Source organism: Janthinobacterium sp. NKUCC06_STL (assembly GCF_019345455.1).
In the GTDB taxonomy this organism is placed as follows: Bacteria; Pseudomonadota; Gammaproteobacteria; order Burkholderiales; family Burkholderiaceae_D; genus Janthinobacterium; species Janthinobacterium rivuli.
Genome location: NZ_JAHKQY010000007.1, coordinates 1 through 56142 on the forward strand (window position 1 = coordinate 1; position 56142 = coordinate 56142).

General features: G+C 63.6%; 54 protein-coding genes (1 of these 54 only partly in view). 19 read left to right on the top strand and 35 right to left on the bottom strand.

Annotated elements, in window-relative coordinates:
• Window positions 1-271, bottom strand: a 271-nt coding sequence (locus KO539_RS20310) for a carbohydrate porin (protein WP_219311252.1), incomplete at its 3' end; no start/stop codon positions are given.
• A 345-nt stretch (window positions 272-616) separates the two neighbouring features.
• On the opposite strand from KO539_RS20310, the gene KO539_RS20315 reads away from it, so the two are divergent.
• Together KO539_RS20315 and KO539_RS20320 are read left to right on the top strand one after the other, a co-directional pair.
• Window positions 617-2530, top strand: a complete 1914-nt coding sequence (locus KO539_RS20315) for a glucokinase (RefSeq protein ID WP_219311254.1) — start codon at window positions 617-619, stop codon at window positions 2528-2530.
• Window positions 2514-3602 carry a LacI family DNA-binding transcriptional regulator gene (locus KO539_RS20320; RefSeq protein WP_219311256.1) on the top strand — a complete coding sequence of 363 codons (1089 nt, stop codon included), beginning with the start codon at window positions 2514-2516 and terminating at the stop codon, window positions 3600-3602. Before KO539_RS20315 ends, KO539_RS20320 begins: the two co-directional genes overlap by 17 nt.
• 22 nt (window positions 3603-3624) lie before the next feature.
• Here KO539_RS20320 and KO539_RS20325 read toward each other — a convergent pair whose 3' ends face one another.
• The 6 genes from KO539_RS20325 to KO539_RS20350 form a co-directional block, all read right to left on the bottom strand.
• Complete coding sequence (locus KO539_RS20325) at window positions 3625-5265, bottom strand: diguanylate cyclase domain-containing protein (protein WP_219311258.1); 1641 nt, start codon at window positions 5263-5265, stop codon at window positions 3625-3627.
• 614 nt (window positions 5266-5879) lie between these two features.
• On the bottom strand, window positions 5880-6332 hold the full coding sequence (locus KO539_RS20330; protein WP_225240898.1) for a hemerythrin domain-containing protein: 453 nt from the start codon (window positions 6330-6332) through the stop codon (window positions 5880-5882).
• Between the two features lie 211 nt (window positions 6333-6543).
• Window positions 6544-7467, bottom strand: coding sequence for a carbohydrate kinase (locus KO539_RS20335; RefSeq protein ID WP_219311262.1), 924 nt, complete (start codon window positions 7465-7467; stop codon window positions 6544-6546).
• Window positions 7464-8678, bottom strand: coding sequence for an AGE family epimerase/isomerase (locus tag KO539_RS20340; protein ID WP_219311264.1), 1215 nt, complete (start codon window positions 8676-8678; stop codon window positions 7464-7466). The genes KO539_RS20335 and KO539_RS20340 overlap by 4 nt, the downstream gene beginning before the upstream one ends.
• Before the next feature lie 68 nt (window positions 8679-8746).
• Window positions 8747-9748, bottom strand: coding sequence for a tetratricopeptide repeat protein (locus KO539_RS20345; protein ID WP_219311266.1), 1002 nt, complete (start codon window positions 9746-9748; stop codon window positions 8747-8749).
• Window positions 9745-10587: a tetratricopeptide repeat protein gene (locus KO539_RS20350; RefSeq protein WP_219311268.1), complete on the bottom strand. Its 843-nt coding sequence runs from the start codon at window positions 10585-10587 to the stop codon at window positions 9745-9747. The genes KO539_RS20345 and KO539_RS20350 overlap by 4 nt, the downstream gene beginning before the upstream one ends.
• A 134-nt stretch (window positions 10588-10721) precedes the next feature.
• Between KO539_RS20350 and KO539_RS20355 the strand changes: the two genes are divergently transcribed.
• Window positions 10722-11111, top strand: coding sequence for a DUF1090 family protein (locus tag KO539_RS20355; protein WP_219311270.1), 390 nt, complete (start codon window positions 10722-10724; stop codon window positions 11109-11111).
• On the opposite strand, the gene mmsB is transcribed toward KO539_RS20355, so the two are convergent.
• From mmsB to KO539_RS20370, 3 genes are all read right to left on the bottom strand, one after another.
• The gene (gene mmsB, locus KO539_RS20360) at window positions 11108-12001 is read right to left on the bottom strand and encodes a 3-hydroxyisobutyrate dehydrogenase (RefSeq protein ID WP_176391012.1); all 894 of its coding nucleotides are present in this window, start codon (window positions 11999-12001) and stop codon (window positions 11108-11110) included. The genes KO539_RS20355 and mmsB overlap by 4 nt on opposite strands.
• Before the next feature lie 9 nt (window positions 12002-12010).
• Complete coding sequence (locus KO539_RS20365) at window positions 12011-13525, bottom strand: CoA-acylating methylmalonate-semialdehyde dehydrogenase (protein WP_219311272.1); 1515 nt, start codon at window positions 13523-13525, stop codon at window positions 12011-12013.
• Between the two features lie 95 nt (window positions 13526-13620).
• A complete protein-coding gene (locus KO539_RS20370) occupies window positions 13621-14835 on the bottom strand; it encodes an ABC transporter substrate-binding protein (protein WP_219311275.1) in 1215 nt (404 codons plus the stop codon).
• Between the two features lie 124 nt (window positions 14836-14959).
• On the opposite strand from KO539_RS20370, the gene KO539_RS20375 reads away from it, so the two are divergent.
• The 3 genes from KO539_RS20375 (at window position 14960) to KO539_RS20385 (ending at window position 18436) form a co-directional block, all read left to right on the top strand.
• Complete coding sequence (locus tag KO539_RS20375) at window positions 14960-15877, top strand: LysR family transcriptional regulator (RefSeq protein ID WP_219311277.1); 918 nt, start codon at window positions 14960-14962, stop codon at window positions 15875-15877.
• Window positions 15878-15927: 50 nt separating this feature from the next.
• Complete coding sequence (locus KO539_RS20380; RefSeq protein WP_219311279.1) at window positions 15928-16458, top strand: isochorismatase family protein; 531 nt, start codon at window positions 15928-15930, stop codon at window positions 16456-16458.
• A 106-nt stretch (window positions 16459-16564) separates the two neighbouring features.
• Entirely contained in the window at window positions 16565-18436 is a 1872-nt protein-coding gene (locus tag KO539_RS20385) for a hypothetical protein (RefSeq protein WP_219311281.1), read from the top strand.
• A gap of 6 nt (window positions 18437-18442) precedes the next feature.
• Here KO539_RS20385 and KO539_RS20390 read toward each other — a convergent pair whose 3' ends face one another.
• From KO539_RS20390 to KO539_RS20400, 3 genes are all read right to left on the bottom strand, one after another.
• Window positions 18443-19606, bottom strand: a complete 1164-nt coding sequence (locus tag KO539_RS20390) for a DUF1624 domain-containing protein (protein ID WP_219311283.1) — start codon at window positions 19604-19606, stop codon at window positions 18443-18445.
• Between the two features lie 108 nt (window positions 19607-19714).
• Entirely contained in the window at window positions 19715-21817 is a 2103-nt protein-coding gene (locus KO539_RS20395; protein WP_257626381.1) for a TonB-dependent siderophore receptor, read from the bottom strand.
• Window positions 21818-21871: 54 nt separating this feature from the next.
• The gene (locus KO539_RS20400; protein WP_219311285.1) at window positions 21872-22792 is read right to left on the bottom strand and encodes a LysR family transcriptional regulator; all 921 of its coding nucleotides are present in this window, start codon (window positions 22790-22792) and stop codon (window positions 21872-21874) included.
• Between the two features lie 119 nt (window positions 22793-22911).
• Here KO539_RS20400 and KO539_RS20405 point away from each other — a divergent pair, with 119 nt between their 5' ends.
• Together KO539_RS20405 and KO539_RS20410 are read left to right on the top strand one after the other, a co-directional pair.
• Window positions 22912-23898 carry a zinc-dependent alcohol dehydrogenase family protein gene (locus KO539_RS20405; RefSeq protein ID WP_219311287.1) on the top strand — a complete coding sequence of 329 codons (987 nt, stop codon included), beginning with the start codon at window positions 22912-22914 and terminating at the stop codon, window positions 23896-23898.
• Between the two features lie 69 nt (window positions 23899-23967).
• On the top strand, window positions 23968-24291 hold the full coding sequence (locus KO539_RS20410; RefSeq protein ID WP_219311288.1) for a tetratricopeptide repeat protein: 324 nt from the start codon (window positions 23968-23970) through the stop codon (window positions 24289-24291).
• A gap of 5 nt (window positions 24292-24296) precedes the next feature.
• Here KO539_RS20410 and bla read toward each other — a convergent pair whose 3' ends face one another.
• The 13 genes from bla to KO539_RS20475 form a co-directional block, all read right to left on the bottom strand.
• A complete protein-coding gene (bla, locus tag KO539_RS20415) occupies window positions 24297-25226 on the bottom strand; it encodes a subclass B3 metallo-beta-lactamase (RefSeq protein WP_257626382.1) in 930 nt (309 codons plus the stop codon).
• Between the two features lie 79 nt (window positions 25227-25305).
• Window positions 25306-27063, bottom strand: a complete 1758-nt coding sequence (locus KO539_RS20420; protein ID WP_219311290.1) for a M56 family metallopeptidase — start codon at window positions 27061-27063, stop codon at window positions 25306-25308.
• Window positions 27060-27452: a BlaI/MecI/CopY family transcriptional regulator gene (locus KO539_RS20425; protein ID WP_219311292.1), complete on the bottom strand. Its 393-nt coding sequence runs from the start codon at window positions 27450-27452 to the stop codon at window positions 27060-27062. The genes KO539_RS20420 and KO539_RS20425 overlap by 4 nt, the downstream gene beginning before the upstream one ends.
• A gap of 67 nt (window positions 27453-27519) precedes the next feature.
• Complete coding sequence (locus KO539_RS20430) at window positions 27520-29040, bottom strand: hypothetical protein (protein ID WP_219311294.1); 1521 nt, start codon at window positions 29038-29040, stop codon at window positions 27520-27522.
• Window positions 29041-29099: 59 nt separating this feature from the next.
• On the bottom strand, window positions 29100-30434 hold the full coding sequence (locus KO539_RS20435) for a hypothetical protein (RefSeq protein WP_219311296.1): 1335 nt from the start codon (window positions 30432-30434) through the stop codon (window positions 29100-29102).
• Entirely contained in the window at window positions 30389-31735 is a 1347-nt protein-coding gene (locus tag KO539_RS20440) for a DUF3422 family protein (protein ID WP_219311298.1), read from the bottom strand. The genes KO539_RS20435 and KO539_RS20440 overlap by 46 nt, the downstream gene beginning before the upstream one ends.
• Before the next feature lie 121 nt (window positions 31736-31856).
• Window positions 31857-33065, bottom strand: coding sequence for a multidrug effflux MFS transporter (locus tag KO539_RS20445; protein WP_219311300.1), 1209 nt, complete (start codon window positions 33063-33065; stop codon window positions 31857-31859).
• Window positions 33062-33736 (bottom strand): CerR family C-terminal domain-containing protein, encoded by a 675-nt coding sequence (locus KO539_RS20450; RefSeq protein WP_219311302.1) that lies wholly within the window; start codon window positions 33734-33736, stop codon window positions 33062-33064. The genes KO539_RS20445 and KO539_RS20450 overlap by 4 nt, the downstream gene beginning before the upstream one ends.
• Before the next feature lie 123 nt (window positions 33737-33859).
• Window positions 33860-34330 (bottom strand): copper chaperone PCu(A)C, encoded by a 471-nt coding sequence (locus KO539_RS20455; protein ID WP_219311304.1) that lies wholly within the window; start codon window positions 34328-34330, stop codon window positions 33860-33862.
• 19 nt (window positions 34331-34349) lie between these two features.
• The gene (locus KO539_RS20460; protein ID WP_257626383.1) at window positions 34350-34946 is read right to left on the bottom strand and encodes an SCO family protein; all 597 of its coding nucleotides are present in this window, start codon (window positions 34944-34946) and stop codon (window positions 34350-34352) included.
• Window positions 34947-35007: 61 nt separating this feature from the next.
• Entirely contained in the window at window positions 35008-35394 is a 387-nt protein-coding gene (locus KO539_RS20465) for a DUF2946 domain-containing protein (protein ID WP_219311306.1), read from the bottom strand.
• Between the two features lie 36 nt (window positions 35395-35430).
• Complete coding sequence (locus KO539_RS20470; RefSeq protein ID WP_219311308.1) at window positions 35431-36024, bottom strand: helix-turn-helix domain-containing protein; 594 nt, start codon at window positions 36022-36024, stop codon at window positions 35431-35433.
• Between the two features lie 62 nt (window positions 36025-36086).
• The gene (locus KO539_RS20475; protein ID WP_374106468.1) at window positions 36087-36788 is read right to left on the bottom strand and encodes a Crp/Fnr family transcriptional regulator; all 702 of its coding nucleotides are present in this window, start codon (window positions 36786-36788) and stop codon (window positions 36087-36089) included.
• Between the two features lie 125 nt (window positions 36789-36913).
• Here KO539_RS20475 and KO539_RS20480 point away from each other — a divergent pair, with 125 nt between their 5' ends.
• Window positions 36914-38548: an acyl-CoA synthetase gene (locus tag KO539_RS20480; protein ID WP_219311310.1), complete on the top strand. Its 1635-nt coding sequence runs from the start codon at window positions 36914-36916 to the stop codon at window positions 38546-38548.
• Between the two features lie 10 nt (window positions 38549-38558).
• On the opposite strand, the gene KO539_RS20485 is transcribed toward KO539_RS20480, so the two are convergent.
• The 3 genes from KO539_RS20485 to KO539_RS20495 form a co-directional block, all read right to left on the bottom strand.
• Entirely contained in the window at window positions 38559-39974 is a 1416-nt protein-coding gene (locus KO539_RS20485) for an MFS transporter (protein WP_219311312.1), read from the bottom strand.
• A gap of 77 nt (window positions 39975-40051) precedes the next feature.
• On the bottom strand, window positions 40052-40768 hold the full coding sequence (locus tag KO539_RS20490) for a hypothetical protein (protein ID WP_219311314.1): 717 nt from the start codon (window positions 40766-40768) through the stop codon (window positions 40052-40054).
• A 68-nt stretch (window positions 40769-40836) separates the two neighbouring features.
• The gene (locus KO539_RS20495) at window positions 40837-41937 is read right to left on the bottom strand and encodes a branched-chain amino acid aminotransferase (RefSeq protein WP_219311316.1); all 1101 of its coding nucleotides are present in this window, start codon (window positions 41935-41937) and stop codon (window positions 40837-40839) included.
• A 195-nt stretch (window positions 41938-42132) separates the two neighbouring features.
• Here KO539_RS20495 and KO539_RS20500 point away from each other — a divergent pair, with 195 nt between their 5' ends.
• The 4 genes from KO539_RS20500 to KO539_RS20515 all read left to right on the top strand — a co-directional run bounded on the left by KO539_RS20500 (window position 42133) and on the right by KO539_RS20515 (window position 45955).
• Window positions 42133-44655 carry a sulfite reductase flavoprotein subunit alpha gene (locus KO539_RS20500; RefSeq protein WP_219311318.1) on the top strand — a complete coding sequence of 841 codons (2523 nt, stop codon included), beginning with the start codon at window positions 42133-42135 and terminating at the stop codon, window positions 44653-44655.
• A gap of 110 nt (window positions 44656-44765) precedes the next feature.
• On the top strand, window positions 44766-44951 hold the full coding sequence (locus KO539_RS20505) for a hypothetical protein (protein WP_099402374.1): 186 nt from the start codon (window positions 44766-44768) through the stop codon (window positions 44949-44951).
• A gap of 151 nt (window positions 44952-45102) precedes the next feature.
• Window positions 45103-45258, top strand: a complete 156-nt coding sequence (locus KO539_RS20510; protein WP_158300157.1) for a hypothetical protein — start codon at window positions 45103-45105, stop codon at window positions 45256-45258.
• A gap of 298 nt (window positions 45259-45556) precedes the next feature.
• Window positions 45557-45955 carry a bacteriohemerythrin gene (locus KO539_RS20515; RefSeq protein WP_034757497.1) on the top strand — a complete coding sequence of 133 codons (399 nt, stop codon included), beginning with the start codon at window positions 45557-45559 and terminating at the stop codon, window positions 45953-45955.
• A 3-nt stretch (window positions 45956-45958) separates the two neighbouring features.
• On the opposite strand, the gene KO539_RS20520 is transcribed toward KO539_RS20515, so the two are convergent.
• A complete protein-coding gene (locus KO539_RS20520; RefSeq protein WP_219311319.1) occupies window positions 45959-46831 on the bottom strand; it encodes a hypothetical protein in 873 nt (290 codons plus the stop codon).
• 310 nt (window positions 46832-47141) lie between these two features.
• Here KO539_RS20520 and KO539_RS20525 point away from each other — a divergent pair, with 310 nt between their 5' ends.
• Entirely contained in the window at window positions 47142-49376 is a 2235-nt protein-coding gene (locus KO539_RS20525; RefSeq protein ID WP_219311321.1) for a TonB-dependent siderophore receptor, read from the top strand.
• Here the strand turns inward: KO539_RS20525 and KO539_RS20530 are convergent.
• Window positions 49373-50122: a nucleotidyltransferase domain-containing protein gene (locus KO539_RS20530; protein ID WP_219311323.1), complete on the bottom strand. Its 750-nt coding sequence runs from the start codon at window positions 50120-50122 to the stop codon at window positions 49373-49375. The genes KO539_RS20525 and KO539_RS20530 overlap by 4 nt on opposite strands.
• Before the next feature lie 94 nt (window positions 50123-50216).
• On the opposite strand from KO539_RS20530, the gene KO539_RS20535 reads away from it, so the two are divergent.
• The 3 genes from KO539_RS20535 to KO539_RS20545 all read left to right on the top strand — a co-directional run bounded on the left by KO539_RS20535 (window position 50217) and on the right by KO539_RS20545 (window position 51730).
• Window positions 50217-50783 (top strand): methylated-DNA--[protein]-cysteine S-methyltransferase, encoded by a 567-nt coding sequence (locus KO539_RS20535; protein WP_219311325.1) that lies wholly within the window; start codon window positions 50217-50219, stop codon window positions 50781-50783.
• A gap of 58 nt (window positions 50784-50841) precedes the next feature.
• Window positions 50842-51216 carry a DUF1294 domain-containing protein gene (locus tag KO539_RS20540; protein ID WP_035817813.1) on the top strand — a complete coding sequence of 125 codons (375 nt, stop codon included), beginning with the start codon at window positions 50842-50844 and terminating at the stop codon, window positions 51214-51216.
• 124 nt (window positions 51217-51340) lie between these two features.
• Window positions 51341-51730 carry a hypothetical protein gene (locus tag KO539_RS20545; protein WP_219311326.1) on the top strand — a complete coding sequence of 130 codons (390 nt, stop codon included), beginning with the start codon at window positions 51341-51343 and terminating at the stop codon, window positions 51728-51730.
• 60 nt (window positions 51731-51790) lie between these two features.
• Here KO539_RS20545 and KO539_RS20550 read toward each other — a convergent pair whose 3' ends face one another.
• Complete coding sequence (locus KO539_RS20550) at window positions 51791-52510, bottom strand: hypothetical protein (RefSeq protein WP_219311328.1); 720 nt, start codon at window positions 52508-52510, stop codon at window positions 51791-51793.
• A 164-nt stretch (window positions 52511-52674) separates the two neighbouring features.
• Between KO539_RS20550 and KO539_RS20555 the strand changes: the two genes are divergently transcribed.
• Together KO539_RS20555 and KO539_RS20560 are read left to right on the top strand one after the other, a co-directional pair.
• Window positions 52675-52854, top strand: a complete 180-nt coding sequence (locus tag KO539_RS20555; protein ID WP_099379565.1) for a hypothetical protein — start codon at window positions 52675-52677, stop codon at window positions 52852-52854.
• A 125-nt stretch (window positions 52855-52979) separates the two neighbouring features.
• Window positions 52980-53192, top strand: a complete 213-nt coding sequence (locus tag KO539_RS20560; RefSeq protein ID WP_035817803.1) for a hypothetical protein — start codon at window positions 52980-52982, stop codon at window positions 53190-53192.
• Between the two features lie 67 nt (window positions 53193-53259).
• Here KO539_RS20560 and cydX read toward each other — a convergent pair whose 3' ends face one another.
• The 3 genes in view from cydX to KO539_RS20575 are tightly spaced (at most 22 nt apart) and all read right to left on the bottom strand, a layout consistent with a single transcriptional unit that may run on beyond the window.
• On the bottom strand, window positions 53260-53376 hold the full coding sequence (cydX, locus tag KO539_RS20565; RefSeq protein ID WP_034757467.1) for a cytochrome bd-I oxidase subunit CydX: 117 nt from the start codon (window positions 53374-53376) through the stop codon (window positions 53260-53262).
• Window positions 53377-53398: 22 nt separating this feature from the next.
• Window positions 53399-54553, bottom strand: a complete 1155-nt coding sequence (gene cydB, locus KO539_RS20570) for a cytochrome d ubiquinol oxidase subunit II (protein WP_219311330.1) — start codon at window positions 54551-54553, stop codon at window positions 53399-53401.
• A gap of 13 nt (window positions 54554-54566) precedes the next feature.
• Window positions 54567-56142, bottom strand: the 3' portion of a protein-coding gene (locus tag KO539_RS20575) for a cytochrome ubiquinol oxidase subunit I (protein ID WP_219311332.1). Its footprint extends 2 nt past the window's final position; only the last 1576 of its 1578 coding nucleotides appear in the window; only part of the start codon is in view: it crosses the right edge, with 1 base visible at window position 56142; the stop codon is at window positions 54567-54569.

Consider the following 56142-nt stretch of genomic DNA (forward strand, 5'->3'; position numbering starts at 1 on the left):
TGGCGACGGACTTGGTGTAGCCGAATTCCGTGTAGGCGTCGCACTCATTGCCCAGACGGTATTTCATGGTGTTGCCACCCAGGCCGAAGCAGCCTTGCGAACCGCCACCGCTCGACGTATTGCTGCCGGCGCCAGCGCGCAGGTAGCCGTGGAAGCCTTCGGCGTCGGATGGGTACATGGGGTCGGCGGCAGCGGAACCGCTGGCGATGGCTAAGACGATGGCAGCTGGCAGTGTCTTCAACACGGCCTTCAACATGGTGCGATGCAGCATGGTAAGTCTCCTCAGTAGTTATTTTTTATCTAGTCATTCGTGGCCGAATGTACTGGCCAGAATTCTTTCCAGCAGGGACATAGTAACTATACTACGAACAAATATCAACATATTATGTTGTAATCCTACGACTACTCTGCGACACTTTATTTGCGTACCGACAGGCGAGTTGACTGCCCTGTTTTTCCCGCTGGCGCCATCCGTTTCCAGCACTGCGGGCAAGCATTTGCGCAGGCACCCCGCATTTTTCGGCACGCGGCACGTATACGAATTAAAATCCTTGGTTTTTGCCATAACGACAGTGCGCCGCCAAGACAGCGCACGCATACGAGACTAGGCACCGCCATGAAAATTGATGAAAAAATGGAAGTAGCAGGCAGCGATCCGGCGGAGCGCTTCAGTGAAGGGCCGCGCCTGCTGGCCGACATCGGCGGCACCAACGCCCGCTTCGTGCTCGAAACGCGCCAGGGCCACCTGGAAGCGGTGGCCGTGCTGCCCTGCGACGACTACGCATCGCTGCTCGACGCCATCACCGCCTATATGGACAGCAGCGAGGCGCGCGCCGCCGGTTCGGCGCGCGTGCGCCATGCGGCCATCGCCATCGCCAATCCCATCGACGACGACAATATCCGCATGATGAACCATCACTGGTTCTTCTCGATCGAAGCCATGCGCGCCACGCTGGGCCTCGACACCCTGCTGGTGGTAAACGACTTCACGGCGCTGGCCATGGCCCTGCCCTACCTGCGGCCCGACCAGCGCCTGCAGATCGGCGGCGGCATGGCGCGCGCCGACAGCGTCATCGGCCTGCTCGGCTCGGGCACGGGCCTGGGCGTGTCGGGCATGATCCCCGCCGAAGACCGCTGGATCGCGCTGGGCAGCGAAGGGGGCCACGTCAGCTTCGCGCCGTGCGACCAGCGCGAGATGGACGTGCTGTCCTTCGCCTGGCGCGAACTGTCGCACGTCTCGGCCGAACGCCTCGCCTCCGGACGCGGGCTGGAACTGATCTACCGCGCCCTGTCCGAGCGCGCCGGCATGCCCGATGCGCCGCCGTTGCTGGCGGCCGACATCACCAGCCGCGCGCTGAACAATGAATGCGACGTATGCCTCGAAGCGGTCGACTGCTTCTGCGCCATCCTCGGCTCCATCGCCGGCAACGTCGCCATGACCCTGGGCGCGCTGGGCGGCATCTATATAGGCGGGGGCATCGTGCCGCGCCTCGGGCCCCTGTTCGAACAGTCGCAGTTCCGCGCCCGCTTCGAGCAAAAGGGCCGCCTGAACGAATACCTGGCGCAGATCCCCACCTTCCTGATTACGGCCGAACTGCCCACTTTCCTCGGCATCGCCGCCATCCTGGCGCAAAAGCTCAAGCGCGCCCATACCGGCGCGCCCATGCTCGAATCCGTGCGCCAGGCGCGCGGCCGCATGAGCCCATCGGAATGCAAGGTGGCCGACTGGGTCTTGAAAGAGCCGAACGCCATGCTGACCCTGCCAATCGCCGAAATTGCCCAGCGGGTTGGCGTCAGCCAGCCGACCGTCATGCGCTTTTGCCGCTCGGTCGGCGTGCAGGGCTTGGCCGACTTCAAACTCAAGCTGGCGTCGGGACTGACGGGCGGCGCCATCACCGTGGCGCACTGCCATGTGGAGATCTCGGATTCCGACGCGGAACTGGCGCGCAAGGTGCTGGGCAATAACGCTTCGGCCGCGCTGGCCATGCGCGACATGCTCGACGTGAAAGCGCTGACGGCCGCCATCGAGCTGCTGCGCAGCGCGCAGCGCGTGGAACTGCTGGCCGTGGGCAGCGCCCGCGTGGTGGCCGACGACATGCAGCACAAGCTGCTCAACCTGGGCATCGTCAGCAGCTTCTTTGCCGACCCGCAAGCGCAGGAAATGAGCGCCGCCATGCTCAAGCCGGGTGACGTGGCGCTGGTCATTTCCCGCTCGGGCGCCCTGCCCGACCTGCTGCGCACCGTCAAGGTGGCGCAGGGCTGCGGCGCACGCGTGCTGGCGATCACGGCTAGCGGTTCGCCGCTGGCCAAGCTGGCCGACGTGCTGCTGACCCTGAACCATCCGGAAGGCAACCTCAATTTCGTGCCCATGATCGTGCGCCTGCTGCAGCTGATGATGCTCGATATCCTGTCGGTGGGACTCGCGCGGCGCGACACGGCGCAGCGCACCAGCGCCGCCGAACTGGAAGAGGGTCAATTGCACGGCATGCGCATCAGCGGCAAGCTGAAATTCGGTGGCCACCTCGAATAAGGCGGCGCACGCCGCCCCCGATACGTCCAGCGGCGCCACCGTGCACGACGTGGCGCGCGTGGCCGGCGTGTCGGCCATGACGGTATCGCGCGTGATCAATGGACGCACCAGCGTCAGCGCGGCCACGCGCGACAAGGTCGAGGCGGCGATCGCCAGCCTGCGCTACCAGCCCAACCTGGCGGCCCGCGCGGCCCGCACGGGCACCCTGCGCATCGGCCTGTTGTACAGCAACCCGAGCGCCGCCTTTCTCAGCGAATTTCTCGTCGGCGCCATGGACCAATGCCGCCAGGGTGGCGGCCAGCTGCTGCTCGAGCGCTGCGAAGACATCGATAGCCAACGCGCCGGCATCGCCTGCCTGGTGGCGGCCGGCGTGGACGGCATCCTCGTGCCGCCACCCCTGTGCGATTCGCCGGCAGTGCTGGCGCAACTGAATCAGATGGGCATTCCCGCCATCGCCGTGGCCACGGCGCGCCCCTCGCCCGATGTGTCGGCCGTGCGCATCGACGACTATGAAGGCGCGCTGGCCATGACGCGCCACCTGCTCGCCTTGGGCCACCGCGACATCGGCTTCATCGAAGGCGATCCGGCGCACACGCCCGCCCTGCTGCGGCGCCAGGCTTTCGAGGACGCCATGCGGGAAGCGGGTTTGCAGGTGCCGCCGCACAGGGTGGCGCAAGGCTACTTTACGTATCGCTCGGGACTGGACGCGGCGCGCCAGCTGCTGGCGCAAACACCGCGCCCCAGCGCCATCTTTGCCAGCAACGACGACATGGCCGCCGCCACCCTGGCCGTGGCGCACGGCATGGGCTTGCAGGTGCCGGCGGAATTGAGCGTGTGCGGCTTCGACGACACGCCCGTCGCCACCACCGTCTGGCCCGAGCTGACCACCATCCACCAGCCCATCGCCGACATGGCGCGCGCCGCCGTCAGCCTCGTCATCGACGAGATACGCCAGCGCCGCGCAGGAGAACCCGCACCGGCCACGCATCGCCTGATGGAATTTACCCTGGTCGAGCGGGCATCGTCGGACAGGTATGCGCCGCCGGCGGCAAAGGGCCAGCGCAGGCCTTGACGCTGCCAGAACAGGCGATGTCCTACACCGCCTCGGTCAAGGCGGGGCTGCCGATGGAGGTGATGGCATAACCGTTGCGGCCAGCGTTTTTTGCCTGGTAGAGCGCCGTATCGGCTGCCGTCAACAATGTCCCTGCCGTCGTATCGCCCTCGGCGCTGAACGCCAAGCCGACACTGGTGGCCACATGCAGACCGATACCGCCGCAATCAAAGTGCACGACCATCTCTTGCACGATTTTCTTGCCCAGTATCGCGAGTTCGGACTGATCACTCAGTTGTTCAAAAATGATGACAAACTCGTCGCCTGCAAGGCGCGCTACCGTGTCCGAGGCCCGGACGCAAGCTTTGAGCCGTTTGGCAAATTCAATCAACACCAGGTCGCCGATGCCATGCCCATAGGTATCATTTATTTTTTTAAAATAATCGATATCCAGATAGGCCAGCGCCAGGCCCGTACCAGCGCGCCGGGCGCGCGTCAATGCCGCGGCCAGCGCCTCGTCAAACATGCGCCTGTTGTGCAGGCCGGTCAGCATGTCAGTACGCGCCAGAGCAGCGAGATTGCTCTCCGCAGCTTCCCTCTGCAGCGACAGCGCGTAGAATGCACGGCTCAGTTTTCCGAACTCGTCTTTGCGGGCGATATCAAACACCGCAATATCAGCATGGCCGGAGCGTATGCTCGCCACATGCCGGCCCAGATCGCCCAAGGGACGCAAGAGCAGCATCACCGCCAGCCAGCCGGCACAACTGGCCAGCAAGGCGACGCATGACGAAGCAATCATGACCTGGGCATAGATATCGGTGATCGGCGTGAATGCCTCGCTTTCAGGGTAGACGGCACCGATGATCCAATCGGCCGCATGCAAATGCTTGTACGTGAGAATGGCCTGCACGCCCAGCTTGGTTTTACCCTGCGTCCAGCCGTCGAATCCACGCAATGCGGCCAAGGTGGAAGGCGTAGCCCCACCCTTCTCCTCACTCACCCGCTTCAGGACGCGCGCCGCGTCCGGATGGTGGAGTATCGTGCCGTCGTCGGTCAACATGAACAGATAACCGCTTTTGCCCGGCTTGAGCTGCTCCCATTGGCCAAAAAATGTCGGGCTTTGCAAATTGATACCGCCAGCGATCACATACAGCAATTTGCCGGCTTCGTCATAGATCGGTTCGGTGACCAGCACAATGGGCTTGCCCGACAACTGGCTCTTGAATGGACGCGATATCACGCCTTCCCTGAGTTTCACGGTATCGATAAAATATTCCCGCGCGGCGAAATTGAGCTTGCCGACCACGCGCCGGTCATTCATGCTGGCAATTAATTTCCCCGTAGCATCAAAGGCGACGAGATTGAAAAATTCCTCGCGCAGGGTTGGATGCTTTTCAATAAATGCCTGCATCCGCTGTGGATGTTCAACCACATCCGCGGGCAGCCCCTCCGCCAGCACCTTGAGCAGTGCTTTCTTCGCATTCAAGTCTTCGTCGATATATGCCGCCGCACTGGTCAGCAAAGCATATTGCTGATTGCCGATGACGGATACCATCTGCCCTTGCGCGACAGACAGCGATGTGAGCGCAACAGAGCCCGTCGCGCACAGCACCAGCACGCCCACGAGCACCGTCATCTTGAATTTGAAGCTCCTGGGATTGAAAAATTTCCAGATTTTATGCATGCGGCCTTCCTTCTCAGCGCCCATGCTCTGTAAAGCACACAGATCCGGCCAGGTGGCGCCATGCATGGCACTGGGAGAAATGGCATATTGGTCAGCGGATGACCTGGCGCCTATCCCCGCAGATGAATACACTCCTGGTACAGGCTCTTGACACGGCGAGAGAGCAAAGCATACGCCTATTCTTGCAAGAAGGGCGCCCTGGCGCCGCTGAATACGCACACGCTACCCACATCATCCCAATATAGTGCGCTCCAGCAACGATTCCACCAATTGCACCGACGGCGAAACGCAAGTGCTGGCCGCCATCGGCCTCTGGCCGGGACATCAGGCTGGACAGCCAGCCGCCGATGCTGGCGTCGCCCGCCCCCACCGAGTCGTCCACCTCGATGACGGGAGGCGCCGCCTGCCATGTTTGCTCGCCCTGGTACAGCGCCGCGCGTATAAAATACGTCGATTGCAGATTCCAGCTACGCAAGGTGGCAAACGCGCCACCGATATCGTTGTAGCTGATCTTGACGCCAGCCGCATTGAGTTCCTTGATGGAACGGGGCCGACGGGGCCTGCGCTTCAATGGAGCACAGGCCGATCACGAAGTGAGCGCACGGCCATAGCGTTCAAGCCTGCATGTCCGGCAATGCAATTTCCGCCTTGCGCGCCGCGATCTGGCTGGCCATGGCTTGCAGGTCGAGTTCCGCGTCGCGCGCGCGCGGGAAAATCTCGCCCTCCTCTTCCAGCACGTGGTGATCGATTTGCTCGGACAAAACCTTGACCTTGGCGTCGTACAAGTCTTCGCCCGGCGCCATGGCAACGATTTGCGCGATCAGCTCCTTTGCCGATGCGTGCTCGACGACGGCTTCATCGATCAAGTCTTCATTCGAGCGGCTGGCGTCGCGCACGGCGGGATAGAAAATTTCTTCTTCCACCATCGCATGCTTGCTCAGTTCCTCACAGATTTTCAGGGCCAGCTTGCGCTTGCTGACGAGCGAACGGTCGCTGAGGGCCTCATACTGCTCGAACAGTTCTTTCACGGTTTGATGGTCTTGCGTCAGCAGCTCGATCGCGTCCATGTCCGGCATGCCTGCCTGTGTTTGGGAAACGGAAGCTGCCTGAGGTGATTGGGTGGCCATGATGTTGTCTCCAGTTGTACACATGAAGTCCCCATTCTAGACAGCGCCCTGTGATAGCCATGTAGGAGCATTGCTTACGACAAGGTAGGCCAAACGTAAAGGTGCCTACCTTGTTGATGCAGATCACGCCTGGCCTGACCTAACTGCTGACCTAACTGACGATCGTGCGTGCCTCCAGCGATTCCACCAGGTCCACCGAAGGTGGCGCGCCGCCGGCCGCCAGGCAGGCGCCCGCTCCGGCCGCGACGGCAAAGCGCAAGTGCTGGCCGCCATCGGCGTCGGGCCGGTACATCAGGCTGTACAGCAAGCCGCCGATGCTGGCGTCGCCCGCCCCCACCGTGTCGACCACCTCAATGACGGGCGGCGCCGCCTGCCATGTTTGCTCGCCCTGATACAGCGCCGCGCCCTGCGCGCCGCGCGTATATAAATACGTGGCGTGCGGATTCCAGCTGCGCAGCATGGCAAACGCGCCATCGATGTCGTCGTGGCGGAACAGGCCCGCCAGGTCTTCATCGGACACCTTGATCACGTCGGCCAGCTGCGTCATGCGGCGCAGGGTGGCGTCGTAGCGTTCATCCATCATGATGCGGAAATTCGGGTCGTAGCTGATTTTCACGCCAGCCGCCTTGAGTTCCTGCGCCAGCGCCACCAGCTTGCCCGCCAGCGGTTCGCGCGCCAGGCTGATGCCGCCGAAATGCACCCATTGCGCGCCCTGCATCCAGCCGGCCGGCAAGCACGCCGCGTCGAAATGCAGGTCGGCGCTGTCGTCGCCGATGAAGTAATACGTGGGCGGATGCAGTTCATGCACGATGGCCAGCAGCGGCGACTTCGCATGACGCTGCAAAAAGCGCATGTCCAGGCCCGCCACGTCGGTGGCAGCGGCCAGCGCGTCGCCAAAGACGTCGCAGCTGACGGCGCCCGCAAAGGCGCTGGGCACGCCCAGGCGTGCCATCACGCGCGCCACGTTCCAGGTCGAGCCGCCCACCTGGCTGCTCCAGGAATCCGCGCCCGTGCGCAGCATGTCCGTCAGCGCTTCGCCGGCCGACACAAAAGTTGGAAAAGAGGTGGCGTTCATGCGGCACCGCCAATCACGTTCAGCACTTCATAGCAGGCGCCCATGGTGTGGTAATCGGTCTTGCCGGCCGGGCTTTTCTCCTTGCTGATCTTGCCGTTTTCCGGCGTCAGGATGCGGTACCAGGCGCCGTGTTCATGGTCGACGAAGTGCTGCCAGCTGTAGTCCCAGATCTTGTCATAGCTTTGCCAGTAGGCCTCGTCGCCCGTGCGCGCGGCCAGCACGGCGGCCGCGGCGAAGCTTTCCGCCTGCACCCAGAAGTATTTGTCGCCATCGCAGATTTCATCTTGCGGGCCGAAACCGTAATGGATGCCACCATGCGCGCCATCCCAGGCCTTGGCCAGGGCCGTGTCGTACAGCGCGCGCGCGCGCGGCAGCAGCCAGTCGGACGGGCCGGCCATGAACCGGCTGTGGCGCTCCATGATCAGCAGCAGCTTGGCCCATTCCGTGAAGTGGCCGGGCTGATAGCCCCACGGACGGAAGATATTGCTCTTGTCGTGCAGGTTGTAATCCCAGTCGATGGCCCAGTCTGGCGTGTAGTGTTCCCAGATCATGCCGTTTGCCAGGCCCGCCTGGCGCACCGTGATATTGTGCGCCAGCGTCTCGGCGCGGTGCAGATAGCGCGCCTCGCCCGTCGCTTCGAACGCGGCCAGCATGGCTTCGCACGCATGCATGTTGGCGTTCTGGCCACGGTAACCATCCAAAGTAGACCAGTCGGCGCTGGCCACGTCCGCATACAAGCCGTGTTCGGGCAGCCAGAAACGCTGCTCCATCAGCTCAAACGTTTCGTCCAGATACGCGCGCGCTTCCGTCACGCCCGCCTGCAAAGCGTGGGCATACGCCAGCAGCACAAAGGCCAGACCGTAGCAGTGGTTGGCGCCGTCTTCCACGTGCTTGACGCCATCTTTCCACGACAATTGCCAGGCGTAGCCGCCCGTGGCCGGGTCGCGGTGCGCGTCGCGCAAAAAGGCCACGCCGTGGCGCACGGCCGCCAGGTATTCGTCGCCGCCGAAACGGCGGTGCGCCATGGCGTAATTGAAGATGAAGCGCGTGCTGCTGACCAGGTGGCGCGTGCTGGCGTCGTACACCGTGCCATCGTCGAGGAAGAAATGATAGAAGCCGCCGCTGGGATCAATGGCGCGCGGCTGATAAAAGTGCATCGTGTGCAGGATATGCGCTTCGAGCATCGTCTTGGAGCGGAAATCGGGATTCATCGGTCTCTCATGATATTGTTATCGATAACAATGATGATAGCATGCCGTTTCCGCGCCGTCATGCCCCCTCAGGGAGTCTTGGCCAGCCTGAGCTTTTCGCGCCACAGTGCGGCCTGCGCGGGGTCGGCAGCCTGTCCCAGCTCGCCCTTGTCGTACACCTTGACCAGCCGTTCGATGGCCTCAAGGTCGCCCTGCTTTGCCGCCAGCAGATACAACTCGAACGGTTCAGGAGCCGGCCCTTGCCGGGTCGGCCCGCCACGCCCCTGCTCCAACAGCCGCGCGAAACCCGTCTGGCCCGGCGGGCTTTTGGCGATGGCCGCCATCTCGTACCAGCCCAGGGCCGCTTCGTCGCTCCGCGGCACGCCCTGCCCCACTTCATACGAGTACGCGACATTGTTCAAGCCGGACGGATCGAGCGCCTTGGCCGACTTCATATACCAGCCGAACGCTTCCTTGCGCTGCGCCTCGTCCTTCGCCGTCATCATCAACCGATAGCCGATTTCATTGTAGGCAGGGATAAAGCCATTCCCGGCATAGTGTTTGAGCCAGTGCAGCGCGTGCGCCTGCTCTTCCGGGCTGCTGTGGATATTTTCAAAGTGCTGGGCCACGGTGAAGTTGGCCAGTTCCACGCCTTGCGCGGCACCCTTGCGCGACCAGTATTCACCCAGCTTGCGGTCGATGGCCATGCCCTGTCCCAGGGTATAGGCGACGCCCAGGAAAGCCTGCGCCGGACCATAGCCGCCTTCGGCCGATTTCTGCATCCACGCCAGGCCGGCGTCATAGTCGCGCGGCGTGCCCTCGCCCTGGTGCAGCATCTGCGCCAGCTCCAGCTGGGCGGCGGTGTCGCCCCCTTCCGCAGCGGCGCGCGTCTTGTCGAAGGCGGCGACCTTCTCCGGCGACAGGTCGGCCGGACGGTCGATCACGGCCCGCACCCTGGCGCGCATGTCATCAAGCCCGGACATGTCGAATTCCACCAGCGCCGGATGCTGGTGCGGCTTTTGCAGGGACGCTGGCTGCGCCAGCACGGGCTGCGCCAGCGCCAGACTCAATACAAGCAGCATGGTCTTCATTGCTTTTCCTTCCCGGCCAGTTCTGCGCGCCACTCGGCGGCTTCTTTTGCATTCGCCTGCTGCCCCAGCTCGCCCTTGACGTACACGTCGACCATGCGCCGCATGGCCGGCACGTCGCCGCTCCATCCCGCCCGTTCGTACCACACCAGGGCCAGCTTGTCCGACTGTTTCACGCCCAGGCCCAGTTCATGTGCGCGGGCCAGGTTGCGCATGCCGGCCGGCTCCTTTTCACGCGCCGATCGGTAAAACCAGTGGAAAGCCTCGCCCCGATCCTGTTCATCGGCGGCTGCGCGCATCAGGTGCTCGCCCAGCGCATTGTAGGCGGGCACAAAGTGCTGCTCGTTCGCCGCCGCCTTCAGCCAGGTGATAGCCAGCGCCTGCTCTTCGGCACTGCTGCGGCCATCGATGAATTCCAGCGCCAGGATGGTTTGCGCCTGTGCGTCGCCCTGCGCCGCGCCCTTGCGCAGCCAATATTCACCTTGCACGCGGTCGATGGGCACCTTGCCGCCCACGGTATAGGCCAGGCCCAAAGCTGCTTGCGCCGGCGCATAGCCGTTTTCGGCCGACTTGCGTATCCAGGCCATCGACTGCGCCATATCTTGCGGCGCGCCCACGCCCAGCTGCAGCATGCGCGCCAGGTCCAGCTGTGCCTCCACGTCGCCCGTTTCCGCCAGCCGCCGGGTCTCGGCAAATTCGGCGATGCTTTCCGGACTATGGGTAGTCACATCGGCCCGTGCCTTGATGGCGATCAGCTGCAGATCAAGCAAGGTGGGCGAAGTTTGCGCCAGGACGGGCAGCGGCAGGAGAAAAGGCAGCAGACAGAGTAATTTCTTGGGCATGCGACAGTGTCGGAAGGAGGAAAACACGCATGGTAGCCGATGGCTCGCCAGGAGGGCGCGCACGGTACGGGAAGTTTGACAGGGCATCCCGGCGGGCTTACATTGCACGGGCTCACCACTTATACAGGAACGCCATGAACCGCCTCGCCACCACCGCCTTGACCCTGCTGCTGGCCGCCGCCTCCGTGGGCGCCAGCGCCGCAGACACCCAGCTGGCCGGCTGCGCCGCCAAGCGCGAAAGCATTCGCAGCGAATTGCACCAGGCCAAAGAACAGGGCCTGTCCGACAAGGTCGCGGGCCTCACGCGCGCGCTCGACGAAGTCAACGCTCACTGCCGCGACAACACCCTGGTCGAACGCCACAACAAGAAGGTGCTGAAGGCGCAGGCGAAGGTCAACCAGACGGAGCGTTCGCTGCGCCTGGCCCAGGAAGCGAATAAACAGCCAAAGAAGATCGCCAAGCTGGAAGGCAAGCTGGAAAAAGCCAAGGCCGACCTAGCGGCCCTACAGGCGCAACAGCCTTAAGCTTTATCGCCCAATAGCTGATAAATGCTGGAAAAGTCCAGCGCGCCAGATCCCGCCTTGCTGTGCAAACTATACAAATTGCGCGACAAGGCGCCCAGCGGCACACTCGCTCCGCTGGCCAGCGCGCTTTCCACGGCCAGGCCAAGGTCTTTCAGCATCAAATCGACGCCGAAGCCGCCCGTGTAGCCGCGCGACGCGGGCACGTTTTCCGCCACGCCCGGACACGGGTTGTACACGTCCAGGGTCCAGTTGCGGCCCGAGCTTTTCGCCATCACGTCCGACACCACTTTTGGATCGAGGCCATTGGCCACGCCCAGGCGGATCGCTTCGCTGGTGCCGATCATCAAAATCCCCAGCAGCATGTTGTTGCAGATCTTGACCGTCTGGCCGCAGCCCGAGCCGCCCGCGTGGAAAACCGCCTTGCCCATGACGTCCAGATAGGGCCGCGCCGCCGCCAGCGCGGATTCTTCGCCGCCCACCATGAAGGTCAGGGTGCCATTGGTGGCGCCCGCCGTGCCGCCCGAAACGGGCGCGTCCAGCATCGGCAAGCCCTTCTCCTGCGCGGCGCGGCCCACCTGGCGCGCCGCCTCGGTGGAAATCGTCGAACAGTCGATCAGCAAGGTGCCGGGCCGCGCCTGCGCCAGGATGCCCGTGTCGCCAAGATAGGCTCCCAGCACGTGGCGGCTGGCCGGCAGCATGGTGATGACGATGTCGGCCGCCTGAATCGCCGCCGCCTGGTCATCGGACACCAGGCCGCCGCCGTCGGCGAACTGCCGCACGCTGGCCGGCACCAGGTCAAAACCCGTCACGGCATGGCCGGCCCGCACGAGGTTTTGCGCCATGGGCAAGCCCATGTTCCCCAGGCCGATGAAAACGATATTGGTCGCCATGGCAGCCCCTTATTTCATCGAGATGGTGGTATTGACGCCGCTGCCGCCATCGTCCGGGGCGAACCAGCGCGCCGTGACGGTCTTGGTCTGCGTCCAGAAGTACAAGGCTTGCTTGCCGTTCGGACCCAGATCGCCCAGTTTCGACGCACGCGACCCTGTAAAACTGAAATACGCGACGGGCACGGGGATGGCCACGTTGATGCCCACCTGGCCCACGTCGATCTCGTTCTGGAATTTGCGCCCCGCCCAGCCGGACGATGTGAAGATCGAGGTGCCGTTGCCGTTCGGGTTGGCATTGATGAAGGCGATGGCCTGGTCCAGGGTATCCGTCTCGACCACGCACATGGCGGGGCCGAAGATTTCCTGCGTGTAGACGGAGTTCGAGGCGGCCACCTTCGAGAAAATCGTCGGCCCCATGAAGTTGCCGCCCTCGTAGCCGGCCACCTTGTGGCCACGGCCGTCGAGCAGCAGCTGCGCGCCTTCATCGACGCCCGCCTGTATCAGCTTTTCCGCGCGCTGCATGGCCGCTTTGGAGACCATCGGTCCCAGGTCGGCCGTGCGGTCGCTGCCCGGCCCCACTTTCAGCGCTTGCGAACGGGCGACGATTTCCGGCAGCCAGGAGCGCGCCTCGCCCACCAGCACCACGACTGAATTGGCCATGCAGCGCTGGCCTGCCGCGCCGAACGCCGCGCCGATCAGGTTATTGATCGCCTGCTCCTTGTTGGCGTCGGCCAGCACCACGCAATGGTTTTTCGCGCCCATCATCGATTGCGCGCGCTTGCCCGATTCGCTGGCGCGGCGGTACACATGCGTGCCCACGTGGGTGGAGCCGATGAAGGACACGGCCTTGATGTCGGGATGGTCGCACAGCATGTTGACGACGTCGGCGCCGCCATGCACGACGTTCAGCACACCAGCCGGCAAGCCCGCCTGGTACATCAGTTCGACCAGGTACATCGACGAGGACGGATCCTGCTCCGACGGTTTCAGGACAAACGTATTGCCGCAGGCGATAGCGATCGGGAACATGAAGCACGGCAGCATGACGGGGAAATTGAAGGCCGTGATGCCGGCGCCCACGCCCAGCGGCTGGTAGATGTTGTACACGTCGACGCCGGTGGCCGCGTTTTCCGCGATCTCGCCCAGCTGCAGGGTGGCAATCGAGCACGCGTGTTCCACCACTTCCAGGCCGCGCATCACTTCCCCTTCCGCGTCGGGCAAGGTCTTGCCGTGTTCGCGCGTGATCAGTTCGGCCAAAGTACCGATGTTTTCGCGGATCAGGTGCTGGTACTTGAGCATGATGCGCATGCGCGCGGCCAGCGGGGTATTCCGCCAGGTCTTGAAGGCTTCCTTGGCCGTGGCGACGGCCAGGTTGACTTCGTCCGGCGTGGAAAACGGCACCTTGGCGACGATTTCCTGTGTGGCCGGGTTGATGACGTCGCGCCATTCGGTGCTGGTCGAGGCGTGGTGCTTGCCGGCGATGTGCAGGGGGATGGCTGGGATTTGGGTGAGGGCTTGGTTCATGGTTTGCTCCGTGATTGACTAGTTACCCCAAGAGCAGATTCCGGGGTCGGACCCTGAGGGTCCGACCCCAGCTTTTTCGCCGTTAGGGGTGAAAATTATTTTTTAACGAGGTTGCACGCGGCCGCATCCATAGGCTTGAACGCCTGGTCGGCGGGGATGGTCGACAGCACTTTCAGGTAATCCCACGCGCCTTTCGATTCGACCGGGGTTTTCACCTGCACCAGATACATGTCGTGGATCACGCGGCCGTCGGGGCGGATGGAGGCGTTGTTCATGACGGCGTCCTTGATCGGCAGTTCGCGCATTTTCTGGGCAACGATTTTCGAATCGTCGCTTTTCGCGGCCGCCACCGATTTCAGGTAGTGGTAGACGCTCGAATACACGCCCGCCTGCACCATGGTCGGCTTGGCGCCCTTGTTGAGTGCCTCGAAACGCTTGGCGAACGCGCGGCTGCGGTCGTCGTAATCCCAGTAAAAACCGTCTGCGTAGACGAGGCCCTGGGCCGTTTCCAGCCCCAGCGCGTGCACGTCGGACAGGAACACGAGCAAGGCGGCCAGGCGCTGGTCCTTGCCGCTGCCGATACGGAATTCGCGCGCCTGCTTGATGGCCGAGACCACGTCCGCCCCGCCGTTGGCCAGGCCGATCACCTGCGCTTTCGAGCCTTGCGCCTGCACCAGGAAGGACGAGAAATCCGAGGCGTTCAATGGATGGCGCACGGCACCCAGCACCGTGCCGCCATTGCGCTTGACGACGTCGCTGGCGTCTTTTTCCAGCGAGTGGCCGAACGCGTAATCGACGGTGACGAAATACCACGACTTTTGTCCCAGTTTCGTCAATGCCGCCGCCGTGCCGGCCGCCTGCGAATACGTGTCGAACATCCAGTGGAAGCCGTTCGGCGAGCAGTCTTCATTCGTCAACCGTCCCGTGGCCGGGCCGCTGAACATGGCGATGCCGCCCTTCTCTTTCATCAGTTTTTGCACGGACAGGGCCACCGAGGAATTGGTCAGGTCAGCGATGGCGTCAACCTTGTCGCGGTCTATCCATTCGCGCGCCTTGGAAGCGGCGATATCGGCCTTGTTCAAGTGGTCGGCCGAGACGATTTCGATCTTCATGCCCTTGCATTCGGCTTTCAGACAATCCTCGACGGCCATCTGGCTGGCGACGACGGAGCCGCGCCCGCCCATGGCCGAATACGGGCCGGACATGTCGGTCAGGATGCCGACCTTGACGACGCCATCGGAAATCTGCGCCTGCGCGCCAAAGGACAGGGTGAGCGCCAGCGCGCCCATGGCCAGAACGGTTTTTTTCATGCGTGTCTCCTGAGGGATGAGGGTTTTTCTTATATGTATATCTGCATTCTGCATGTGTAAAAATATGCACTCAAGTGAAATTAATGCATAATTCCTTTGCAAAAATGCACAGAGAGGATCAGCCATGCTCGATTGGGATAATGTACGGGTCTTCCTGGAACTGACGCGCAGCGCCGGCCTCGTCGATGCGGCGAAAAAGCTGGGCATCGACCATTCCACCGTGTCGCGGCGCATGCGCAAGTTCGAGGAGCAGGTGGGCACGCAGCTGTTCGACCGCAACTACGTGGGCTACCAGCTGACGCCCGAGGGCCACCGCCTGATGGAATATGCTGAAACCATGGAAAGCACGGTGTTTGCCGCCACCGAGGAACTGGGCGAACATAACCGGCTGCTGTCGGGCCAGGTGCGCCTGGGTGCCACGGAAGGCTTCGGCGCCATCGTGCTGGCGCCCCACCTGGCGCAGTTTTGCGGCCGCTACCCGCACATCAGTGTGGACCTGATCGCCGTGCCCCGTTTCGTCAGCCTGTCCAAGCGCGAGGCGGACGTGGCCATTTCCATCGAGCGCCCCCTGTCCGGCCCGTACGTGGTGACCAAATTGTCCGACTACCGGCTGAAACTGTACGCCACGCCAGCCTACCTGGCGCGCCACGCGCCGATCACCAGCGTGGCGCAACTGGCGCAGCACCCGATCATCGGCTACGTGGATGACCTGGTCTTCAGTTCGGAGCTGCGCTACATGGACAACGTGGCGCCCGACTCCCTGCGCGCGTTTCGCAGCACCAGCGTGATCGCCCAGTACCACGCGGCGCGCGCGGGCCAGGCGCTGGCGATCCTGCCCTGCTTCGTGGCCCAGCAATCGAACGAACTGGTGCCCGTGCTCGACGGCGAGATCGACCTGCTGCGCGCCTTCTGGATGGTCTCGCCTAGTGAGCGGCGCAATATCGCCAGGGTCAGCGCCCTGTGGAATTACCTGCGCAGCGCCATCGATTTGAACCACGCCTACCTGATGGGCGAGACGGCCGTGCCCAGCTGGCCAGCTTGAGCAGGCTGCGGCGCGCTACACTGTCGCCACATATGAATAAGGAGAACGCCATGCTGATGGATGCGAACCAAGCTGTTCTGGTCATTGTCGACCTGCAAGGCCGTTTGATGCCGGCCATCCACGATGCGGGCCTGGTGCTGGCGCAAAACCTGCGCCTGGCCAGGATCGCCCGGCTGCTCGACGTGCCCGTGCTAGGGACGGAACAGAACCGGCAAGGGCTTGGGCCGAACGTGGAAGAGATCGCCGCCCTGTGCGAACGGACCTTGCACAAGACGCATTTCGGCGCCTGTTTTGATGGCTTGCAGGAGATGTTGCCCACCGGGCGCAAACAGATCGTCGTCACGGGTTGCGAAGCCCATGTGTGCATGCTGCAGACGGCCATCGGCCTGCTGCAGCTGGGCTACGAGGTCATCATCGCCATCGATGCCGTCGGTTCGCGCCAGGCCGCCAGCCGCGACGCGGCGCTGGCCCGCCTGGGCAAGCTCGGTGCCCATCTGGTGACGGTGGAGATGCTGGCCTTTGAATGGATGCGCGACTGCAAGCATCCGCGTTTCCGCGAGGTATTGGCGCTGATTAAATAGAAAGCAGGTTTAAGCCAGATCAAGCCTGAGAGCCTTTCATTTGCTAGATTGGTAACAGCGCCGCCATTCCGGGCGGCGCGCCGTCCACATCAGCAAGGGAGCCATCATGGCCTACATCCTGCGGGGCAAGCTGTGCGGCCTGATCTGTGCCGAGTGTCCTGAAGCCTTATCCCACGTCATCGTGCGCCTGTACCGGCCGCGCGAGTCGCAAAACGTCACGGCGCTGGCCATGGCCAGCGCCAAGGAAACCTTCGCCATCCTCACGGATGAAGAGGTGCAGGCGAAGGCGCCGTTCCTGCTGGCCGAAGCACGCACGGATGACGATGGCAACTACAGTTTCACTTTGGACGACGATTACCAGGGCGAGGCTGTCGAGGTGGACGTCCTGTGCCCGACCGTGCCGCAATTGAAACCGGGGCCGAAAGACCCAGTGCCGCTGCAGTTTTCCATCACCACCATCCAGCCCCGCTGGCGCCAGGCCGACAATGATTTCCTCGCCGTCTGGGACTATTGCCTGCCGCAACGCTTCTGGTGCCTGGTGCGCGCCCGCTTCGGCGCCTGGACCATCTGCGGCCGGCTGCGCACTTGCGACGCTCCCCACGCGCCAATCGCCGGCGCAACAGTGCGGGCGTTTGACGCCGACTGGCTGCAGGACGACGCGCTGGGCCAGGCCGTCACGGACGCCAGCGGGCGCTTCCGCATCGATTACCTGACGTCGGACTTCACCTTGACGCCCTTCTCTCCGTTCATCAACGTGGAGTTCGCCAGCGGACCCGACGTGTATTTCACGGCGCAGCTGGGCAGCGTCACCATTCTGTCGGAAACGCAAGCGAACGGGCGCCAGCCGGGCCGCGAAAACGTAGGCCACTGTTTCTGCGTGGAATTGTGCTCGAAGGAAGTCTTGCCGCCCGACGTGGAAGGCGTGCCTCACTGGCAGCAGGTGGAAATCTTCGACATCCACCCGTTCCCCTCGCTGGCCGGCTTTTCCCCGCAAGGCTACGCGGGCGGCCCCGGCGCCTCGTATGTGTTCGCCGGCGGCGTCACTTTGAAGGGCAATTGCCCGCTGCGCAACAGCGCCATTCCCGCCAACCCGCTCGAATACCGTTTTCTCATCGGCGAATGGACCTGGCCGGGCGGCAGCGACGACCCGACGGCCATCCCTTCGGTCGCGCCCGCCAGCCTGGCGCCGTTGACGCAAGTGCTCGGCACGCACGTCGGCTATGTGTTTTATACGAATGGACTGGGCCTCGGCGATTCGGCGCCCGTCATCATCGACGCGGGCGACTTGAAACCGGGCGGCTGGATACGGGTGGACGGCAAGCCCGTCACCGTGGACATGCGCGACGGCACGACGGCCGTCGTCAATGTGGCGCCCAACATTTTCCTGCGCACGTTTGACTTGCTGACCGTGAATACGCCGGCCATCACCAGCCTGCATCCGGCCAAGCTGCCGGGCGGCTTGCCCATCCTCGACGCGGGCCGCAGCTTGAGCGCGGCCGAGAGCGAGCCGATACGCCGCTACCGCCTGGGCTTCGAGGTGCGCGACGGCATCAGCCTGGCGCTGGTGGCCACGGACGGGCTCGATTCCATCGTCTTCGACAACTCGCCCGTGATCGTGGCGCTGGACCTGGAAGAGCTGCGCAGCAATGCCTGCAATCCCATCGCGGGCGGCCTCGTGCATATCCTGTACACGATCGATCACCCGCATCTGCGCTTTTTCAATATCACGATTTCCAACAACAACGGCATCACGCACCCGCCGCCACCGCTGCCGGCCGCCACATTCACCCCACCGCCACCACCGAGCAATTACCTGTTCCGCGGCGGCGCGGGCGGGCCTCATTTATCGGGCAACAACGGCGGCTTCCCCGTCAACGTGGCGCTCGATCCGCCGTGTGCCTACCGGGTGGCCATCGGGTGGCAGACACGGCATTACCTGGCGTCGTCGCATAGTATCGACAGGCTGTACTGCAAGTAGGCGAGCTTAGAAGTAGCGCACCCAGGCCTGCTTCGAGGTGCGCTTGTAATTGGCAAACGCGCGGCAAGGGAAATACAGCACGGGCATCAGCGCCAGCGCGATCAGCCAGACTTGCCAGATATGCTCGACGCCATAACGGTTGCCATGGTTGGCGCCCAGCACGGCAGTCAAGGTGATGCCGATGGCCAGCAGCAGATACAGGTGCAGCAGATAGTAAAACATGGGCGCGCCGCCAAAAGTGGCGCAAGCCCGCGTAAACCAGTTATCGACGCTTTCCAGCCAGGCCATGCCCAGCAAGCCCAGGCCCAGGGTGAACAGCAGGAAATCCAGCGAGGGCGGATACTTGGTGAAGTTCAGCACGCTCATCGCCGTGCGCAAGGCCGTGTCGCCCGTCACCCAGGGCAGGGTTTCGCCATAAATATTAAAGCCGCGCAGCACGGCCAGCAGCAGCAAGCTGCCACCGCCCAGCGCCAGCAACAGGTGCCGGCGACCTTCGACGGACAGCCCGCGGGCATACAGCGGTCCGGCCGCATAGCCGAGCACGATCACGCCTATCCATGGCAGCAGCGGATAGCTGACCTTGATTTTCATGGCGCCATCGGCCACCAGATAACCGCGTTGCAGCAGCACCGTCAGCAGATAGTAGCCAAGGCTGCCCTCTTCCGCGTGCAGCCAGGTAAACAAATGCTGGCCGGCGATAATCGCCACGCCCAGCACAAGCAGCACTTTCAACGGCAGCTTGTGCAGCACGGCCAGCGCCATCATGGCCAGGCCGATGACCCAGATCACCTGCAGATACAGGATCGCCGGCGTGAAAGTGCCCATCCAGGCAAAGTTGACGAATACCAGTTCCAGCACCACCAGCAGCAAGCCCCGCTTGAACAAAAAACCGCTGGCACTGCGCGGACCGGCGGCCGGATGCGCGTACAGCCAGGCGGACAAGCCCGTCAAAAAGACAAACATGGGCGCGCACACATGGGCGGCCAGGCGCGTAAAGAATAGTGCCGGGTCGACGTGGGCAGCATTCATCGGGTCGCTGACCTGGTGGTGCAGAAAGAACGTTTCGCGCACATGGTCGAATAGCATGATCAGCATGACGAGGCCACGCATGACGTCGATGACGGCGATGCGGGCGCGCAGGGTGGCGGGGGAAGTCAGGGAAACAGTCATTTATTCATTTTAAATGTAAGGGTATGAGTAGCGTGCGTACCCCAACGGCAGAAACTGGGGTCGGACCCTCAGGGTCCGACCCCGGCACTTTGCCGTTGGGTGGACACATCAAAACCTGTAATGCGCATTCAAAGTCACCGCACGCTCCGCCCCCGGCGCCACCCACAGCTGGCTATACGAACTCGCATAGTAGCTGCGGTTGAACAGGTTTTCCACGTTCAACGCCAGGCGCAGTTTCGCAGTCGGCGAATACGATGCCAGCAGCTTGGCCGTCGTGTAGGCAGGCAGGGTAAAGCTGCTGCTGACGGCCACGTCGCCCAGGCGCTCGCCCACGTATTGCAGGCCGCCACCCACGCTGGCCGTGCCCGTACCCAGCGCGAATTGCTGCGTGGCCAGCAGGTTGGCGCTGTGGCGCGGCACGTTGGCGAAGCGGCTGCCCGTCACGATCGTATTGTCGCCGCGCGTGACGGTGGCGTTGGTGTAGGCATAGGCGCCCGAGACGCGCAAGCCGCGCGCCACTTCGCCCGAGACGTCGAGTTCCAGGCCACGGCTGCCCACCTCGCCCGCCGCGATGGCGAAGTCCGTATTCGCGGGATTGGTCGTCAGCACATTGCTCTTGCGGATGTCGTACACGGCCACGGTGCCCGTCAGCTTGCCCGTTTCCAGCTTCGCGCCCAGCTCATACGAGCGGCTGCGCTCGGCCGGGAAAGCCTGGTTGGCGATGCTGATGCCGCTGTTGGGCCGGAAACCCTTGGCCGCGCTCGCGTACAGCGACCACGCCTGCGACGGCTGGTAGACGAGGCCCGCGCGCGGACTGGTGGCCGACAGCGACTGGCGGTTGCTCACGTGCAGGTGATTGTTCGTCACGTCCTGCGTGTACGTATTGTGGCGCACGCCGACCAGCGCCTTCCATTGCGCGCCCAGGTCGACCTGGTCCTGCGCATACAAGCCGCGCGCCCTTTGTCCTTCCTGCGTGTCGATGGACAGGGCCAGCGGAGCGGCCTTGCCGCCATACACGGGATTGAAAATGTCGATGGCATAGGCGTTGGCGGCCGAGGGATTGCGACGCAGCTGCACCCGGTGGTCATCGAAGTGATAGGCATCGACACCGGCCAGCACCTCGTGCGCCAGCGCGCCCGTTTTGACCTTGCCCAGCACTTCAACGCGTGCCGACACGTCGGTGGCCGAAAAATCGCGGTGGCGGCGCTGGCGGTTCAAGGTGCGGCCATCGGCCAGCAGCTTGCTCGCCTCGGTCGAATAACCGCGCAATTCGCTGTCGCGGTAGGACGCACCCGCCTGCACCGTCCAGTCATCGGACAGCGCGTGGTGAATGAACAGTTGCTGCCCCAGCGACTTGACCGTCATGGGGCTGTCGTCCGGTTCGCCCAGGAAGCGCGACACGGGCACCGCCCCCAGCTTGCCATTCACGGTGACGACGCCGCGGTCGAACGGGGCGCGCTGCCGCACGGCTTCGATTTCATACGACACGGTCGTGTGCTCGCCCGCCAGCCAGAGGAAGGACGGAGAAAACAGGCTGCGTTCGACCTTCACCGTATCGCGAAAGCTGTGCCCCTCTTCATGCGCGGCGTTCAGGCGGTAGGCGATGGTGCCGCTCAACGGTCCCGTCAAGTCGACGGCGGCGCGGCGCGTCTGGAAGCTACCCAGCGATAGATCAGCACTGTATTCAGGCGCGAACTTCGGCTTCTTGGTGGTGATGTTCACCGTGCCGCCCGGCTCGCCCCGGCCGTACAGGGCCGACGCGGGGCCTTTCAGCACTTCCACGGCCTGCGTATTGCCGCCGTCGCGCATGCCGTTGTAGCCGCGGCTGGAACTGAAGCCGTTGACCATATAGTCGGAGCCGAAATTCGGGTCGCCCGTAAAGCCGCGCATGGCGTAGCTGTCCCACAGGCCGCCCAGCGGACTTTGCTTTGCAATACCGCTGGCCAGGTCCAGCGCGCCGGCCAAAGTCGTCACGCCGGCGTCGCGCAGCAGGTCGCCGGTCAGCACGCGCACGCTTTGAGGCAAGTCCATCAGCAAGGCATCCGTCTTGGTGGCGCCCGTGGCGGACAAGCTGCGGTAATGCTGGCGCTCGGCCTTGACGGTGACGACGTCCTGCGCGTCGAGTGTGTCGGCGGCAGGGTCGGCTGCCAGCACCAGGGGCGAGGCGGCGGCCAGCAAAAGCGCCACGTGGCGGCGGTAAAACACGGACATGGGATTCCTGACTATGGACAATTCAATGCAATAGGCTTGCATTATAATTGATAATCAATTCTCATTAAAGCCTTCATCAACAATCTGTGCCAAAAACTCCACGAACACTTGCACCTTCGCCGCGCGCAGCTGGCGCGGATGGAACAGCGCCCACAGGTCCGGCCCCCGCGTACGGAACGCTTGCAGCACGGGCACGAGGCTGCCTTCACGCAGCGGCTGCAACACGGAAACAGACAGCGCCTGCACGATGCCGCAGCCGGCCTGGGCGGCAGCGATCATCGATTCGATATGGTCGAAGGACAAGGCGGCCGGGGGCGTATGCGCATACGCCGCGTCGCCCCCCTCTCCCTTCTCGGCCTGGAACAGCCACGGCCGCACCTGGCGCGCTTTCGGATACACGAAATGCAGGCAGGCAAACTGGTCCAGCTCCTGCGGCGTGCACGGCAGGCCATGCCGGGCGACAAAGGCGGGCGAGGCGCAGCACAGATAATCCATCTTCAGCAGGCTGCGCGCCACCAGCGACGAATCCTGCGGTTCACCGATGCGCAGCATCACGTCGATACCCTCTTCCACCATATCGACCAGGCGATCGCTGACGGTCAGGCGCAGGGCGATGTCGGGATAGGCGGCGATAAAGCGGGGCAAGGCAGGCGCCACCAGATTGCGGCTGATGCTGCTGGGCATGTCCACGCGCAAGCTGCCCGAGGGTTTCCCGGCAGCTTGTTCAAGACTGGACTCCAGCGCCGCCATGTCGGCCAGCAACTGGCGCGCCTGCGCATGGCAGTGCTGGCCTTCCGCCGTCAGCGACATGCTGCGCGTGGTGCGCTGCAAGAGGCGCACGCCAAAGTGTTTTTCCAGTGCCGCCACCTGGTTCGTCACGGACGAGGTCGAGATGCCCAGGCGCTGCGCCGCCTTGCTGAAACCGCCCGCCTCGACCACGGCGCAAAACACCTGCATCGCTTCCAGCCTGTCCATGCATTCCCCTCCTGTTTGACTATGATTATCCACGATATCGAAATAGTGTATGGGGCCGCGCCCCGTTTTTCTTTGCGCCGTCACCGCCTAGACTGGGGCATCAACCACAGGAGAACCCCATGCAAGCCCTCGTCCTCACCAGCTTTGCCGCCCCCATGTCCATCGAAAACCTGCCTGTGCCGCAGCCCGGCCCCGGTCAAGTGCTCGTGCGCATCGCCGCCAGCGGCGTCAATCCGCTCGACACGAAAATCGCCGCTGGCGCCGCCCCGCACGCCCGGCCCCGCCTGCCCGCCATCCTCGGCATCGACGTGGCCGGCACGGTGGCGGCCGTCGGCGATGGCGTGACGACTTTTCACGTTGGCACAACAGTCTATGGCATGGCCGGCGGCATAGCCGGCGTCCAGGGCTCGCTGGCCGAATACGGCGTCTTCGATGCAGCGCTGCTGGCGCCCGTGCCGCCAGCGCTGAGCATGCGTGTAGCGGCCGCCCTGCCCCTCGTCTTCATCACGGCCTGGGAAGGCTTGGTCGACCGCGCCCACGTGAAGGCCGGCGACAGTGTGCTCGTGCATGGCGGCGCGGGCGGCGTGGGCCACATGGCCGTGCAGCTCGCCGTCGCCCTTGGCGCCACAGTGTATGCCACGGGCAGCGCGGCCAGCCGCGATGCCATCGAAGCGCTGGGCGCCCGCTTCATCGATTACCGGACCAGCACGGTGGACGACTACGTGGCCGAACACACGGGCGGCACCGGCTTCGACATCGTCTACGACACGGTGGGCGGCGCCACCCTCGATGCCAGCTTCCAGGCGGCACGCCTCTACGGCGGCCACGTCGTCAGCTGCCTCGGCTGGGGCACGTTCGCCCTGAGCCCGCTGACGGCGCGCGCGGCGACGTACTCGGGCGTGTTCACGCTGCTACCCCTGTTGAACGGTGAGAATCATGCCCGCCACGGCGCCATCCTGCGCGAAGCCAACAAGCTGATCGAGGCGGGCAAACTGCAGGTGCGGCTCGATCCACGCCGTTTTACCTTGTGCACGGCGCACGAAGCGCATGTGGCGCAGATGGACGGCAGCGCGCGCGGCAAGCTGGTGGTGGATGTGCAGGATTGAACGCCGCTTGTTTCCCGCACGCTCAAGCGTTAATATGCAAGCATTAACTTGCATATTAAGGAGCCGGGCATGCGTGAAAATCTGGAAAAACTGCTGGCGCAGGGGCGCGACAATGCCTTGCTGCGCTTTGGCCTGGGAGATGCTTGCCTGAAAGACCATGACGCCGAGCAAGCCGCCTTGCACCTGGCGCAAGCCACCGTGCAGCAGCCCGGCTATTCCGCCGCCTGGAAACTGCTGGGCAAGGCCTTGCATCAGCTGGGCCGCCCGGACGAAGCGCAAGCCGTCTGGACCACGGGCGTGAGCGTGGCCCAGCAGCAAGGCGACTTGCAAGCCGTCAAGGAAATGATGGTATTTCTGAAACGCCTGCACAAACAGCGGCAGGCGGCAGGGTAAAAGGCTTAATGCGCGTGCGCCGCACCTTTGGCTTCGGCTGGTAACGCCACGCCCCGTTCTTTCGCCAGCTTTTTGGCCAGCAAGCCGCCCGCTTCGGCCGCATAGGCGCGGCAGGCGCCGGCGTCGATCAGGGGATTGTCTTGACCGCTGCGCCTGGCTGCCTTGCCCAGCACGTCCGTCGTGCCCGGATGCACGGGGATGATGATGTCGCATGGCAAGGCGGCCACCTTGGCGATGCTCGCTTCGAACGAGGCCGAGATATCGGGCTTGCCACCCTTGCCCGTGTAAGTAAAATCGCCGCTGGAATACGGGTTCAGGCTATCCGCATACACGACGTCCAGGCAGCGCTGGCCTTCGCACGACGTCCACGTCCATGTCGTGCCGCCGGGGGTGTGGCCCGGCGTCATGTGGGCCGTCAAGGACAACGGTCCTACCTTGACGGTATCGCCCTCGCCCACCAGGCTGACCTTGCGCACCTTGGCCACATGCACGACGGGATCGGCCTGGTACTGCGGATCATCCTTGCCGTTGGTGCCGCTTTGCAGCACCGGGGCGGCCGCTGCGCTGGCCATCACGATGGCGCCGCTGGCCCGCTGCAGCGCGGCAATGCCACCCGCGTGGTCCCAATGGGCGTGCGAATTGAGGATGTATTTCACATCCTCGATGCGAAAGCCCAGCGCCTTGATGTTTGCGATGATCAGGGGCGCCGATTGCGGCAGCGCGCCGTCAAGCAGGATATGGCCCTGCGGACTCGTCACCAGCACGGCCGACAAGCCTGCCGTGCCCACATACCAGGTATTGCCAAAGACATTGAACGGCTTGACGGGCGCGTTCCATTCCTTGCAATTATCACAATTCACCGGTTTATCCTGTACAGTCGCCGGCGTCTTCGCCTGCACCGTGCCAGCCGCCATGGTCGCAACCGTAGCCAGCATCAACTTCGCCAATAGTGTCATCTTCATCTCCAGAGTGTAAAAAGATGGGCGCCCGCACTGGCGCGCCCGGGGGGGGGTATCAATGCATGCGACCGGTCCTGTCGGCCAGGGTGTCGCGGATGTGTCCGGCGTCAAGCGAGCGCCGCTGCGCGCCGGCGGCGTCCAGCAGCACCACGGTGACGTGCTTGCCGCCGCTGCGCATGCGCATGGTCAGGCAGCTGCCCGCCTCATGGCTGCTGCCCGTTTTCGACAGCACAATGTCCCAGCCTTTGCCACCGACCAGCGGGTTGGTGTTGTGCAAGGTGCGCAGCTTGCCATTGACGGCCACGCTCGCTTGCGGGTGGCTGGTGATGCGCGCGATGTCCGGATAGCGCGCGGCCGCCGCGACGATCTTCGCCACCTCGCTGGCCGTGGACGTATTCGCGGGCGAACTGCCGACGGGATCCAGCAAGGTGGTGCGCCTCAAGCCCAGGTGGCGGATCTTCGCTTGCAAGGCGTCATTAAAAGCCGCGCTGCCGCCCGGATAGGTGCGCGCCAGCGCGGCGGCGGCGCGGTTTTCGGACGGCAACAGCGCCAGTTGCAACAGCGCGCCGCGCGACACGGCCACGCCATCGGCCAGCAGGCTGCGGCGCTGCAGCGACGCGTCGCCATCGGCGCGCACGATGTGCACTTGCTCTTCCTTATCCTGCGCCGCGTCGAGCACCACCATGGCCGTCATCAGCTTGGTGATCGAGGCGATGGGTACGACGGCGTCCGCGTCTTTCGCCATCAATACCTTGCCGCTGGCGTCATCGAACACCAGCATGTGTTTCGCGCTGACGGGCAAGTCCAGCATGCCGACGGCGGCCTCGGCAAGGATCGCCCCGCTGACTTCGGGCTTGCCCTGCGTCTGCAGCAGCAAGGTGGCACAGGCCAGCAGCAAGGCGGGCACGGCCATCTTCCAGCTGCCGCTGTCCAGGCCGGGCGCCATCAAGCGTTCTATGCGTGTGAGCAATGCCCCGCCCCGGGCCGACATCAGCAAACCGGAATGGTTTGGCGCGGCCGTCTGCAAGGACAGCGCATGCAGCGCCGTGGCCAGTTGCTGCGGGTCTTGCAGCGCTTGCGCGGCCAGGGCATCGGCCACCTGTTCCCGTTCGGCCCGCATGCGCGCCGACAGCCACCAGACGACGGGGTGAAAAAACAGCAGCGCCTCGGCCACGCTTTGCAACAGATTGACCAGGTAATCCCAGCGCCGCACGTGCGCCAGCTCATGCGCCAGCAGCGCTTCGAGCAAGGCGACGGGCATGCCGCTCAGCAAGGCGGCCGGCAGCAGGACGACGGGACGCCAGAAGCCCACGGTGACGGGACTGGCCAGCCCGGCGTGCAGCTTCAGCGGCGGCCGCCCGTGCAGGCCCATGCGCAAAGCCAGCGCATCGAGGCGCGCCTGCCAGATGGCGGGTGCGGCCACCGCCTGGCGGCGCAGCTTGCCGACCCAGGCCAGGCCCAGGCACAGCCGCAAGCTCATCAGGCCAACGCCGGCGCTCCAGGCCAGCACCAGGGCCGGCATCCACGCTTGCAGCACGGCATGCCAGGCGGGCGGCGCGGCCATGGGCAGCTGGACCAGCGCTGTGCCGGACAGGAGCGAGAGCAGGTGGACGGTGGGAATACACAGGCACAACAGCAGCGCCAGCGCGCAAACGGCATAGCGCCAGCGCGCGCTGGCGTGGCGCAACAGCCACAGCAGGACGGCGGACATTGCGCCGACGATCACGCCCTGCCAGACAAAATACAGCAAGACCCAGCCCAGCGCAGGGACCAGCTTGCCCAACTCAATGCCCAAGCCCATGTCCAGGTTCATGGCGCCTTGCCGTCCTTGCTGCGCAGGATCTTTTCAATTTCCAGGCGTTCCGCGTCACTCACGTGCTCGCGCAGCGCCGTCAGCACGAGCGCCTTGCCGGAGCCGGAAAACACCTTGCCGATCAAGTCCTTGAGCAAGCTGGTCTGTAACTTTTCCTGCGCTTCGACGGCCGCATACAGCTGCGGCCGCTGGCTTTCATCGCGGCTCAGCAAGCCCTTGCCATGCATCAGCTGCAGCTGGCGCAGCACGGTGGCGTAACTGGCGTCGCCACGCTCGGCGGCCAGGGCGTCATACACGGCGCGCGCGTCGGACGGACCGCGTTGCCACAGGATGCGCAGCAGGTCCAGTTCGGCGGCTGTGGGATGGGGAGTGGAGGTATTTTTTAACATGCCGCCAGAATACCGATTCTAGAACTCAATGTCTAGAACTTTTTTTCTAGAATGCCTGGCGATGGCCCTAGAACTCGCGCAAGCGGTCGAACAGCTCCAGCAAGGCCGCCTCGTCGACGAGCTCGGCGCCCTGCCCGCCCAATTGCTGCCGCAGCTGCACCAGCAGCTCCGCCAGCACCGTGTAGATTTCCTCGCGCTCGACCGTCTCGATGATGCTGGCGCGCCGCTCGATCTTGTTGAATGCATCGACATAGCCGGTGACCATCGCTTCCAGCGCGGCCGCCGCCGCCGTCGCGTCCATGGCGGCATCGATGCCGCGCGTTACGGCCAGCATGTTCTTGTAGGCCAGCGCCGCCTTTTTCGCATACGCGGGGGAAATATGCTCGCGGCCATCCCAGTCGCGGAAGGGGTTGAGCAGGTTGTCCGCCAGCCATTCCGGCTTGCGCGCCTTGCTCACCGACAAGTCCAGTCCCAGCGCCGCCGCTTTCTTGTAGCCGGCCTTGATGGCCTTGGCCACATCGGCGGGCAGGCTGGTCAGCCACAAGGCCGACAACTGCGGCAATTGCGTGGCCGATGGAAACTCCTCCGCCGTGTAACCGAACAGGTCATAGGCGGTGAACATCCGCAGCTGGCTCAGCTGCGCCAGGCTGGCCATCTGCGACGCCAGCCCCGGTTTGCCCCAGATGCGCAAGGCCGTCAAATGGGGAAAGCGCTGCGCCACCTGCGCCAGATCGACGTCCTTCATGCTGACCAGCGACAGGCCGCCCAGCTGGTCGAGACCGTGGAACGGCGGCAGCGTCTGCGTGCACTGCAGTGTCAGATGGCGGCCATCGGCGCCATCCTTGATGCGCAGCGCCGGCGCTGGCGCGCCGCGCAACGCGAGCAGGCCCAGGCCTTCGTTCAAGACCAGGCTGCTGACGCCATCGGGCTGCAGGATCAAACGGCTCAAGCCGCTACCGCTGAAATCGAGCACATGCACCGTCGATGATTGCCAGTGCAGCTCATTGACGAAGGGATTTCCCTGGATAAACTCCATCAAGGCCTGCGTGCCGTCGGCCGTCTCGATGGACATCAGGCAAGGCAGTTGCTCCAGCTCGGAGATGTCGTCCAGCGCCTGCAAGACGCTGTCATCGATTTTCGTCGCGTCCTGGCGGAAGACCTGGCCGCCGACTGTTACTTCACGCTCGTCCGACGCGGCCTTGAATTGCTGGCGCCGCAGCGGATCGATGCGCTCCCAGTTGCGCTGGCGCAGCACGCTGTCGCCCACGTTCCAGCCGCTGCGGTAGCTGTTGACTTCCACATCGACCAGCGGCGCGATATTGCCAACGAGGGTATGGCCAGGCGGCACGTTCGCCGTGGCATAGCAGTGATCGTGGCGATTATTCCAGAAGAAATAGTCGCACAGCAATGGCCGCATGGCTTGCACGGCCGCCGCATCGGGCAAGGCGTCGCCGGTCCAGTCCAGCTCCAGCACGGCAGCTACCGGCCTGGACGATGACGTATCCTTGATGCGGGTGACCTGGCAAGCCACGTACTGCTGCAGCTCCGTTGAAAACACACTGTAGATATCTCCGACAGTTGCTAGCACTCTAATTTCCTTTTTAAATAGGGAGCTGTCCCGGCAGGGTGGGATGCGCCGTCTTCACGCTAAAATTCGCGCAGTGCATCGAACCGTTGCAGCAGCACCGCCTCATCGGCCAGCGCCACACCCCGTTCCCCCAATTGCCGCACCAGCGGCTCCAACAGGCCCGCCAGCGCCGTGCCGATCTCTTCGCGCTCCACCGTTTCGATTATGCGGGCGCGCCGATCAAGCTGATTGAACACGCCGACATAGGCGTCAATCATCGCACTGAGCACCTCGGCCACGCTGGCGGCGTCCATCGCCGCATCGATCGCGCGGGTGCCGGCCAACAGCTGTTTGTAGGCTTGCGCCGCCTTTTTCGCCTGGGTGGCGGAAATATTCGCACGGCCATCCCAGTCGCGGAAGGGATTGAGCAGGTTTTCAGCCAGCCATTCCGGCTTGCGCGGCTTGCTAATGCGCAGTTTCAGTCCCTGAGCCGCCGCCTGCCTGAAGTTGGCCTTGATGGCCTTGGCCGCGTCGTCCGGCAGGCTGTTCATCGACAAGGTGGCAAGCTGCGGCAATTGAGAGGCGGACGGAATATCGTCGGCGCCGTAGCCGAACAGATTGTCAGCGGTGAACGTCTGCAACTGTTTCAGTTGCGCGATGGCGGGCAGATGGGCAAGCATGCCCGGCTTGCCCCAGATGCGCAACTGCCGCAGCCCGGGAAAGCGCTGCGCCACTGCGGCCAAGTCGAGTTCCCTCACCCCGACCAGCGACAAATCAGCGACCCGGTCGAGACCGGAGAACGGCGGCACGCCTTGCTCGCATTCCAGGGCCAGAAACTGCCCCTCATGGCCATCAACCATGCGTAGCCCTGGTGAAGGCGCCCCGCGCAAGGCCAGGGAATGCAGGACAGGATTGAGCTTCAGGCATGAGACGCCTGTCAGATCCACATTCAGGCGCGCCAGATTGCTCTGGCTGAAATCGGGCTCGCTGACGGTGGACGATTGCCAGCTCAGTTCATGCAGGAAAGGATGCCGGGCAACATACTCCATCAGTTCAAGAGTGCCGTGGCGTGTGGCGAGGCGCATCAGCCGTGGCAGGCGGTCCAGCTCGGACAAGTCGCTGACCGTTTGCAAGATGCTGTCGTCGATCCTGGACGTATATGGCGGCAATAATTGCCCGCCAACCATTACATCCTCGTCACCGACAGGCGCATTGAATTGCCGTTGTCTCGCTTCATCGACAAGCTGGCGCCTGGAAACATATTCATTAAGCACATCGGCAACATTCGCTGGCACTCTGCTTCCTTTCAACAATACCTGACGGTCGAATGTTGAAAGATAGCAAAAATGACAGCGCAGCGTCGTCCTGTTCAGTTCGCGTGCAGCTTGTGGTGCATGCGCCGCAGGCCCAGCCATACGGCCGCGGCCACGAACGGCACCAGGGCGCCGACGAGGATTTCCGGATTCACGGGCAAGCCCATCACCTTGGCCGCCTTGCCCGTGTAGCTGAACAGGCCGATCACGTAGTACGAGATCGCCGCCACGGACAAGCCTTCCACCGCCTGCTGCAGTTGCAACTGCTGTGCGGCGCGGGCGTTCATCGATTGCAGGATTTGCCGGTTTTGCAATTCCTGCACGATGCCCACGCGCGTGCGCAGCAAATCATTCGTGTTGGCAATGCGCTGCGCCATCGCTTCCTGGCGGCTGGCCATCGCTTCGCAGGTGTTCATGGCGGGCGTCAAACGGCGATCCATGAATTCCTCAACCGTCGGGATGCCTTCGATACGCACCTCGCGCAACTCGTCGATGCGCGCCTTGACGAGACCCATGTAGGCTTTCGAGGCGGAAAAACGGTAGCTATTGTCGAGCGACAGCTTTTCAATGCGGGCCGCCAGGCGCGTGATGCGGTCGAGCAAGGCTTGCTCGGAGACACCGTCGTCGCTCTTGGCCAGGCCCGGCGCGTCGTCCGTATCGACCATGGCGGCGGCCAAGGTGGCCAGTTCGTTCTCGATGGCGTTCAACGATGGCGCCGCCTGCATGGCGTAGGGCAAGCCCAGCAAGGCCATCATGCGGTAGGTTTCGATTTCCAACACGCGCTGCACCAATCGGCCCGACTGCTGCGAGCGCATGCCCGCGTCGCGGATGACGAAACGGCTGAAGCCGTCGGACTGTATCGTGAAATCCGTCCACAATTCGCCGCCCTGCAATACTTTGCTGCCGGCCAGGGTATTGCCCTCGAACACGCGCGACAAGCCCTGCATGAAGATCTCGGCAGGCTCTGTCGCCTGCTCCAGCACCACGTGGGCCGCCACCATCAGCTTGCCCTTCAAGCCCGCCAGCCACTGCTGCGGCAACTGTTCCAGCGGCATGCGCTCGAACGCCTGCTCCAGGGGCAAGGCCTGCCCCGGATGCTCGGCAAAGGTGAACGTGGCAAATTCCGTGTGGCATTCCCATTTCAGGCGGAAGCGGCCAAAGTCGTAATAAAAATACTTGGCTTCGGCAGCGGGCGGCGTGACGCCGAAATGCGTGCACAGGGCCGCCAGGGTGGCGTGCTGGGCCGCCATATTCGACGCACCGGGCGCCGCGCTGTCATCCTTGTAGACGGCCAGATGGGTGATCAGCTCGGGGGCGTCGAGCTGCAAAAACGGCCGCGAGTGGATTTCCGCAGCCAGTGGCACGCGCAAGGCGTGGTTCAAACTGGAGTTAATCAAGTGCATGATAGCCAAAGGTAAAGTTGCAAAACTGCTTAGACCCGCGCGCGTGCTGCTGTGCCCGCGGCGGGATCTGATTGTCACAGTGTAACAAAGCAGAATGCATGCCATCCTTTTCCAAAGCCAGTCATGTTGTTTTGATAATCCCCGCCACGCCCTGCTCCTCCTCCTGGCGGCTGCCCAGCCACCAGAACGCGGCGGCCAGCACGACGGCCGAAGCCTGTCCCAGCGCCAATTTAAATGCGCTGTCGAACAGCAGCGGTGCGACAAAACCGGACACTAGCGCAAACACCAGCATTTGCACGAAGTTTTGCAGGGACGCTGCCAGGCCCCGCATCCGCGGGAAAATGTCGAGCGTGGACATGGTCATGCCCGGCAAAGCCAGCGACATGCCGAACGCATACAGCATCACGGGCACGACGGCGAACGGGATGCTGGCCGCAAACCAGTGGTTGTAAGCGATATTGAGCGCGCCCGTGGCCGCCATGGCCAGCAAGCCCCAGCGCACCAGCACGGTGCTTTTCACCGCATGCGCCAGCTTGCCCGACAGCGCCGAGCCGCCTACCAGGCCGGCCACCATGGGGATGAACATCCAGCCGAAGGCCGTTTCCGGCAGACGCAGCAGTTCCAGGATGAAATGCGGGGCCGAGGCGATGTACAGGGCGAAGCCGCCAAAGGCAAAGGCCACGGCCAGCGAACGCAGCAGGAACGCCCGGTGGCGCAAGGCCAGCCAGTAATTGCGCGCGATATTGCCTGGGTGGAAAGGCTGGCGCTGCTCGACTGCCAAACTTTCCGGCAAGCCTTTCAGGCAGGCGAGCGCCAGCAGCACGGTGACGGAAAAAGTGAACACGAACGTCGATTGCCAGCCATACGCCACGTGCAGCCAGCCGCCGATGATGGGGGCGATGGCCGGCGCGATGCCGAACACCATCATGATATTGGCCAGCATCTTTTGCGCGGCCGAGCCCGACAAGCTGTCGCGCACGATGGCCTGGCCGATGACCCTGCCCGCTCCCGCCGAGGCGCCCTGCATGCCACGGAAGAACAACAGCCAGCCAAAGCTGGGCGCGAACGCGGCGCCGATGGAGCCGACGGCAAAAAGCAGCAAGGATGCCAGGATCACGGGACGGCGGCCGAACGAGTCGGACAAGGTGCCATAAAACAAGGTCATGAAGGCATAGGCGGCCAGGTAGACGCTCAGGGTCTGCTGCACCAGCACGCTGCTGACATCGAAATGCACGCCGATCGCGGGAAACGATGGCAGGAAGGTATCGGTGGCGAACGGGCCCAGCATGGCCAGCCCGGCCAGCACCAGAGTCAGGTTGCGGGCCTTCATGCAAGCTCCTGCGCAACATGCTGGCGGCGCAAGCCATCGAGGGCCGCCAGCGAGAAGGCGGCAATGTGCCGGGCGATATCGGCGATACCCGCCTCGTCATAGGTGATTTCCGGCACCACCAGTTCATGCACGATGCGCGAACGGGCATAAAACACCACCTGGCCAATCACACTGAACACGCATTTCTGCACCACCTCGGCGGGCATGGCCGGCCCCACCACGCCACGGATCAAGCGAGTGAACAGCACGTGCTGCGGACGCACATTGCGCTCGGCCAGCTTGTGGATGGCGGCCGTCGGCTCGATCAGCTCGCGCGCCACCAGGCGGCTGAACAGGGACGCGGAACCGGAGCGCAGCATGTCGGAGACGAGCGCTTCTATGGCCAGGCGCAACTGTTCCACCGGCGGCAGCTGCGCCTGCGCGCTGGCGGCGGCCACGTCCGCAGCCGAGGCCTGCGCCAGCTCGCGCGCATAATCAAAGGCGGCCAGGTACAGCTCTTCCTTGCCATGAAAATAGTAATTGACCATCGCCACGTTGACGTGGGCCGCCTCGCAGATCCTGCGCACGGACGCGAGCTTGTAGCCCTCATCGGCAAACAGCTGGACGGCCGCTTGCAGGATGCGCGTGCGCGCCGGTTCGCTTTCTTTCTCGTTTTCCTTTTTTTGCCTCATGCCATTCCCATCATTTAAACAGTCGTTTAATATTGTGTCGAATTATATCAAACAGTCGTTTAATTTTCAGGCGGACGCAAAAAAGCCCGGCGTACCGGGCTTTCAAGTGTGTAACGGAAAGGCTTAGTGCTTCATCGCCGGCATCGGCGCCGGGGTCGCGCCCAGCGGACGGGCCACGGCATTGACTTCGATGGTTACGCGGCGCTTGTCCTCGCCTTCGACAACGAGGGTCAGCGGGATCTTGTCGCCCGCCTTTACCTGCCCTTTCAGGTCCAGCAGCATCACGTGGTAGCCGCCCGGCTTCAGCTCGACGGCTTTGCCGGCTGGCAAGGCGATTTCCTTGACCTGGCGCATGCGCATCATATTGTCCGTCATGCTCATTTCATGGATTTCCGCCACGCCGGCCACGGGAGAACGCACTTCCAGCAGGCGCATGGCTTTCGGCGCCGTGATCTGCATGAAGGCACCCGTGGCTTTTTGCTGCGGTACGGTGGCGCGCACCCACGGGTCGGAAATCTGCACGCTGGTTTGTGCGATGGCGGAGAAGGACAGCACGGTCAGGGCCGTGGCCAGCAGGGTTTTCAAATGGGTCATGATTATTTCCTCGGTATGGTTATAAGGTGTATTTCGATTTCATCAGGGTCTTGATATCTTGCACGCACTCGTCGCCCGTCAACTGGTGCTTCAAGCCCAGGCGCATGCGTCCCTCGGCATCGAGCACATAGCTGATGGCCGTGTGATCCATCGTGTACGAGCTGCCGCTCGGCACTCTGCGGTAAAAGACCTTGTAATTGAAGGCCGTCTGCGCCGTGTTCTTCGGGTCCGTGCGCAAGCCGAGGAAGCTGGGGTCGAAGGCGCGCATGTATTCGCCCAGCAACTCGGGTGTGTCGCGTTCGGGGTCGATACTGATGAAGATCACTTGCAGTTTATCGGCGTCCGGCCCCAGTTTCTGGCGAATTTCCAGCGCGCGCGACAGGGCTGTCGGGCACACGTCCGGGCATTGCGTGAAGCCAAAGAAGACCATCACATATTTGCCCTTGAAGTCGGCCAGGGTGTACACCTTGCCGTCGGGGCCGCTCAATTTGAAGTCGGGCTTGTAATCGCCTCCCGTCAGGTCGAGGCCGTTGTAATGGGGTTTCGGCGTTGGCTCGCAAGCGGCAAGCGTAAGCAATCCCGCCGTACCGGCGAGAAGGAATAAACGACGTTTCATGGCATTCTGGCCCGAGGGGCGTAGTGGATACGGTTAAGACGTGGAAGGCGTGGCTGGGTGTTCAGGCAGCTGAAGGGGGGCCGCGCGGGCTGGCGGCCAGCCAGGCGAACGGCGCCCGCGGCGCCTGGTAAAACAGGGGCGGATACAGGTCGTGGCCCGTGATGACGGGCAGCGGCGATGCTGACGACGGCGGCAAGCCCACGCTGCCCGCATGGCTGATGCAGAACGGGCAATGCTCGATGTGGTGCAGCGCGGAACCGGTGGTGGATGTGGCGACAGGCGCCAGATCGGCCTGCGTGTAGACGGCGCCGCTGGCCGAGCAGATCTCGACGGCGGCATTGTTCGCGTTCGCATGGTGCGAGGCAAACGCATACGACAGGGACGGCGACAGCGCATTGAGCAGTATCGCCAGGCAGGCGAACCACATATGCCACTGTTTTCGCTTCAATAATGATCCCATGGCCCCGATTATAACGGAGTCTGGCTATCCGGGCGCCGGCCCGCGCAGGAACAGGCTCGGGCGCACGCCCGCCACGTCCACGCAGGCGTCGCAAAACGCGGGGATCGAAGCAAAGCCGGAGCCGGCCGCCACTTGCGCGAGGTCGCGCTCGCCATGCACGCCATCGGCATCCGCTTGCGCCGCCGTGTGCAGCGCGTGCGCCAGGCGCTGCTCGCGCACCAGGCTGAGCAATGCCTCGCCCTCGGAAAACAACCGCGCCCTGGCCTTGTGCGGCGTCACTTGCCACAGGGTGGCCAGGCGCGCCGCCGTCCATTTGCCTTGCGGCGTATCAAAGATGTGCTGCGCCAGCGACTGGCTCCAGCGCTTGCCGCCGCCGTGGCCGCCATCGGGCTCATCGTCTTCCAGCGCCAGGGTGAACACGGCCGGCTTGCCCCGCCCCGGCATCACGTCGCAGGCGAAGCGCAAGAAGGCGGGCACGACGAAGCTGTCGCCGCTGGCCAGTTTCTTGGTGGTGATTTCATTGTGCAAAGTCACAAAACCCTGGCGCACGGTAACGCGCAGCCGCAGCGGAAAGCGCAAGCCCAGCAGGTGCAAGGGATGATCGGAAACGAGGGCCATGCGTCAGGTCAAGGTGGTGAACGAGCCGCCAGCATGCCATACATCGCGCAAGCAGTCTGTCATCACAGCGACGCTACGCCATAACGGCGCAAGCCGTCGAGGTCGACGACGCGGATCGACTGGTAGGCGATGCTGATGAGGTTTAATGCGGCCAAGTGGCCCAGTGCCTGGTTCACGCGCTGGCGCGAAATGCCCGTCAACAAGCCGATTTCTTCCTGCGACAGCTCAAGCACGCTGGAGGTGCGCGGATATAACATGGGGTGGAACAGCTGCGCGATGGCTTGCGCCACTTGCGCATCGACGGCCAGCAGGCGCTGATTCTGGATGGTGGCGATGAATTGCCCCATGCGTTCGTTCAGCTGGCGGATGACGAAGGCATTGAAGGAAAGGCTCTCGGCCAGCAGCAGGTGAAACAGGTCCACCGGCACGAGGAGGATGCCCGATGCGCGCACGGCCACCACGTCGTAGCGGCGCAGCTCGCGCTTGAGCACGCTGCCCTCGCCGCACCAGCCGCCGGCCGGCACGCCGGAAAACGTGGCGCCGCGCCCATCGGCGTTGTAGACGGCCAGCTTGATCAAGCCCGTGTGCACGCCGATCCAGTGCGCCGACGGTTCGCCGCGTCGCGTGATGAAGGCGCCCGCTTCGTAATGTCTGATCACACTGCCGGCGCGCAACAGGGTTTGATGCCGCGCATCGAGGGCCGTGAACCAGTCGTGGCTGTCGAGTTCCGGCATCGCACGTTCTACACTATCGTTGCTATCCATTCCATCCTTCAATTTCACACGTCAGCTGTCACTAAGATGACAGTGATTTTCCAGCACCGGTGCTATGCTAACCGGTATCAATCCCGAAACAGGGAGCTACAAGATTCTTTTACCAGGAGACAAGCATGACAGCTGATTTCAACACCGGCCTCGGCAAAAACAGCGCCAACTACGCCGCCCTCACCCCGCTCGACTATATCGCCAGGGCAGCCGCAGTATATGGCAATCGCCTGGCAATTGCACATGGCGCCGTGCGGCAGACGTGGCAAGAAACGTATGCGCGCACGCGCCGCCTCGCCTCGGGCTTGATCAAGCTGGGCGTGGGCACGGGCGATACGGTGGCCGTGATGTTGCCGAACACGCCCGCCATGGTGGAAGCGAGCTTTGGCGTCCCGATGGCGGGCGCCGTCCTCAACGCCCTGAATATCCGCCTCGACCTGGCCTCGCTGACCTTCATGCTGCGCCATGGCCAGGCGAAAGTCTTGCTGGCCGACACGGAATTTGCCGAACTGGCGCGCCAGATGGCGGCGCAGATTCCCGGCTTGCGCGTGATCCAGGTCAACGACGTGCTGGGACCGGAAGTGGACGCATTTGCCGAGCTCGACTACGAAGCCTTGCTGGCCAGCGGCGACCCCGATTACGACTGGCAGCCGCCTGCGGACGAATGGGATGCCATCGCCCTCAACTACACGTCCGGCACCACGGGCGATCCGAAAGGCGTGGTCTACCACCACCGCGGCGCGGCATTGAATGCCCTGTCGAATATCCTGGAATGGGACATGCCCAAGCATGCCGTGTATTTATGGACCTTGCCGATGTTCCACTGCAATGGCTGGTGCTTCCCGTGGACCGTGGCCGCGCGCGCCGGCGTCAACGTGTGCCTGCGCAAGTTCGAACCAAAACTCGTGTTCGACCTGATGCGCGAATTGCGCATCACCCACTATTGCGCCGCACCCATCGTGCACGCGGCCCTGGCCAACGCGCCCGCCAACTGGCGCGACGGAATCGACTGGACCGTGCGCGGCATGGTGGCCGGTGCGCCGCCGCCGGCGGCCATGGTGGCGAAGATCGAAGCCATGGGCTTTGACTTGATCCACTCGTATGGCTTGACGGAAGTGTATGGCCCGGCCGCCATCTGCGCCGAGCAGGACGAGTGGGCGGCCTTGAGCCAGGAAGAGCGGGCCGTATTGAAATCGCGCCAGGGCGTGCGCTACCACTTGCAAGGCGCCGTGGCCGTGCTCGACCCGGACACCATGCAGCCCGTGGCGGCCGATGGCGAACAGATCGGCGAGATCATGTTCCGTGGCAACATCTGCATGAAGGGTTATCTGAAGAATGAAAAGGCGACGCAGGAAGCGTTCGCGGGCGGCTGGTTCCACACGGGCGACCTCGGCGTCATGTATCCGGATGGCTATATCAAGCTGAAGGACCGCAGCAAGGACATCATCATTTCCGGTGGCGAGAATATTTCCAGCGTGGAAGTGGAAGACGCCCTGTACCACCACCCGCAAGTACTGGCCGCCGCCGTCATCGCCCAGCCGGACGAAAAGTGGGGCGAAACGCCATGCGCGTTCGTCGAACTGCGCGAAGGCGGCACGGTGACGGAAGCGGAATTGATCGCCTTTTGCAAGAACAACCTGGCCGGTTTCAAGGTGCCGAAAGCCATTTATTTCGGCCCCCTGCCCCGCACGTCGACGGGCAAGATCCAGAAGTTCGAACTGCGCAAGCGCATGCAGTCGGACAAGGCCATCGACGTCTGATTTGTTCCCGTCAGTCGCGCTTGCCTTGCAGCCACGCCGGCTGCGCCACCACCAGGCGCGAGAAGCTGGCGATGCTGGCCACGGCGGCGAATCCTGCTGCCAGGCACAGCGCAAACGTCGTGCCCCGGGTGGCGGAGACCGTGAAGCAATAGGCGACCAGCGCCGCGCCTGTGGCTTGGCCGATCAGGCGCGAAGTGGCCACCACGCCGCTGGCGCCGCCAGCCCGTTCGGGCGGTGCGCTGCCCATGATGGCTTTCAGATTGGGCGCCTGGAAGAAACCGAAGCCGATGCCGCACAAGGCCATGCGCCAGCCGATGTCAAACACGCTGGGGTGCGCCGGGATCCACACCAGGGTCAGCAAGCCACCCGCCAGCGCCGCCAGGCCGATGCCGCCCAGCATGCCCGGCGAATAACGGTCGCTCAAACGCCCGGCCACGGGCGCCATCACGGCGACCAGCACGGCCCACGGCGTCATCAAAAAACCCGTCTCGACGGGGGAACGGCCCAGTGTCACTTCAAAATAGAATGGCAGCGAAACGAAGGCCAGCCCCTGCGCGGCGAACGTGCAGATGGCCGTCAGCGACGACAGCAGGAATAATGGACGGCGGAACAGGTCGATCGGCAGCATCGGCGCCGCATGTTCCGCCTGGCGGCGCAGCAGCAAGACAAAGAAAACCGCCACGGCCACCAGTTCCGCCAGCAGGACGGCGCTGGACGCGTGATGGGCCGCGTCGCCAAACAATAAAATGAGCAAGCCGAAGGCCCCCACGTTGTACAGCGCCGTGCGCGCATCGAGCGTGTGGCCGGACAACTTGGTGGCCGGCAGCATGCGGCTGGCGAGGAAAAAGCCGGCCACGCCCAGCGGCACATTGATGGCGAACAGCCACGGCCACGACGCCGTCGCCAGGATCAAGGAAGCGGCCGTGGGGCCGATGGCGAACGCGACGGCCACCACCAGCGCATTGTTACCGAACGCGCGCCCCAGTAAGTGTTTCGGATACAGGGCGCGCAGCAGCGCCGTGTTGACGCTCATCATGGCGCTGGCGCCGATGCCCTGGAACAGCCGCGCCACCACCAGCGAGGGCAAGGACCAGGCCAACGCGCAGGCGAGCGAGGCCAAGGTAAAAAGGAGCATGCCGGAGATAAACACGCGCCGGTAGCCGGCGATTTCGCCGAGGGCGGAAAACGGCAGCAGGGTCGCCACCATGGCCAGTTGGTAAACGTTGACGATCCAGACGGAAGCGGCCGGCGTCGTGTGCAGCTCGCTGGCGATGGCCGGCAAAGCCGTGTTGGCAATGGCCGTATCGAGCGAGGCCATGCCCACGCCGATGGCCAGCGCCAGCATGGCCCATAAACGGGCGCCCGGCGGCAAGCCATCCTCGCCTACCATGACGGCTTGCGTGCGCCGCTGCCTAGTCTGCTGCATAAATACACTACCTGTTCATCTTGCTGATCCGGGCAATACACTAGCATGTATGCAAAAAACCTGCAGGACAGGCAAGCTTACTTCTGGCAGTCGATCACTTTAAAATCTTTCGAATAACAGATGCGCAACTCGCCCGAGTGCTTTTCATAGCCGAGCCAGCGGCCTTTCAATTGCGGGTTGTGCTGCTTCATCCACTGGAACAACTCGTTTTTCGGCATGGTGGAATCCGGCAACTTCAAGGCCTGGAACAGTTCGCGCTCCTTCTCGAAATACTGCTTGGCCGTATCGAAATCGCAGGCGCCATGCTTTTCCCATTCGCCCTGCAGCAAGGCTTCGCCCGGCTGCATGCACATATAGGGCAGGATCTCCGACGGCGCCAGTTTCGGCAAATTGCCCTTGCAGTAGCGCGGGTGCATGTCCGTCTTGCGCGGCGGCGTCACGGAAATATCTTCGCACGTGGCCGGATTGGCCGACTGCGCCCACAGGCCATGCACGATCCAGCCGAACTGGTTGCTCTCGGCGCACTGGAAGGCGGCCTTTTTCGACACGGCGCCACGGCGGCGCTGGCTGTCGCAAAAGCCCGGCGACCACGACAGCGCCAGCATGAAGTAATCGGTGGGCACGTTCGTGCTTTGCTTGTAGCAGGTGTTTTTCTCGTCCGACGGCTTCACGTCGTAATCGTAATAGCTGACGTTGCGCGGAATGGCGCAGCTGGCGTCCGCCGCGTGGACGGCGCCAGCGGACAGGCTGAGGAAAGCGGCGGCCAGCGCGGGCAAGACAGAGCGAATGTTCATCATAATTCCTTCAAGATATAAAAACGCCGGCAACTGGGTGCCGGCGCGGTATCAGTCAAACGTGTACATCAGCAAACTTTATGCATCCAGCCATGCGTATCGGCCGCCGTGCCATGCTGCAAGCCCAGCAACGCTTCGCGCAGGGCCAGGGTGACGGCGCCGTTTTCATTGTTGTTGATGGTCATTTCAAAACCGTTTGCCTTGGCCACGCCCACGGGCGTGATGACGGCGGCCGTGCCGCAGGCGAACACTTCGGTCATGCGGCCCGATGCGATGTCGTCGCGCCATTGCTGGACCGACAATTTACGCTCTTCCGTGGCATAGCCGAGGTCTTTCGCCATTTCCAGCAGGCTGCGGCGGGTGATGCCTGGCAGCAAGGTGCCCGTCAGTTCCGGCGTCACGACGGTGATCTTCTCGCCATCTTTATACACGAAGAAAAGGTTCATGCCGCCCATCTCTTCGATGAATTCGCGGTGCACGGCGTCGAGCCACACGACCTGGTCGCAGCCCTTCTCTTGCGCTTGCGACTGGGCCATCAGGCTGGCAGCGTAGTTGCCCGCGCACTTGGCTTCACCGGTACCGCCCGGCGCGGCGCGCACGAAGTCTTCGCTGATCCACACGGTGACGGGTTTCACGCCTTTCGGGAAGTAGGCGCCGGCTGGCGAGGCGAACAGCACGAACAGGTATTCTTCCGATGGACGCACGCCCAGGTACGGGTCGGTGGCGATCATCAGCGGACGCATGTACAGGCTCTCGCCCGTATTCTTCGGCACCCAGTTGCGGTCTTGCGCAATCAGCGCGTCGCCCGCTTCCAGGAACAGCTCGACAGGAATGGCCGGCATGGCCAGGCGCGCGGCGCTGCGGTTGAAACGCTCCGCGTTTTGTTCCGGACGGAAAGTCTTGATGCTGCCGTCAGGCTGAGCAAACGCCTTGTAGCCTTCGAAGATGGCCTGGCCGTAGTGCAGCGACGAAGCGGACGGGTCCAGCATCAACGGGCCGTAAGCCTTCAGTTCACCCTGCTGCCACTTGCCGTCGCGGTAAGGAATCACCACCATGTGGTCGGTAAAGATGCGGCCAAACGCCGGGTTGACCATGCGCGCGGCGCGCTCGGCGTCGGACAGGGGGTGGGCGGATGGGGTGACGACGAGATTCTGTGTGGAAGTGGTCATGGCGGCAATGGGAACTAGTGAACAGTATCCCTATTGTAGCGCCTATGACGCCCGATCAGGCAAACGGGGATGGCCCCCGCCACGCGAAAACAGGGCGCCATCATTTGCGAATGATTCTCGTTTGCGTTAAAATGTCAGCCTTCCTTCTTCCCGCCATGCCTGACGCACTGCATGGCGGCGCTATCGAAAGCCGCCATGACCACCTCCTCCCTTCCCCAGTTGCGCGCCAGCGCCGACGATGCGCCGCAGACTCGCCAGCTTGCCGCCCCGCAACAACGGCGCTGGCACTGGAGCTGGAAACAGGTGTGGTTTCAATTGCACTGGTTTATCGGCATCACGGCCGGCACGGTGCTGGTAATTATCGGCCTGAGCGGCGCCACCCTGGCCTTCAAGGATGAATTGCTGGACCTCATGAATCCCGGCGTGCGCCACGTCGCCGTGGAAAACCGCGCGCCGCTGACGCCAGCCCAGCTGAGCAACATTGCTGCCGCCGAACACGGCCAGCGCGTGGCCTCGATCACCATGTATGCAGAAGCGGGCGCGGCGCCACGGTTGTTCTTCGCGCCGAAGAATGGCCAGCGGCGCGGCGAGTCGATCTACCTGCACTCGTACACGGGCGCGACCCAGCCGGCGCTGGCGGGCGCGGAATTTTTCGAGTGGACGGAGTCGCTGCACCGTTGGCTGCTGCTGCCGCGCGATCCGGGCCGGCAAGTGGCGGGCGCACTGGCCCTGTGCCTGCTGGGGTTGGCATTGTCGGGCCTGTATCTGCGCTGGCCCCGCCGTCCGCTGGACTGGCGCACCTGGCTGACCTTCGATCCCGCCCTGAAAGGCCGTTCCTTCCTGTGGAATCTGCATGCCGTGGCCGGCACCTGGTGCCTGGTCGTCTACGTGGCGCTGACCCTGACGGGCATTTACTGGAGCTACGACGTGGTGCGCGACAACATCGACGCCTGGGCCGGCAAGCCGCCAAGGATGGCACAGGCGCCCGCGAAAAAAGGCGGCGGCAAGGCGCCCGCCGTCGACATCAGCCTGGCCTGGACCAGCTTCCAGCAGCACGCCGCCGGCTGGACCCTGGCCAGCGTGCGCCTGCCGACGCGCGCTGGAGAAGCCGTGCAATTCACGTGGCTGGCCAGCGATGCGCCGCACGAACGGGCGCGCAGCCGCATGAGCATTGCACCGGCCGACGGCACGCTCACGGAAAACGAACCGTACAGCCAGCAGGCGCTGGGATCGCGCCTCGTCAACATCATTTATCCGCTGCACATGGGCACGTATTTTGGCTTGCCGGGCCGCATCATCGTCACCTTGGCCAGCCTGGGTCTGCCCCTGTTCGCCATCACGGGCTGGATGCTGTACCTGGGCCGCCGCAAGGCTAAGCGGGCCGTGCAGGCGCAGCGCGCCATGCTGGGCGCCGGTGCAGCGAACAAGCAAAATACCGGCTTGCCGACGCTCGTCGCCTACGCCAGCCAATCTGGCCAGGCCGAACGCCTGGCCCTGGAAAGCGCGCGCGCCCTGCAGCAAGCGGGCGTGGCCGTCGACGTGCAATCGCTGGACCGGTTTGATCCCGCACAATTGCGCCAGTACCAACGAGCTCTGATCGTCGCCAGCACCTTTGGCGAAGGCGAGGCGCCGGACGGCACGCGCCGCTTTGCGCGCCTGCTGCAGCAAACCTCGGGCATGCCGCTGGCGGGCCTGGAATTCGGCATGCTGGCCCTCGGCGACCGCCACTACAGCGCCTTCTGCGGCTTTGGCCATGCGCTGGCGCAACAATTGCAGGCGCTGGGCGCCACTTCCCTGTTCCCCTTGATCGAGGTGGACAAGCACGACCCCGCCGCCTTGGCCGGCTGGTCCAAGGCGCTGGCCCGCTGCAGCGGCAGCGCCATCGACGCCATCGGTGTGCAGGAAGAAGTGTCGTATGCCGAGTGGCGCCTGGCGCGCCGCACGCTGCTCAACCCGGGCAGCCTGGGCGGCGAACTGCATGAAATCACCTTGACGGGCCCGGCCGACGCCACCTGGGAAGCGGGCGCGCTGGCGGAAATCATTCCCTGCAATGCGGATGGCAGCGATGGCGACGGTAGCCACCCCGACAGTGCCCATCACGCGCCACGCAGCTATTCACTCGCTTCGCTGCCATCCGATGGCGAACTGCAATTGCTGGTGCGCCAGGAGCGCCATGCGGGCGATGACAACCAGGGCCATGGCCTCGCTTCCGGCTGGCTCACGCGCTTTGCCCCGCTAGGCAGCCCCATCCGCCTGCGCCTGCAAGCCAATCCCGCCTTCGCGCCAGCCCTGGTCGACGTGCCCTGCATTTATATCGGCAACGGTTCCGGCCTGGCCGGCCTGCGTGCGCACCTGCGCGCGCGCCAGCGGGCGGGGCTGGCCCGCAACTGGCTACTGTTCGGCGAGCGCCAGCAAGCTTTTGACAGCGTCTGCGGCGCAGAGTTGCAAGGCTGGCTGGACACTGGCCATCTGGCACGCCTGGACCGTGTCTTTTCGCGCGATGGCAAGGATGGTGGCACACGGCAATACGTACAGGATCGCCTGCGCGCCAGCGCGAATGAACTGCGCGAGTGGCTGGCGCAAGGCGCCATCGTCTACGTGTGCGGCAGCCTGCAAGGCATGGCCACAGGAATCGATGCTGTACTGCAAGAAGTGCTGGGCCAGGAGGGACTCGACGCCCTGCTGGCGGCCGGACGCTACCGCCGCGACGTGTATTGATCTGCCTCAGCCCATCGCCAGCACGGCCCGGCTATGTGGGCAGGCGCACTGTCGGCGCCAGCCATCGGGATAGAGTGGAGACATTCCCCCCACCGTCTGCGAGGCTAGCCATGAAAAACCCCTGGATGAGCATGTACCTGAGCGCGGCCAACCGCATCGCCAACACGGCGCGCGGCCACGCGACAGCGGCCGTCAAGCGCGAGGCGGCGAAAAATACGCGGCAACTGACGCAAGTGTGGTTCGATTCCTTTCTGCCGCCAACAGGCAAGCCACGGCGCAGCCGCAAGGCCAAATAAGCCCGTGGCAACAGGCGAACTGGTGCAGTGCATCACAGCAATAAGTTGAAGTTACGACCAGATGAACTAAACTGCAAGCATGGTAGTGCATAAGGAAGTGACCGGCAGGCGCCGCATCCCCGCGCCGCCGCCGGGACACCGGGAGACGACCATGTTGACGCTCAAAGTGCTGGCCTGCCTTGCCTTGTCGGCCTTGCTGCTTGCGCCCCTCGTGCTGAGGGATACGATGCAATTGTCTGCCGGGCAGCAACTGCAAGTGCCGAATGTCGATGCCCATGCCATGTGGAGCCATTGGCCTCGGCAATAAGACGCGCAGCTGAGAAAACACCGCTGACCGCGTTACCGTGCCTCGTCGTACATTCGTACTGCCTTCGGCACAGCGCCTTGCCAGCGGCGTTTTTCAGCGGCGCTCGGTAACGCGGCGCATCGCTGAAACCGCTTTATTACGGAGGGGAAATTGGTTCCTTCATCCATTTGTTTTTGCCTTGTTTTCCTCGCCCCCTCTTCAGCATATTTTTGATCCAGATCATGAATTTCCCTCTTCGCCGCGTCCACACTGGAACAGTCCGCTTCGCACCGCGACGGACTTAACCTGGAGCATCAGCATGGGTAAATCGCATTGGAAGGATGAGATGGCGCTGGGGGTTCCCGTCATCGACGAGGCGCATGAGGCGCTGTTTCAGGAGCTCGCGCGCCTGCAACAACTGGGCGACCAGCATTTCAGCGTGGCGTTTCGCGAGCTGATTGCGGCCGTCGAACGCGATTTCCGCGAGGAAGAGGATTTGATGGAAGAAATCGCCTTTCCCTCGCTGGCCAACCACCGGGAACAGCATGCGCGCGTGCTCAGCGGCTTGCACCATGCCTGGGCCGCCGTCGATGAAGGCGACCTGGAACAGGGCCGCCATGCGCTGTCGCTCTTGCCGCAATGGCTGATCTTCCACCAGGCCACCATGGATCTGGCCCTGGCGGCGGCGCTGGAACTGGTGCAGCGCCAGCCCAACTAGCCGCTACAGCAGCAGCACCGTGGCTTGCTCGGGCATGACGACGCGGTAATGTCCCGGGTATTTGTCTTCGCCGTCGAAAATCTTGCAAAACACGGGCTGGTTGATGTCGTTGACGGCCGCCTCGTTCATGGGCAAGGTGGCAATCAATTGCTCGCCATCCATCAAGCGCAAGGCGCTGCCCCGCTCGGCTGCGCAAAAGGCCAGCGATTGCACGTCGCTGGCGAACGGCCGCTTGTACCACGGCGTGATGGCCCGCACGGCGCGCCGGGCGTCCTGCAAGACTTGCCCCACGCGCGTGACGTTCCACGCATCGCGCGCCACGGACGGCTGGAGGACGATATTCGCCGTCAGCTCGCCCCTGCCCTTGTTCACCAGGAAAGTGCCGTCCTGCGCGGCGATGTCATCGTTGAGCGGCACGACAAACACGCCGCCGCTGGACACCTTGATTGGCACGGGCGCGCCATTGCCTTGCAAGGCCACGCGCACGTCGTCAATGGTGGCGCTCAGCTTGGCAGGAATCAGGCGCAGGGCCATCACCACGCTGCCGCTCGACACTTGCCACACTTTCCTGGCCGTCAGATAACTTTCGCGATACGCCGTGAAGCGCACGCGCGGCGCCTTGGCGTCGCTGCTGGCCGTGATCGTCACCGTTTGCGACGGCAAGGCGTCCTCTGCGCTCGCCGTTACCTCTGGCGCTGATGCTGCGGATGCGGCCGGCGCAACGGGCGGCGATACAGGTGGCGATACGACCGCGGCGGCGGGCGGCACGCTGGCACTCTGCAGCGGCGCGGGAACAGCCGGCGGCGGCGCGTGCTCCTGGGCCTGGCCCAGCGACACGACACACAACCATCCGGCACAAGCGATCCATGTACGCATGCATTTCTTTCAATGAGGAAAATATTTTATCAGCGCCTGCATTATCGCAGAAGGCCAGCCGATGCGCGCCATAGCCCCAATTGCACTCTTTTGGTGCGAACGCTTGATTATTTGGCAAATGTCCTCTATATTGATAATGATTCTTATTCACAAATGTGACAGGAATCATGCTCATCTTTCCACTGCCAGGCGCGGGTGGAACTGCTATCCAAGCCAGACCACGGGCCAGCGTCACGCCATCCCCCCAGCTACTGCGCACCTCGCCAGACGAGATAGGAACACACACGACTAAAAATACTCCAGGAAAATTATGCAATCGATCACCATCGTCTCTTCTTCGCGCCAGCCCGCCTTGCGCCCCCTGCCCCGTTTATTACACATCGCTCTGCTGAGCCTTGCCGCCGGCGTGGTCTTGCCGGCACACGCAACCGACGCCGCCGCGGCCGACGTCACCATGCCGGCCGTCACGGTGCTGGGCCAGTCGATGACCACCACGGAAGGCACGCAGTCGTACACGGCAGGCGAAACGCGCAGCGCCACGCGCATGGACCTGTCCCTGCGCGAGACACCGCAATCGGTCAGCGTCATCACGCGCCAGTTGCTCGACGACCTGGGCGCCGTGCGGCTGGACCAGGCGCTGGCGCAGACGACGGGCATCCAGGTGGGCCAGAATGACACGGAGCGCACGACCTTTTATGCGCGCGGCTTCGGCATCAACAATATCCAGATCGATGGCATGGCGCGCGGCGGCAATGCGCCATTGCAAGACACGATTTTGTACGACCGCATCGAGGTCGTGCGCGGCGCCACCGGCCTGATGGGCGGCAAAGGCGACCCTTCGGCCACCATCAACATGATACGCAAGCGGCCCACGAAAGCCTTCCAGGCCAGCGCCGGCCTGATCATGGGCCGCTGGGATGACCAGCGCATCGAAGCCGACCTGTCCACGCCGCTGAACGCGGAAGGCAGCGTGCGTGCGCGCACGGCCCTGGCCTGGCAAAAACGCGACTCCTACCTGGACATGTATCACGAGCGCAAGACGGTCGGCATGCTCATCGTCGAGGCGGACGTGCGTCCCGGCACCCTGCTGACGGCCGGCGTCGATTTCCAGGACAACCAACCCACAGGCGCCACCTGGGGCGCCGTGCCCTACTGGAACGCGGACGGCAGTCTGGCGAACTTGCCACGCAATACCAGCTGGACGACGCCATGGAGCACCTGGGCCAACAAGCAGCACACGGTATTTACGTCGCTGGATCAGCGCCTGCCCGGCAACTGGAATATGCACCTCGGCTATGCGCGCACGGAAAGCACGAACCGCACCACCGTTCTCTATGCAGGCAAGGGTTATCCCGATCCCGCCACCGGCGAAGGCATGAAACTATGGACGGGCGCCTGGGGCGCAGGCAAGAAGAACAGCGACAATTTCGACGTGTACGCCAGCGGTCCCTTCACCTTGCTGGGACGCAAGCACACGGCCATCGTCGGCTGGAACGGCGGCAATCAGCGCTCGCGCTCGCTGGGTGGTGAAGCGGAAATCAATTACCCGGACTTTATCCCCGATTACCGCAGCTGGACAGGCAACATTCCCCGCCCCGTGTTCCACCCGGACGGCTCGCACTCGGAAACCGTCACGCGCCTGGCGGGCGGCTATGTCGCCACGCGCCTGAGCCTGGCCGACCCGCTGCATGTGATCATCGGTGCGCGCAGCAGCACTTACCGCACGGATACACGCGATTACAACACGCAAGGCGTGTACACGGGCAGCGGCGACTTCGTGGAAACGCGCAACGAGGTCACGCCCTACGTGGGCGCCGTGTTCGACATCAACAAGCAGTATTCGGCCTACGCCAGCTTCACGCAGCTGTTCAACCCGCAATCGAGCAAGGACCGCAACGACAAGTTCCTGGCGCCGGAAACGGGCGACAATGCCGAGTTGGGTATCAAGGGGGAGTTCTATGAAGGCAAGCTGAACGCCTCGGCCGCCCTGTTCCACACGAAGAAAAAGAATCTGGCGGAACTCGACCGCACGGTGCCGCCCGGCTTTTTGCTGCCCGACGGCGGCCAGGCCATGGTGGCCAACGGCGCCGGCGTGACTGCCAAGGGCGTCGAGTTCGACGTCTCCGGCCAGATCACGCCGGCTTGGGAAGCGAGCGGCGGCTATACTTATCTGCACGCGGCAGAGGCCGATGGCCGCCGCGCCGCCACCACGCAGCCGCGACATTTGCTGCGCCTGGCCACCAGCTACCGTTTCGATGGCCAGCTGGCCGGCTTGAGGGCGGGCGCCAGCATGACGGCACAAAGCGCCACCTACAGCGAATCGTGGTACGGCCGCCCGCCCTCGGGCAGAATCACGAATATCCCGCAAGCGGGCTACGCGCTGTTCAACGCCATGGCCAGCTATGCGCTCAACCGCCACGCCAGCGTGCAGCTGAACGTGAATAACTTGCTCGACAAAAAGTACTACCGCAACGTGGGCTTCTTCGACGGCGTGTTCTGGGGCGAACCGCGCAACATCAGCCTGGCCGTGCGCACGGCGTTTTAAGCGCGCCAGTGCGCGGGCGCGGGCAGGGTAAAACCTTCGAGCAAGGGGCCGCCCACGGGCGCCAGCACGGCGGCGGCGACTTGCTCGAACGCGTGCTGCCCGGCCGGCAAGTCGCTGGCGACCAGGCGCAGCGCGCCATCGAGCTGGTCGGCGATGGCGGCGTCGAAGGCCTGCAGGCGGCGAAACAGGTGCTTGCCCTCGCCGCTCCATTCACCCGCCGCGCGCAAGTGCAGGTCGGCCAGCGCCGGATACAGCTGACAGGCAACGGCCAGCGCCTCGCCCGGGTGCTGGCTGTCGACCAGGTCTTCCAGCGCGGTGGTGATGGCGTAGCGGCGCCGCAGTAAATTGTCGACGTCCAGCACGGGCGGCCCGGCGGCGGCGAATGCTTGCGCCAGCGCCAGCAACTGCGCGTGCTGCGGTCCGGGCGCGGCGATGTTCTCGCCTTCGAGCACCATCATCGCCAGCGGCACCGTGCCGCCTGGCGCATCGATTTCCTTGCAAAAATACGTGAACGTGGCCACGTCGTGCGCGAACAGTTCCACCGTGCGCCCTTCGGCTACAAGAGTATCGCGCCAGGCGCAATCGACGTGGTCGAACAGCAGCAGCAAGTCGATATCGGAACTGGGCGTCTGCCGGCCCGTGGCGAACGAGCCGCCGATGATGGCCGCCACGGCCGTGGGGTAGCGCTGCCGCACCAGCCGCGCGGCAATCGCGCGGATATCGTCATAGCTGGGAATCGTCGTCAAAGCCAGTTCTCCGTGCCGAAAAACCCTATCCTACACGCAATATGCACACTGCCGCCATCCTGCTACACTGGCGCTCTCCGATCAAGGAACAGACATGGAATACGACTGCATCGTGGTGCCCTCGCCCGTGGGCGAGCTGACCCTGGTGGCGCGCGGCGCGGCGCTGGCCGCCATCCTGTGGGAAAACGACAAGCCTAACCGCGTGCGCCTGGGCGCGATGCGCGTCGGTGACAGTTGCGCCGTGCTGCAGGAAACGGCGCGCCAGCTGGGGGAATATTTCGCCGGCACGCGCCAGCGTTTTGAGGTGCCGCTCGATTTTGCCGGCACACCATTCCAGCAGGAAGTGTGGCGCGCGCTGCTGACGATACCGTATGGCCAGACGCGCAGCTATGGCGAAATCGCGCGCCAGATCGGCCGGCCCGCCGCCGTGCGCGCCGTGGGCGCCGCCAACGGCAAGAATCCCATTTCCATCATCGCCCCCTGCCACCGGGTCATCGGCGCCACGGGCGAGTTGACGGGCTTTGCGGGCGGCCTGCATGCCAAGGAAACCTTGCTGGCCCTGGAAGGCATCGCCCTGTCCAGCGACCGCGAAACGCTGAAAACGGGCCACGCCCGCCGCCGCGCCGTGCCCATCAATACGGCGCAAGGCTGCTTGTTTTAGGCTGCAGCATCGTGCCCCTTGTGGGATACTCACGCCCCCGTTCAAGCAAACACATCCTATGTCCTATCTTGTCATCCTGTTTTTTGTCGTTCTGTATTTGCTGGCCACCTTCTTTTTCCACATCCCCGCCCTCGTCGCCCTCGTGTATGGCGTGCTGAGCCTGAGCTGTTTCGTGGCCTATGCGATCGACAAATCGGCCGCAAAAGGGGGACGCTGGCGCACCTCGGAACGCACCCTGCTGCTATTGGGGCTGCTGTGCGGCTGGCCTGGCGCCGTGCTGGCCCAGCAATGGCTGCGCCACAAGTCCAGCAAGCGCTCGTTCCGCATCGTGTTCTGGATCACGGTCGCCCTCAATATCGGCGCCTTCGTGTATTTCAGCATGCATTACGCGGCGCCCGATATCGGCACGGAAGTAGCGCCCATCGAACTGTAAAACTGTGTCCCGCCAAGATGTAACAATTATTGCAGCGCATTGTTCTTGAAATGATCACCTGTCAGAATATCAATATTCACGATATTCAAGCTAATTCATTTACACGGGAAAATACTTTTCAAGCATGCGTACTTTGCAAATCCACCATTCCTTCTTGTTCCGCCTTGCCGCAGCGATTTGTTTCGCCATTACCTTGGCGGGCTGCACAAGCTATCGCTATATTCCGCCGGACTCGGATGCCGGGCGTCAATGCGTGACGAGCTGCGGGACCAATCAACAGATATGCATTGCCGGCAAGGAGCAGGTTGCTGCAGCCCAGGCACAAGCTTGCGAGATGCGCAACGTCAGTACGGTTTCCATCTGCCTGGCAGTGGCGAAAACCGATGCGGACCGGGAACTGTGCTCGAAGAAACGCCAATATTGTTCCTCCAGCCCTTCTGGAACGTGGCAATGCGAGTCAGACTACAGAGCGTGCTATACGCAATGCGGCGGCAGGATCGAGGAGAGCGAATAAAGTAGCAAAGGCTGATGCCGCCGAAACGAGAGGCCGGCGCGGCAGGCTAGATTGATCTTGTTACTCGCCCAGCAGGCGCAGCGATTCCAGCCAGTCCGCCTTCCATTCGCGCAATAAAGGTTGCGTGGCGAACGCCTTTTTCAGATGCGCCATCGGCACGCGGTGCACGTCGTGCAAGCCGAACGCCAACGTCACCGGATGCCACAGGTGGCTGTTCTTGCCGCCGCGCGAATTCTTGCGCACGCGCGCGCCATCGTCGCCAAAGATGCCCACGCCGCTGGCCATTCCCTGGTCCAGGTCGACCTTGCCCACGCCGGCAAAGGCCAGCAAAATCTGCTCGCGGCCCAAGCCCTTCAAGGCGCTGGGCAAGACCACCGGCGCCTTGTCCGCCTGCGCTTCAGCGGGCTGCGGATGCTGCAATTCCTTGAGCAAACGCAACAGATCGCGCTCCTGGAAGTGCAAGCCGTCCAAGGGCACGCGCAGTCCGGGCGCCTTCAGCTCGATGGCGATGTTGCCCGAGTCGCGCGTAAAACGCAGCCACACATCGTCCGCACCCGAAGCCAGGTGCTGCTTGTCCTCGATAAACACGACGGGCGCCGCATAGCGCGTCACGCCGTCATGGAACAGCTCGGCCCATGCTTCGCTGTAATCGAGCCAGACAAACGGCAAGCCGCCCTGCTCCAGCAAACGCGCCAGGGTCCACGGCGTGCCCGTCTCTTGCGCCAGCCAGGCACAGGCTTCGATTGCGGTGGCGCGGTATGGCAGGGATAGGGAGGTCATGGCGGTTCCATCGATAAATGTGGAGCGCAGTGTAGCAGACGCCGTCACCATCGCTACGGCAGGCGCATCCGGCGCGCCCTTCCTGCGCGATGTGCTAGGCTGGAAACAGCAGCACGCGCCACGGCCACCTCGGCAACATGGCGCACCACCGCGAGGAGATCATCATGCATTCGAGCACCAACGCCGCCACCGCACCCGCCCCGCCACCGGAGCGCGATTCGCCCACGCCGGCCAATGAAGGCCATGCCGAGGAAGCACTCGATGAAGCGCTCAAGGAAAGCTTTCCGGCCAGCGACCCGATCGCCATTGCCACCCCAAAGCCAGCCGGCAAGACACCTTCCTGATACACGCCCCAACAGCCACCCTTGCGGTGGCTTCTTTTTTTGCTGAAACTGAATCCGGACGCCCCGCCCCCGCGTACATGGCTATGCCATGACCGAACGACGTTACCACGCGGAAAGGAATCGCCATGCAGCATTACAGCAAAAAGACGGATCCCATGGACCAGCGCCTGTATCTGGCCCAGCGTATCGACCGGGCCGATGCGCGTTTGCAGCGCTTGCACGATGCCGCCGAGCGGGAACGCTGTGCGCAATGGATCACGGCCTGGGCCGTGGCGGCGGGTGCCGACGCGCCGCGCGGCATGAAACTGCGCATCCGTGGCGAATTCATCTTGCTGTAGCAAGCAAAAAGCCCCGCCGGGCATGGCGCCGGGCGGGGCTGTTCAGTTCGTACTGCGGCCAGTTGGCCTAGTCGCGGTACTGCTCGGGCGTCGTGTCGCCATCGGCGATTTCATACCACATCGCATTGAGCACGGCGAAGGTCGCCGCCAGCGGAAGACCCAGTATCCAGGCGAAATACCACATAGTTATATCCTTTCGTAAATTCTTAGTAGGCGTGACCACTGTCGTCTTCGATGGCTTTGCCGTCAACCTTACCCCACAGCACTTTATACACCCACGTCGTGTACGCCACGATGAGGGGAATGAAAACGGCCGTGACGACCAGCATGATGAACAGGGTCATGTGGCTGGACGAGGAATCCCACACCGTCAGGCTGGCGCGCGGGTCGATCGACGAAGGCAGGATGAACGGGAACATGGCCGCGCCCACGCCGAGGATGATGCCGGCGATGGCCGCCGCGCTGGCCAGCAAGGCCGGTACTTCGCGGCGCGCGCGCTGGAAGGCGAAGGCCAGCAGCGGGCAAAGCAGACCCAGTGCAGGGGCGATCCAGGTCCACGGATGGGCTGCAAAGTTGAGGAACCAGGCGCCCACGTGCACTTGCGCCGTTTTCAGCATCGGGTTCGACGGACCGTCGACGACGACGGCGCTGGTGACGCGGTAGCCATCGACCCACAGCCACAGGGCCACGCCGGCGGCCGCATACAGCACGACGGTGGCGATGGCCGCCACGCTGCCGTAGCGGCGCGCCCGTTCAGCCACGGCACCGTCCGTTTTCAGCTGCAGCCAGGTGGCGCCGTGCATCACCAGCATGGCGACCGAGACGAGGCCGCACAGCAGCGCGAACGGGTTGAGCAGCGCAAAGAAGGTGCCGTCATAGAAGATGTGCATGTCTGGCGAGAAACGGAACGGCACGCCTTGCAGCACGTTGCCGATCGCCACGCCGCAGATCAGGGCCGGCACGAAGCCGCCCACGAACAGGGCCGCGTCCCAGCGGGCGCGCCAGCGCGGGTCTTCGCGCTTGCTGCGGAATTTGAACGCCACGGGACGCACGATCAGCGCCACCAGGATGACGAACATGGCCAGGTAAAAGCCCGAGAACGAGACGGCGTACAGCTGCGGCCAGGCGGCGAAGATGGCGCCGCCGCCAAGGATCAGCCATACCTGGTTGCCTTCCCACACGGGACCGATACTGTTGATGACGACCCTGCGTTCCAGGTCCGTCTTGCCGACGAAAGGCAGCAAAATACCCGTGCCCAGGTCGAAGCCGTCCGTGATGGCAAAGCCCACCAGCAGGATGCCGATCAGCAGCCACCAGATCAGGCGCAGGGTTTCATACGAAATCATTTCATGCAAAATCATGGTCTGGCCCTCCTCAGGCGCGTTGAGTATGAATGGCTGCGGCCGCAGGCGCGGGGGCCGGCGCCTTCTCTTCCGGCCCCTTGCGGATGGCCTTGAGCATGAGCTTCATTTCGATAATCAGCAGCACGGTGTAGATGGCGGCAAAGCCGGCAATCGTGATCAACAGGGTCGAAGCGCCCAGGTTGGAGACGGCCACGGCCGTTGGCAGCACGCCTTCGATGACCCACGGCTGGCGGCCCACTTCAGCCACGATCCAGCCCGCCTCAATCGCCACCCACGGCAGCGGGATGGCGAACACGGCCAGCTTCAGCAACCAGCGGTGCTTGTCCAGGGTGCGGCGCGTCGACAGCACGAAGAACGTACCTGTCAGCAAGATAAAGAACATGCCCAGGCCCACCATCACACGGAAGGACCAGAACAAGGGCCCCACGGGCGGCACGGTATCGAGCGCGGCCTTGCGGATCTGCTCGGGCGTGGCCTGGCGCGGGTCGTCGACATAGCGTTTCAGCAACAAGGCATAGCCCATGGACTGGCCTTTCGACTCGAACATATCCTTCGCGTCCTGCGGCACGGGGGCGCCTGGCGCCACGCCGCGGATGGTTTGCAGCGCGTCATACGCCTTGATGCCATCCTTGATCAGCAGCTCGCCACGGTCGACCAGTTGCTCGATGCCGGGAATTTCCGTCGACAGCGAACGCGTGCCGATCAAGCCCATCACCATCGGGATGTGCACGGCGTAATGCGTCTCGCGCGCTTTCGCGTCCGGGAAGCCGATGGCCGTGAAGGCGGCCGGGGCCGGCTCCGTGGTCCACATGGCCTCGATGGCGGCCAGCTTCATCTTTTGATGTTCGGACGACAGGTAGCCGCTTTCATCACCGAGCACCACCACCGACAAGGTGGCGGCCAGGCCGAACGAGGCGGCCACCGTCATCGAGCGCTTGGCCAGCTGCACGTGGCGGCCCTTCAGCAGATACCAGGCGGAAATACCGAGCACGAAGATGGCCGCCGCCGTGTAACCGGCCGACACCGTGTGCACGAATTTCGCCTGCGCCACGGGGTTCGTCAGCACGGCGCCGAAGTCCGTCACTTCCATGCGCATGGTTTGCGGATTGAAGGCCGCGCCGACGGGATTTTGCATCCAGCCGTTGGCGATCAAAATCCACAGGGCCGAGAAGTTCGAACCGATGGCCACCAGCCAGGTCGTGACCAGGTGGCCCCGCTTCGACAGCTTGTCCCAGCCGAAGAAGAACAGGCCGACGAAGGTCGCTTCCAGGAAGAAGGCCATCAAACCCTCGATGGCCAGCGGCGCGCCGAAAATGTCGCCCACATAATGGCTGTAGTAGCTCCAGTTCATGCCGAACTGGAATTCCATGACGATGCCCGTCGCCACGCCCATGGCGAAGTTGATGCCGAACAAGACACCCCAGAACTTGGTCATGTCGCGCCAGATGGGGCGGTTCGTCATCACGTAAACCGTCTCCATGATGGCGAGGATCACTGACAGGCCGATCGTCAGCGGAACAAATATAAAGTGGTACAGAGCTGTCAGCGCGAACTGCAGTCTGGATAAAGCGACAATATCGAAGTCC

What these genes read in the sequence shown, in the direction of transcription:
- KO539_RS20315 (WP_219311254.1), top strand. Translation starts at nt 617, where the DNA reads ATGAAAATTGATGAAAAAATGGAAGTAGCAGGCAGCGATCCGGCGGAG.
- KO539_RS20325 (WP_219311258.1), bottom strand. Translation starts at nt 5,265, where the DNA reads ATGCATAAAATCTGGAAATTTTTCAATCCCAGGAGCTTCAAATTCAAG.
- KO539_RS20330 (WP_225240898.1), bottom strand. Translation starts at nt 6,332, where the DNA reads ATGGACGCGATCGAGCTGCTGACGCAAGACCATCAAACCGTGAAAGAA.
- KO539_RS20335 (WP_219311262.1), bottom strand. Translation starts at nt 7,467, where the DNA reads ATGAACGCCACCTCTTTTCCAACTTTTGTGTCGGCCGGCGAAGCGCTG.
- KO539_RS20340 (WP_219311264.1), bottom strand. Translation starts at nt 8,678, where the DNA reads ATGAATCCCGATTTCCGCTCCAAGACGATGCTCGAAGCGCATATCCTG.
- KO539_RS20345 (WP_219311266.1), bottom strand. Translation starts at nt 9,748, where the DNA reads ATGAAGACCATGCTGCTTGTATTGAGTCTGGCGCTGGCGCAGCCCGTG.
- KO539_RS20350 (WP_219311268.1), bottom strand. Translation starts at nt 10,587, where the DNA reads ATGCCCAAGAAATTACTCTGTCTGCTGCCTTTTCTCCTGCCGCTGCCC.
- KO539_RS20355 (WP_219311270.1), top strand. Translation starts at nt 10,722, where the DNA reads ATGAACCGCCTCGCCACCACCGCCTTGACCCTGCTGCTGGCCGCCGCC.
- mmsB (WP_176391012.1), bottom strand. Translation starts at nt 12,001, where the DNA reads ATGGCGACCAATATCGTTTTCATCGGCCTGGGGAACATGGGCTTGCCC.
- KO539_RS20365 (WP_219311272.1), bottom strand. Translation starts at nt 13,525, where the DNA reads ATGAACCAAGCCCTCACCCAAATCCCAGCCATCCCCCTGCACATCGCC.
- KO539_RS20370 (WP_219311275.1), bottom strand. Translation starts at nt 14,835, where the DNA reads ATGAAAAAAACCGTTCTGGCCATGGGCGCGCTGGCGCTCACCCTGTCC.
- KO539_RS20375 (WP_219311277.1), top strand. Translation starts at nt 14,960, where the DNA reads ATGCTCGATTGGGATAATGTACGGGTCTTCCTGGAACTGACGCGCAGC.
- KO539_RS20380 (WP_219311279.1), top strand. Translation starts at nt 15,928, where the DNA reads ATGCTGATGGATGCGAACCAAGCTGTTCTGGTCATTGTCGACCTGCAA.
- KO539_RS20385 (WP_219311281.1), top strand. Translation starts at nt 16,565, where the DNA reads ATGGCCTACATCCTGCGGGGCAAGCTGTGCGGCCTGATCTGTGCCGAG.
- KO539_RS20390 (WP_219311283.1), bottom strand. Translation starts at nt 19,606, where the DNA reads ATGACTGTTTCCCTGACTTCCCCCGCCACCCTGCGCGCCCGCATCGCC.
- KO539_RS20395 (WP_257626381.1), bottom strand. Translation starts at nt 21,817, where the DNA reads ATGTCCGTGTTTTACCGCCGCCACGTGGCGCTTTTGCTGGCCGCCGCC.
- KO539_RS20400 (WP_219311285.1), bottom strand. Translation starts at nt 22,792, where the DNA reads ATGGACAGGCTGGAAGCGATGCAGGTGTTTTGCGCCGTGGTCGAGGCG.
- KO539_RS20405 (WP_219311287.1), top strand. Translation starts at nt 22,912, where the DNA reads ATGCAAGCCCTCGTCCTCACCAGCTTTGCCGCCCCCATGTCCATCGAA.
- KO539_RS20410 (WP_219311288.1), top strand. Translation starts at nt 23,968, where the DNA reads ATGCGTGAAAATCTGGAAAAACTGCTGGCGCAGGGGCGCGACAATGCC.
- bla (WP_257626382.1), bottom strand. Translation starts at nt 25,226, where the DNA reads ATGCTGGCTACGGTTGCGACCATGGCGGCTGGCACGGTGCAGGCGAAG.
- KO539_RS20420 (WP_219311290.1), bottom strand. Translation starts at nt 27,063, where the DNA reads ATGAACCTGGACATGGGCTTGGGCATTGAGTTGGGCAAGCTGGTCCCT.
- KO539_RS20425 (WP_219311292.1), bottom strand. Translation starts at nt 27,452, where the DNA reads ATGTTAAAAAATACCTCCACTCCCCATCCCACAGCCGCCGAACTGGAC.
- KO539_RS20435 (WP_219311296.1), bottom strand. Translation starts at nt 30,434, where the DNA reads ATGGCTGGGCCTGCGGCGCATGCACCACAAGCTGCACGCGAACTGAAC.
- KO539_RS20440 (WP_219311298.1), bottom strand. Translation starts at nt 31,735, where the DNA reads ATGCACTTGATTAACTCCAGTTTGAACCACGCCTTGCGCGTGCCACTG.
- KO539_RS20445 (WP_219311300.1), bottom strand. Translation starts at nt 33,065, where the DNA reads ATGAAGGCCCGCAACCTGACTCTGGTGCTGGCCGGGCTGGCCATGCTG.
- KO539_RS20450 (WP_219311302.1), bottom strand. Translation starts at nt 33,736, where the DNA reads ATGAGGCAAAAAAAGGAAAACGAGAAAGAAAGCGAACCGGCGCGCACG.
- KO539_RS20455 (WP_219311304.1), bottom strand. Translation starts at nt 34,330, where the DNA reads ATGACCCATTTGAAAACCCTGCTGGCCACGGCCCTGACCGTGCTGTCC.
- KO539_RS20460 (WP_257626383.1), bottom strand. Translation starts at nt 34,946, where the DNA reads ATGAAACGTCGTTTATTCCTTCTCGCCGGTACGGCGGGATTGCTTACG.
- KO539_RS20470 (WP_219311308.1), bottom strand. Translation starts at nt 36,024, where the DNA reads ATGGCCCTCGTTTCCGATCATCCCTTGCACCTGCTGGGCTTGCGCTTT.
- KO539_RS20475 (WP_374106468.1), bottom strand. Translation starts at nt 36,788, where the DNA reads ATGGATAGCAACGATAGTGTAGAACGTGCGATGCCGGAACTCGACAGC.
- KO539_RS20480 (WP_219311310.1), top strand. Translation starts at nt 36,914, where the DNA reads ATGACAGCTGATTTCAACACCGGCCTCGGCAAAAACAGCGCCAACTAC.
- KO539_RS20485 (WP_219311312.1), bottom strand. Translation starts at nt 39,974, where the DNA reads ATGCAGCAGACTAGGCAGCGGCGCACGCAAGCCGTCATGGTAGGCGAG.
- KO539_RS20490 (WP_219311314.1), bottom strand. Translation starts at nt 40,768, where the DNA reads ATGAACATTCGCTCTGTCTTGCCCGCGCTGGCCGCCGCTTTCCTCAGC.
- KO539_RS20495 (WP_219311316.1), bottom strand. Translation starts at nt 41,937, where the DNA reads ATGACCACTTCCACACAGAATCTCGTCGTCACCCCATCCGCCCACCCC.
- KO539_RS20500 (WP_219311318.1), top strand. Translation starts at nt 42,133, where the DNA reads ATGACCACCTCCTCCCTTCCCCAGTTGCGCGCCAGCGCCGACGATGCG.
- KO539_RS20505 (WP_099402374.1), top strand. Translation starts at nt 44,766, where the DNA reads ATGAAAAACCCCTGGATGAGCATGTACCTGAGCGCGGCCAACCGCATC.
- KO539_RS20510 (WP_158300157.1), top strand. Translation starts at nt 45,103, where the DNA reads ATGTTGACGCTCAAAGTGCTGGCCTGCCTTGCCTTGTCGGCCTTGCTG.
- KO539_RS20515 (WP_034757497.1), top strand. Translation starts at nt 45,557, where the DNA reads ATGGGTAAATCGCATTGGAAGGATGAGATGGCGCTGGGGGTTCCCGTC.
- KO539_RS20520 (WP_219311319.1), bottom strand. Translation starts at nt 46,831, where the DNA reads ATGCGTACATGGATCGCTTGTGCCGGATGGTTGTGTGTCGTGTCGCTG.
- KO539_RS20525 (WP_219311321.1), top strand. Translation starts at nt 47,142, where the DNA reads ATGCAATCGATCACCATCGTCTCTTCTTCGCGCCAGCCCGCCTTGCGC.
- KO539_RS20535 (WP_219311325.1), top strand. Translation starts at nt 50,217, where the DNA reads ATGGAATACGACTGCATCGTGGTGCCCTCGCCCGTGGGCGAGCTGACC.
- KO539_RS20540 (WP_035817813.1), top strand. Translation starts at nt 50,842, where the DNA reads ATGTCCTATCTTGTCATCCTGTTTTTTGTCGTTCTGTATTTGCTGGCC.
- KO539_RS20545 (WP_219311326.1), top strand. Translation starts at nt 51,341, where the DNA reads ATGCGTACTTTGCAAATCCACCATTCCTTCTTGTTCCGCCTTGCCGCA.
- KO539_RS20550 (WP_219311328.1), bottom strand. Translation starts at nt 52,510, where the DNA reads ATGACCTCCCTATCCCTGCCATACCGCGCCACCGCAATCGAAGCCTGT.
- KO539_RS20555 (WP_099379565.1), top strand. Translation starts at nt 52,675, where the DNA reads ATGCATTCGAGCACCAACGCCGCCACCGCACCCGCCCCGCCACCGGAG.
- KO539_RS20560 (WP_035817803.1), top strand. Translation starts at nt 52,980, where the DNA reads ATGCAGCATTACAGCAAAAAGACGGATCCCATGGACCAGCGCCTGTAT.
- cydX (WP_034757467.1), bottom strand. Translation starts at nt 53,376, where the DNA reads ATGTGGTATTTCGCCTGGATACTGGGTCTTCCGCTGGCGGCGACCTTC.
- cydB (WP_219311330.1), bottom strand. Translation starts at nt 54,553, where the DNA reads ATGATTTTGCATGAAATGATTTCGTATGAAACCCTGCGCCTGATCTGG.